Annotated in this window: 53 protein-coding genes and 2 tRNA genes (2 of these 55 cut by a window edge); 28 read left to right on the plus strand and 27 right to left on the minus strand. The window is 57.5% G+C overall.

Annotated elements, in window-relative coordinates; all coding sequences use genetic code 11:
• Positions 1-1,095: the 5' portion of a 3,4-dihydroxy-2-butanone-4-phosphate synthase gene (gene ribB / locus ACR0FG_RS08375; protein WP_480891958.1), read on the minus strand. Its footprint begins 27 nt before the window's first position; 1,095 of the gene's 1,122 nt are visible here — the first part of the coding sequence; the start codon lies at positions 1,093-1,095; its stop codon lies off the left edge, out of view.
• 323 nt (positions 1,096-1,418) lie between these two features.
• Between ribB and ACR0FG_RS08380 the strand changes: the two genes are divergently transcribed.
• Positions 1,419-2,474: a phosphatase PAP2 family protein gene (locus tag ACR0FG_RS08380; protein WP_480891961.1), complete on the plus strand. Its 1,056-nt coding sequence runs from the start codon at positions 1,419-1,421 to the stop codon at positions 2,472-2,474.
• Between the two features lie 3 nt (positions 2,475-2,477).
• Here ACR0FG_RS08380 and ACR0FG_RS08385 read toward each other — a convergent pair whose 3' ends face one another.
• Positions 2,478-3,065, minus strand: a complete 588-nt coding sequence (locus tag ACR0FG_RS08385; RefSeq protein WP_480891963.1) for a riboflavin synthase — start codon at positions 3,063-3,065, stop codon at positions 2,478-2,480.
• Positions 3,066-3,184: 119 nt separating this feature from the next.
• Between ACR0FG_RS08385 and ACR0FG_RS08390 the strand changes: the two genes are divergently transcribed.
• The 3 genes from ACR0FG_RS08390 (at position 3,185) to ACR0FG_RS08400 (ending at position 7,725) form a co-directional block, all read left to right on the plus strand.
• Positions 3,185-4,504 (plus strand): capsule biosynthesis protein, encoded by a 1,320-nt coding sequence (locus ACR0FG_RS08390; protein ID WP_480891966.1) that lies wholly within the window; start codon positions 3,185-3,187, stop codon positions 4,502-4,504.
• 81 nt (positions 4,505-4,585) lie between these two features.
• Positions 4,586-5,719 carry a polysaccharide biosynthesis/export family protein gene (locus ACR0FG_RS08395; RefSeq protein WP_480891968.1) on the plus strand — a complete coding sequence of 378 codons (1,134 nt, stop codon included), beginning with the start codon at positions 4,586-4,588 and terminating at the stop codon, positions 5,717-5,719.
• Positions 5,716-7,725 carry a capsular polysaccharide biosynthesis protein gene (locus ACR0FG_RS08400; protein ID WP_480891970.1) on the plus strand — a complete coding sequence of 670 codons (2,010 nt, stop codon included), beginning with the start codon at positions 5,716-5,718 and terminating at the stop codon, positions 7,723-7,725. Before ACR0FG_RS08395 ends, ACR0FG_RS08400 begins: the two co-directional genes overlap by 4 nt.
• A 2-nt stretch (positions 7,726-7,727) precedes the next feature.
• Here the strand turns inward: ACR0FG_RS08400 and ribD are convergent, their stop codons facing one another.
• The 6 genes from ribD to ACR0FG_RS08430 form a co-directional block, all read right to left on the minus strand.
• Positions 7,728-8,828: a bifunctional diaminohydroxyphosphoribosylaminopyrimidine deaminase/5-amino-6-(5-phosphoribosylamino)uracil reductase RibD gene (ribD, locus tag ACR0FG_RS08405; RefSeq protein ID WP_480891971.1), complete on the minus strand. Its 1,101-nt coding sequence runs from the start codon at positions 8,826-8,828 to the stop codon at positions 7,728-7,730.
• Entirely contained in the window at positions 8,825-9,295 is a 471-nt protein-coding gene (nrdR, locus tag ACR0FG_RS08410; RefSeq protein ID WP_170715371.1) for a transcriptional regulator NrdR, read from the minus strand. The genes ribD and nrdR overlap by 4 nt, the downstream gene beginning before the upstream one ends.
• Positions 9,296-9,415: 120 nt before the next feature.
• Positions 9,416-9,814, minus strand: a complete 399-nt coding sequence (locus ACR0FG_RS08415; protein ID WP_480891973.1) for a secondary thiamine-phosphate synthase enzyme YjbQ — start codon at positions 9,812-9,814, stop codon at positions 9,416-9,418.
• A 31-nt stretch (positions 9,815-9,845) separates the two neighbouring features.
• Complete coding sequence (locus ACR0FG_RS08420) at positions 9,846-10,247, minus strand: hypothetical protein (protein ID WP_170715376.1); 402 nt, start codon at positions 10,245-10,247, stop codon at positions 9,846-9,848.
• Between the two features lie 78 nt (positions 10,248-10,325).
• A complete protein-coding gene (locus tag ACR0FG_RS08425; RefSeq protein WP_480891976.1) occupies positions 10,326-10,886 on the minus strand; it encodes a DUF4166 domain-containing protein in 561 nt (186 codons plus the stop codon).
• Positions 10,876-11,304, minus strand: a complete 429-nt coding sequence (locus tag ACR0FG_RS08430; protein WP_480891977.1) for a thiol-disulfide oxidoreductase DCC family protein — start codon at positions 11,302-11,304, stop codon at positions 10,876-10,878. The genes ACR0FG_RS08425 and ACR0FG_RS08430 overlap by 11 nt, the downstream gene beginning before the upstream one ends.
• A 354-nt stretch (positions 11,305-11,658) precedes the next feature.
• Between ACR0FG_RS08430 and ACR0FG_RS08435 the strand changes: the two genes are divergently transcribed.
• Entirely contained in the window at positions 11,659-12,681 is a 1,023-nt protein-coding gene (locus ACR0FG_RS08435) for a helix-turn-helix domain-containing protein (protein WP_480891979.1), read from the plus strand.
• Between the two features lie 188 nt (positions 12,682-12,869).
• On the opposite strand, the gene rpoD is transcribed toward ACR0FG_RS08435, so the two are convergent.
• The 8 genes from rpoD to ACR0FG_RS08475 form a co-directional block, all read right to left on the minus strand.
• Entirely contained in the window at positions 12,870-14,861 is a 1,992-nt protein-coding gene (gene rpoD, locus ACR0FG_RS08440) for an RNA polymerase sigma factor RpoD (RefSeq protein ID WP_480891981.1), read from the minus strand.
• A 114-nt stretch (positions 14,862-14,975) separates the two neighbouring features.
• Positions 14,976-16,925, minus strand: a complete 1,950-nt coding sequence (gene dnaG, locus ACR0FG_RS08445) for a DNA primase (RefSeq protein WP_480891983.1) — start codon at positions 16,923-16,925, stop codon at positions 14,976-14,978.
• 80 nt (positions 16,926-17,005) lie between these two features.
• A complete protein-coding gene (locus tag ACR0FG_RS08450) occupies positions 17,006-17,302 on the minus strand; it encodes a hypothetical protein (protein WP_170715387.1) in 297 nt (98 codons plus the stop codon).
• Positions 17,303-17,337: 35 nt separating this feature from the next.
• Complete coding sequence (locus ACR0FG_RS08455; RefSeq protein WP_480891985.1) at positions 17,338-17,883, minus strand: sarcosine oxidase subunit gamma; 546 nt, start codon at positions 17,881-17,883, stop codon at positions 17,338-17,340.
• The gene (locus ACR0FG_RS08460) at positions 17,876-20,809 is read right to left on the minus strand and encodes a sarcosine oxidase subunit alpha family protein (RefSeq protein ID WP_480891988.1); all 2,934 of its coding nucleotides are present in this window, start codon (positions 20,807-20,809) and stop codon (positions 17,876-17,878) included. The genes ACR0FG_RS08455 and ACR0FG_RS08460 overlap by 8 nt, the downstream gene beginning before the upstream one ends.
• The gene (locus ACR0FG_RS08465; protein WP_480891989.1) at positions 20,806-21,069 is read right to left on the minus strand and encodes a sarcosine oxidase subunit delta; all 264 of its coding nucleotides are present in this window, start codon (positions 21,067-21,069) and stop codon (positions 20,806-20,808) included. The genes ACR0FG_RS08460 and ACR0FG_RS08465 overlap by 4 nt, the downstream gene beginning before the upstream one ends.
• Positions 21,070-21,124: 55 nt before the next feature.
• Positions 21,125-22,378, minus strand: coding sequence for a sarcosine oxidase subunit beta family protein (locus ACR0FG_RS08470; RefSeq protein WP_480891991.1), 1,254 nt, complete (start codon positions 22,376-22,378; stop codon positions 21,125-21,127).
• A 210-nt stretch (positions 22,379-22,588) separates the two neighbouring features.
• Positions 22,589-24,019 (minus strand): Glu/Leu/Phe/Val family dehydrogenase, encoded by a 1,431-nt coding sequence (locus ACR0FG_RS08475; RefSeq protein WP_170715397.1) that lies wholly within the window; start codon positions 24,017-24,019, stop codon positions 22,589-22,591.
• Between the two features lie 324 nt (positions 24,020-24,343).
• Between ACR0FG_RS08475 and ACR0FG_RS08480 the strand changes: the two genes are divergently transcribed.
• From ACR0FG_RS08480 to ACR0FG_RS08490, 3 genes are read left to right on the plus strand one after another with little or no spacing between them, the layout of a single operon-like run.
• Positions 24,344-26,140 carry a pilus assembly protein TadG-related protein gene (locus ACR0FG_RS08480; protein WP_480891993.1) on the plus strand — a complete coding sequence of 599 codons (1,797 nt, stop codon included), beginning with the start codon at positions 24,344-24,346 and terminating at the stop codon, positions 26,138-26,140.
• Complete coding sequence (locus ACR0FG_RS08485) at positions 26,137-26,778, plus strand: pilus assembly protein (RefSeq protein WP_170715402.1); 642 nt, start codon at positions 26,137-26,139, stop codon at positions 26,776-26,778. Before ACR0FG_RS08480 ends, ACR0FG_RS08485 begins: the two co-directional genes overlap by 4 nt.
• Complete coding sequence (locus ACR0FG_RS08490; protein WP_480891995.1) at positions 26,765-27,376, plus strand: TadE/TadG family type IV pilus assembly protein; 612 nt, start codon at positions 26,765-26,767, stop codon at positions 27,374-27,376. Before ACR0FG_RS08485 ends, ACR0FG_RS08490 begins: the two co-directional genes overlap by 14 nt.
• Here the strand turns inward: ACR0FG_RS08490 and ACR0FG_RS08495 are convergent.
• On the minus strand, positions 27,370-27,855 hold the full coding sequence (locus ACR0FG_RS08495; protein ID WP_480891997.1) for a hypothetical protein: 486 nt from the start codon (positions 27,853-27,855) through the stop codon (positions 27,370-27,372). The two genes, ACR0FG_RS08490 and ACR0FG_RS08495, sit on opposite strands and share 7 nt — an antisense overlap.
• A 159-nt stretch (positions 27,856-28,014) precedes the next feature.
• Between ACR0FG_RS08495 and ACR0FG_RS08500 the strand changes: the two genes are divergently transcribed.
• Positions 28,015-28,926 carry a pirin family protein gene (locus ACR0FG_RS08500; RefSeq protein ID WP_480891998.1) on the plus strand — a complete coding sequence of 304 codons (912 nt, stop codon included), beginning with the start codon at positions 28,015-28,017 and terminating at the stop codon, positions 28,924-28,926.
• Between the two features lie 36 nt (positions 28,927-28,962).
• Here ACR0FG_RS08500 and ACR0FG_RS08505 read toward each other — a convergent pair whose 3' ends face one another.
• On the minus strand, positions 28,963-29,550 hold the full coding sequence (locus ACR0FG_RS08505; RefSeq protein WP_480892000.1) for a TetR/AcrR family transcriptional regulator: 588 nt from the start codon (positions 29,548-29,550) through the stop codon (positions 28,963-28,965).
• A 13-nt stretch (positions 29,551-29,563) separates the two neighbouring features.
• Here ACR0FG_RS08505 and ACR0FG_RS08510 point away from each other — a divergent pair, with 13 nt between their 5' ends.
• The 6 genes from ACR0FG_RS08510 to ACR0FG_RS08535 all read left to right on the plus strand — a co-directional run bounded on the left by ACR0FG_RS08510 (position 29,564) and on the right by ACR0FG_RS08535 (position 34,493).
• Complete coding sequence (locus ACR0FG_RS08510) at positions 29,564-29,899, plus strand: hypothetical protein (protein ID WP_480892003.1); 336 nt, start codon at positions 29,564-29,566, stop codon at positions 29,897-29,899.
• A gap of 135 nt (positions 29,900-30,034) precedes the next feature.
• Positions 30,035-31,321 carry a homoserine dehydrogenase gene (locus tag ACR0FG_RS08515; protein WP_480892006.1) on the plus strand — a complete coding sequence of 429 codons (1,287 nt, stop codon included), beginning with the start codon at positions 30,035-30,037 and terminating at the stop codon, positions 31,319-31,321.
• A 71-nt stretch (positions 31,322-31,392) separates the two neighbouring features.
• Positions 31,393-32,376, plus strand: a complete 984-nt coding sequence (gene glpX / locus ACR0FG_RS08520) for a class II fructose-bisphosphatase (RefSeq protein ID WP_480892008.1) — start codon at positions 31,393-31,395, stop codon at positions 32,374-32,376.
• Between the two features lie 93 nt (positions 32,377-32,469).
• The gene (gene recJ, locus ACR0FG_RS08525; protein ID WP_480892010.1) at positions 32,470-34,212 is read left to right on the plus strand and encodes a single-stranded-DNA-specific exonuclease RecJ; all 1,743 of its coding nucleotides are present in this window, start codon (positions 32,470-32,472) and stop codon (positions 34,210-34,212) included.
• A gap of 109 nt (positions 34,213-34,321) precedes the next feature.
• A tRNA-Glu gene (locus tag ACR0FG_RS08530) sits at positions 34,322-34,396 on the plus strand.
• A gap of 22 nt (positions 34,397-34,418) precedes the next feature.
• Positions 34,419-34,493 (plus strand) — tRNA-Glu (locus ACR0FG_RS08535).
• 29 nt (positions 34,494-34,522) lie between these two features.
• On the opposite strand, the gene ACR0FG_RS08540 is transcribed toward ACR0FG_RS08535, so the two are convergent.
• Complete coding sequence (locus tag ACR0FG_RS08540) at positions 34,523-35,542, minus strand: LacI family DNA-binding transcriptional regulator (protein WP_480892013.1); 1,020 nt, start codon at positions 35,540-35,542, stop codon at positions 34,523-34,525.
• Positions 35,543-35,677: 135 nt separating this feature from the next.
• On the opposite strand from ACR0FG_RS08540, the gene ACR0FG_RS08545 reads away from it, so the two are divergent.
• The 10 genes from ACR0FG_RS08545 (at position 35,678) to ACR0FG_RS08590 (ending at position 44,077) form a co-directional block, all read left to right on the plus strand.
• On the plus strand, positions 35,678-35,863 hold the full coding sequence (locus ACR0FG_RS08545; RefSeq protein WP_170715419.1) for a hypothetical protein: 186 nt from the start codon (positions 35,678-35,680) through the stop codon (positions 35,861-35,863).
• Between the two features lie 23 nt (positions 35,864-35,886).
• Positions 35,887-37,032, plus strand: a complete 1,146-nt coding sequence (locus tag ACR0FG_RS08550) for a TRAP transporter substrate-binding protein (protein WP_170715420.1) — start codon at positions 35,887-35,889, stop codon at positions 37,030-37,032.
• A 113-nt stretch (positions 37,033-37,145) separates the two neighbouring features.
• Positions 37,146-37,658: a TRAP transporter small permease gene (locus tag ACR0FG_RS08555; protein WP_480892015.1), complete on the plus strand. Its 513-nt coding sequence runs from the start codon at positions 37,146-37,148 to the stop codon at positions 37,656-37,658.
• Between the two features lie 11 nt (positions 37,659-37,669).
• A complete protein-coding gene (locus ACR0FG_RS08560; RefSeq protein ID WP_480892017.1) occupies positions 37,670-38,998 on the plus strand; it encodes a TRAP transporter large permease in 1,329 nt (442 codons plus the stop codon).
• A 12-nt stretch (positions 38,999-39,010) separates the two neighbouring features.
• On the plus strand, positions 39,011-40,318 hold the full coding sequence (gene hisD / locus ACR0FG_RS08565; protein WP_480892019.1) for a histidinol dehydrogenase: 1,308 nt from the start codon (positions 39,011-39,013) through the stop codon (positions 40,316-40,318).
• A 105-nt stretch (positions 40,319-40,423) separates the two neighbouring features.
• Positions 40,424-41,404, plus strand: coding sequence for an alcohol dehydrogenase catalytic domain-containing protein (locus ACR0FG_RS08570; protein WP_480892022.1), 981 nt, complete (start codon positions 40,424-40,426; stop codon positions 41,402-41,404).
• A 23-nt stretch (positions 41,405-41,427) separates the two neighbouring features.
• Positions 41,428-41,838 carry a universal stress protein gene (locus tag ACR0FG_RS08575; protein WP_170715430.1) on the plus strand — a complete coding sequence of 137 codons (411 nt, stop codon included), beginning with the start codon at positions 41,428-41,430 and terminating at the stop codon, positions 41,836-41,838.
• Between the two features lie 48 nt (positions 41,839-41,886).
• On the plus strand, positions 41,887-42,393 hold the full coding sequence (gene comD, locus ACR0FG_RS08580; protein ID WP_480892025.1) for a sulfopyruvate decarboxylase subunit alpha: 507 nt from the start codon (positions 41,887-41,889) through the stop codon (positions 42,391-42,393).
• Entirely contained in the window at positions 42,390-42,944 is a 555-nt protein-coding gene (comE, locus tag ACR0FG_RS08585; protein ID WP_480892026.1) for a sulfopyruvate decarboxylase subunit beta, read from the plus strand. Before comD ends, comE begins: the two co-directional genes overlap by 4 nt.
• Positions 42,944-44,077, plus strand: coding sequence for an alpha-hydroxy acid oxidase (locus tag ACR0FG_RS08590; RefSeq protein WP_480892028.1), 1,134 nt, complete (start codon positions 42,944-42,946; stop codon positions 44,075-44,077). Before comE ends, ACR0FG_RS08590 begins: the two co-directional genes overlap by 1 nt.
• A 35-nt stretch (positions 44,078-44,112) precedes the next feature.
• Here the strand turns inward: ACR0FG_RS08590 and ACR0FG_RS08595 are convergent, their stop codons facing one another.
• The 5 genes from ACR0FG_RS08595 to ACR0FG_RS08615 are packed head-to-tail and all read right to left on the minus strand — an operon-like array spanning position 44,113 to position 49,860.
• Positions 44,113-45,117, minus strand: coding sequence for an Ldh family oxidoreductase (locus ACR0FG_RS08595; RefSeq protein ID WP_480892029.1), 1,005 nt, complete (start codon positions 45,115-45,117; stop codon positions 44,113-44,115).
• A gap of 12 nt (positions 45,118-45,129) precedes the next feature.
• Positions 45,130-45,759, minus strand: a complete 630-nt coding sequence (locus ACR0FG_RS08600) for a DUF3726 domain-containing protein (protein WP_480892030.1) — start codon at positions 45,757-45,759, stop codon at positions 45,130-45,132.
• Positions 45,756-47,393, minus strand: coding sequence for a hypothetical protein (locus tag ACR0FG_RS08605; protein ID WP_480892032.1), 1,638 nt, complete (start codon positions 47,391-47,393; stop codon positions 45,756-45,758). Before ACR0FG_RS08605 ends, ACR0FG_RS08600 begins: the two co-directional genes overlap by 4 nt.
• 44 nt (positions 47,394-47,437) lie before the next feature.
• Positions 47,438-48,415 (minus strand): membrane dipeptidase, encoded by a 978-nt coding sequence (locus ACR0FG_RS08610; RefSeq protein ID WP_480892035.1) that lies wholly within the window; start codon positions 48,413-48,415, stop codon positions 47,438-47,440.
• On the minus strand, positions 48,415-49,860 hold the full coding sequence (locus tag ACR0FG_RS08615) for an aldehyde dehydrogenase family protein (RefSeq protein WP_480892092.1): 1,446 nt from the start codon (positions 49,858-49,860) through the stop codon (positions 48,415-48,417). Before ACR0FG_RS08615 ends, ACR0FG_RS08610 begins: the two co-directional genes overlap by 1 nt.
• Before the next feature lie 103 nt (positions 49,861-49,963).
• Between ACR0FG_RS08615 and ACR0FG_RS08620 the strand changes: the two genes are divergently transcribed.
• From ACR0FG_RS08620 to trhA, 3 genes are all read left to right on the plus strand, one after another.
• Positions 49,964-50,836, plus strand: coding sequence for a LysR family transcriptional regulator (locus ACR0FG_RS08620; protein WP_480892037.1), 873 nt, complete (start codon positions 49,964-49,966; stop codon positions 50,834-50,836).
• Between the two features lie 126 nt (positions 50,837-50,962).
• On the plus strand, positions 50,963-53,341 hold the full coding sequence (locus ACR0FG_RS08625; RefSeq protein WP_480892039.1) for a fatty acid cis/trans isomerase: 2,379 nt from the start codon (positions 50,963-50,965) through the stop codon (positions 53,339-53,341).
• Positions 53,342-53,446: 105 nt separating this feature from the next.
• Positions 53,447-54,115 carry a PAQR family membrane homeostasis protein TrhA gene (gene trhA, locus ACR0FG_RS08630; protein WP_480892041.1) on the plus strand — a complete coding sequence of 223 codons (669 nt, stop codon included), beginning with the start codon at positions 53,447-53,449 and terminating at the stop codon, positions 54,113-54,115.
• Positions 54,116-54,153: 38 nt separating this feature from the next.
• On the opposite strand, the gene ACR0FG_RS08635 is transcribed toward trhA, so the two are convergent.
• The 3 genes from ACR0FG_RS08635 to ACR0FG_RS08645 all read right to left on the minus strand — a co-directional run.
• Entirely contained in the window at positions 54,154-55,548 is a 1,395-nt protein-coding gene (locus ACR0FG_RS08635; protein ID WP_480892042.1) for a pyridoxal phosphate-dependent decarboxylase family protein, read from the minus strand.
• Positions 55,549-55,664: 116 nt separating this feature from the next.
• Entirely contained in the window at positions 55,665-56,597 is a 933-nt protein-coding gene (locus ACR0FG_RS08640) for a hypothetical protein (protein WP_480892043.1), read from the minus strand.
• Positions 56,598-56,603: 6 nt separating this feature from the next.
• Positions 56,604-57,671 carry the 3' portion of a TRAP transporter large permease subunit gene (locus ACR0FG_RS08645; RefSeq protein WP_170715463.1) on the minus strand. Its footprint extends 246 nt past the window's final position, so 1,068 of the gene's 1,314 nt are visible here — the last part of the coding sequence; its start codon lies off the right edge, out of view; its stop codon occupies positions 56,604-56,606.

Genomic DNA, 57,671 nt, shown 5'->3' on the forward strand with positions numbered 1-57,671 from the left:
TCCGACGATGGACAGACCAAACGCGTCGAGGCCCAGATATTTGGTTTCCGGCGAATCCGTCAGCAGCACAAGTTCCTGCACGCCCATCTTGGACAGGATCTGCGCGCCCAGACCGGTTTGTTTGATGGTCCGCGGGCCTTCGTCTTCGGCGGCGTATAGCGAGTTGCGCGGCTGCCGGAACAGGCAGACAACGCCCCGCCCTTCTTCGGCAATCTTCTCCATTGCGCGGGGCAATTCGCGCGAGGATTTGGGACCGAGGCCCAGAATATCCGGCGCTTCGTGCAGGGCATGTGTGCGGGTCAGAACAGGTTCGGGCGTGGTGATGTCACCCTTGATCATGACGACGTGTTCGATGCCATGGGTCTGGTCGGTGAATATCCGCATTTCCCATTCGCCGCCATATTCCGAGTTTACTGTATCGCGCGACGTTTCCACCACGAGGTTATCGTTGCGAGAGCGATAGGTGATCAGGTCGCTGATCGTGCCGATCTTCATGCCATGTTCCTGGGCAAAGGTCACCAGATCAGGCAGCCGCGCCATGGTGCCATCGGGTTTCATGATCTCACAGATCACTCCGGCCGGTTTTAGTCCAGCAAGGCGTGAAATATCCACCGCGGCCTCGGTATGGCCGGCACGCACCAGCACCCCACCCCGCTTGGCGCGCAGCGGAAAGACATGCCCCGGTGTCGCGATATGCGCCATCGTGTTCTGTTCATTGATCGCTGTCGCCACGGTCAACGCCCGGTCAGCTGCAGAAATACCGGTAGAGACGCCCTCGCGCGCTTCGATCGATACCGTAAAGGCCGTTTCATGCCGCGATGAGTTGTTCACCGCCATCATCGGCAGGCCCAGAGCCTCGATCCGTTCAGCGGTCATCGGCAGGCAGATCAGTCCGCGCCCATGCGTCGCCATGAAGTTAATCGCGTCCGCATCCGCAAACTCGGCCGCGATCACCAGATCACCTTCGTTTTCGCGATCTTCGTGATCGACCAGAATATACATCCGGCCTTGGCGCGCGTCTTCGATGATATCTTCGATCGGGCTGATAGCCTCGCGCAACTGGGCCTCGACCGGACCGGGGGTTTCAAAGCTCATGGGGCAGCCTTTCGCAGAGCGTTATTGCAAGGCGGGATAGACCAGTCGAACGGCAAAAGCCAGAGTACCCAGAACAAGATTTCATGGCCCAATGGCAAATCATGCAAACTAGACGCTGGCAACGACCATCCAATTTAATCCGCCCCCAACCCAACCAGCCACACAGAAGAGCGGGCAGTACAACATCGATTGTTCACCTAAAGAGTACTTTGTCAGCTGAAACCGTCGCTTTGTCCACAAATTGCCCCAATCCAGCCGCTGGATCGCCGCAGAATAATTTCAATCAGAAATTACTGCAAAACCCACAACGAGCATGAGCAGCTTTGGCGTATTCTAGCGATCTATCAGCCTCAGCCTTTGACCTTGGCGGCGCAATACGGCGTAACAGGTTGTTGCTGACTATCGTCGGGCTGCATTTGCTCGCCGGGATCGGAGTAAGTGCTTATCTGCATCAGTCGTTTTGGTCTTCAACCGCACCAAAGGTATTGGGCAGTTTCAAGATCCTTTCGCTGTTCATGGTTGCCAACTATCTGTTGTGGCGACTTGCGGTAGCAATCTTTCAGATCAAACCAAGAAAACCCATCCATTGGATGATCGCCGATCTGCGCTCGGTATTGTCGGACCGAACTCAAGCTGTCGATTTTCTGGTCTGTTACCTTTGCGTCAACGTGATCATATTGTCGTTTACCTACCTCAAAGGCGTGATCCCCGAAGTCAATTCGTTCTCCTGGGACCCGTTTTTTGCACAATTGGACAGGTCGATACATGGCGGTGTTGATGTCTGGCGATTGCTTCACCCCGTATTGGGGTCGCCCTATGTCACAACACTGATCAACATGGCATACCATGGCTGGTTCGCATTGATTTATCTCGCGATTTGCCTGGCGTGTCTCGACCGGCGCGATCCAATCAAAAGCATGGTTTTCCTCGTAGCTTTTGCGTTGTGCTGGTCAGTGGGTGGAAACCTTCTTGCGATTGTTTTTTCTTCCGTGGGTCCGGTCTACTATCAGGCTTTCGGATTTGGGGATACCTTCGCTGTACAACTCGACCTGTTGCAACAATCGCATACCGTCAGCCCCGTTTGGGCGCTGGAACTTCAGCAATTGCTGCTGGATGGTCATTTCAATGACGGACCAATCAAAGGCATCTCGGCGATGCCCAGTATGCATGTCGCAACCAGTGTGTTGCTGGCCATCTATGGGTTCACGTATTCGCGAATGCTAGGCTGGGCGCTGACCGCTTTTGCAGTTGTCATCATGTTGGGATCCGTCCACCTGGCATGGCACTATGCCGTGGACGGTTACGCGGCAACCGCGCTGGCGTTTTTTCTGTGGTGGCTGGCAAAGAAGCTGACGGCCCGGTTTGGCCCGTCGACTTGACGATCAGGACATCTCGGCCAATCGCGCCACATACCGGGCGAGGGTATCTATCTCAAGATTGACACGACCCCCAAGCGCGATGTCGCCCCAGGTTGTGACCTCTTTCGTGTGCGGGATGAAATTGATGCCAAAGTCGCACCCGTCCACATCGTTCACCGTCAGCGAGGTTCCGTTCAGGGCAACCGACCCCTTTGGCGCGATGAAGCGCGCAAGATCCGTTGGCGCGCGCAATGTCACGCGGGTGCTGTCACCTTCGTCCCTGATATCGACGATTTCGGCGACGCCATCCACATGCCCCGAGACGATGTGCCCGCCCAGTTCATCCCCGACCTTGAGCGCACGTTCAAGGTTCACGCGCTTGCCAACGCTCCAGGTGTCGAGATTGGTTTTCGACACCGTTTCCGCGCTGATCTGCACATCGTACCAGTCATCGCCCAATGCAATCACGGTCAGGCACACGCCGTCACTAGCAATTGACGCACCTATATCGATGCCCGAGGTGTCATAACCCGTCCTGATCCGCGCGCGCAGATCACCCTGCTGGTCCAGTTCGGTGATTGTGCCGATATCTGTGACGATCCCTGTGAACATCTCGTTAACCCTCTGCGCTTAACTTTGAAAACCGAGGTAAAGGCCATAAGCCTCAGCGACAAGACCCGGCTTGCCGGGAAAGTGGCAAACAGGCATAATTTCCGCAACGAATAAGATAAATGCAGTACTTCACTACCAGCATGACGCAAAACGCTGACCATCTCAGGCAACGTGTGTTTCTGTTTCTGCAGGGACCACATGGACCGTTCTTCAATTCTCTGGGCCGTATGTTGCGTGCAGCAGGTGCAAGGACCTGGCGCGTCGGGTTTAACGCTGGCGATCAGATGTTCTGGCGAGATAAACCGAGCTACATTCCCTATCGCGCGCCCATGGCGGACTGGTCTGAGTTTCTGAAAGAAGTGATCAGCGACCATGGCATTACCGACATCGTGCTTTATGGCGATACACGTCCCATCCATGCACAGGCGGTTATCCTTGCCCGGGCTCTGGGTTTGGTAGTTCATGTTTTTGAAGAAGGCTATCTGCGTCCCTGGTGGGTGACTTATGAGCGCAACGGCTCGAACGGCAATTCGCGGCTGATGGACCTGAGCGTGAATCAGATGCAATCCGCATTGGCACATTCAGGTGCCCAGTCGCCACCACCGCCTTCACATTGGGGGGACATGCGGCAGCACATTTTTTACGGAGCCCTCTATCATGGATTCCTGATGTTTCTGAATCGCGGTTATCGCAATTTTCAAACGCACCGGGAATTGCCGGTCTCGCGAGAATTTCAGCTATATTTCAAGCGACTGGCATTGATGCCAATTCACAGGTTACAGCGCCGCTGGGCAACCGCAAAGGTGCGATGGGGAGGCTACCCCTTCCACCTTGTATTATTGCAGCTTGGGCATGACAGTTCGGTTCAGTCCCATTCCGATTTCTCGGGTATGAGTGAATTTCTTGAACGCGTTATTGAAGGTTTCGCAGCTGGCGCGCCGGTACATCATCACCTTGTTATCAAAGAACATCCCCTGGAGAACCATCGCGAGCCCCTTCGCAAACGGGTTCGGCTGATGGCGCGGGCGCATGGGGTTTCGGATCGCATCCACTATGTCCCCGGCGGAAAACTGGCGCGGTTGCTGGACGACGCCCGTTCGGCCATCACGATAAATTCAACTGCCGGGCAACAGGTGCTTTGGCGCGGTATTCCGCTGCGCGCTTTCGGTCGGTCGGTGTATGACAAGGCCGAGTTTGTGTCGCACCAGCCTATCGCCACGTTTTTCGCCAAACCCAGCCCACCGGACGCAACCGCGTATCGCGCTTATCGGCAGTTTCTACTGGAAACCAGCCAGATCCCCGGCGGGTTTTATTCGCATAGCGGCCGCAAACAACTGTTGCGCCGCGTAACGGATATGATGTTGCAATCAGGGGACCCATACGAAGCCGTTCTGACCGGCAACGCGACTGTGACGCCACAGTTGAAGATCGTTCAGTGAGCCGCATCAAGCTGTTACTGGATGTTTCTCACTGAACCGGGTAGCTTGCCCAAAAAGAATGAAAACTGAGGGAAATCGGCAGTGACGCGCATTCCAACCCGATGGCTACGGGCGGCTTCTTTTGTGGTGGCCGCAGGCGTGCTGGCGGCTTGCCAGCTTCCAAAATCCGGTCCGAACAAGACCGAGATTCTGGCAGGTTCGACGGTGAATGGCGGCAATGCCTTTGTCGTCGAGGTTGACGACCGGGTGGCCCGCGCAACAGCGGCCATTCCGCAATACGGGTTTTCGCAGTCCTTTCGCAGCGCCCAAAGCCTGACTTCGGATACCGTTCGCCCGGGTGACGTGCTGGGCCTGACGATCTGGGAGAACGTCGAAGACGGTCTGCTAACTACCGGCACCGGCACGGCCACTGCGCTGGAAGAGGTACAGGTGGACAGTGACGGCTATATCTTTGTCCCCTACGCCGGGCGGCTGCGCGCCGCAGGCAATACGCCCGAGCAGTTGCGCGAACTGATTTCATCGCGCCTGCAGGAACAGACTCCCGATCCGCAGGTACAGGTGCGCCGTGTGGCGGGCGATGGTTCGACGGTTTCGCTAACCGGCACAATCGGCGCGCCCGGCGTGTACCCGATCGAGCGTCCGACCCGAACGCTTTCGGGGATGCTGGCCCAAGCCGGTGGCGTCTCGGTCTCGTCCGAGATTGCCTTGGTCACGGTTATTCGCGGCAACCACAAAGGCACCGTGTGGTATGATGATCTGTTTCATTCACCGGCAACAGACATAGCCCTGCGCGGAGGAGACCGTATTCTGGTTGAAGAAGACCGCCGATCTTATATCGCGTTGGGGTCCACCGGTGGACAGTCCCGTGTAGCCTTTGACAGTCAGGATCTCACTGCTCTCGAGGCACTGGCGCAGGTCGGTGGCTTGCAACCGCTCTCCGCCGACCCGACTGGCATATTTATCTTGCGCAAGGAACGACAGGATATCGCCCGCAATGTGATGGGACGCGCAGACCTGCAGGGGGATCAGCGCATGATCTATCTGCTGAACCTTACCGCACCAAACGGGCTATTCGTGGCGCGGGACTTTGTCATTCGCGACGACGACACGATCTATGTGACCGAGGCACCTTATGCGCAGTGGACCAAATCGATTTCGCTGATCGCCGGAGGTCTGACGCCCATCGCAAACGTGGCAACCCTGACCGGCGGATGAGTCTGGTGATTCCAGAGATGGAAGCCTCGGACAACGACGTGCGGACAGCGCTTTTTGTTTACAACGGTGGGTTTCTGACGCAGCGGCGGGTTCGTCGCATCCTTGATCTTGCAGGCTATGACATTCGTTTGGGCCTGCCAAAGCCTGGCGACAAGATCGGGGTTTGGGGCAACAGCCCGACCGCCCATCGCGGGCTGCGTGTCGCTGAAAAACACGCGGCCCCGGTTCTAAGGGTCGAGGACGCCTTTCTACGATCTCTGCACCCCGGTCGTAGCGGAGAGCCCCCTCTGGGGTTGTTGCTTGATGATTCCGGCCCTCATTTTGATCCTTCCGCCCCTTCTGAACTGGAGCAGATACTGGCTGAAAATCCGCTTGATGACACTGCCCTGCTGAACCGTGCACGCGGCGGGATTGAGCGGGTACGTGACCTGGAGTTGAGCAAATACTCTGCCTTCGACCCGGACCTTTCGCCGCCTGATCCCGGTTATGTTTTGGTCGTGGACCAAACCCAGAGCGATGCGGCCGTGACCGCCAGCGGTGGCGACACGGCGCGGTTTCACGAAATGCTGGTCATCGCGCAAGAGGAACATCCAGGCGCGCGGGTGATTATTAAAACACACCCGGAAACCAATGCCGGGCATCGCACCGGGTACTACTCGGATCAGGACCTGAGTGATCGCGTGTCATTTCTGACCGACGCGATCAACCCATGGCCGTTGCTTGAGGGTGCAATCGGTGTCTACACCCTGTCGTCACAATTGGGGTTCGAGGCCATTCTGGCCGGTCACAAACCCCGTGTGTTTGGGCAGCCGTTTTACGCTGGCTGGGGGCTGACGCAGGACGAAAACCCCCTGCCCCGCAGGCAGCGCAACCTCACACGCGCGCAGCTTTTTGCTGCTGCCATGATCCTTTATCCGACGTGGTACGACCCCTATCGCGATCAGCTGTGTGAACTGGAAACGATCCTCGACACGCTAGAAGCACAGACCCGCGTATGGCGCGAGGACCGCAAGGGTTGGACCGCCTCGGGGATGCGTCTTTGGAAACGCAGGCATCTGCAACAGATGTTCGGACGCCAAAGCAAAATCCGGTTTACCAATGAGCCGCTACAAACCAGCGAAAAACCACATATGGTCTGGGCTCGTCATGCAGGACAAACATCCGAAATCACGCGTGTCGAGGACGGTTTTCTGCGTTCTCGCGGATTGGGGGCCGAACTGGTGCCGCCGGTGTCCTTGGTGACGGATGATCAGGGGATATATTATGACCCAACGCGCCCCAGTCGGCTGGAGGAACTTATTGCCCGGCGCGAAACTCTTCGCCCGGATCAGCAACTAAGAGCCGAACGCCTGACTACGCAGTTGGTGTCGGAGAGGCTGAGCAAATACAACATCGGACAGCGCGCACCTGATCTGCCAGACGGGCATCGAATTCTGGTTCCGGGACAAGTCGAAGATGATGCGTCGATCCAGATGGGAACCAGTGGTACACGTACCAATCTCGACCTTCTGCGTGCGGTGCGTCAGTCAAATCCAGACGCGGTTCTGATCTATAAACCGCACCCCGATGTCGAAGCGGGTTTGCGAGATGGTCGGATAGATGCTGAAGGGTTGGCCGATATCGTGGTTTACAACGCAGACCCGGCACAATTGCTTGAGCAGGTGCAAGAGGTGTGGACCATGACTTCGCTTTTGGGGTTCGAGGCCCTATTGCGCAATGTCAGCGTGACAACTCTGGGCGCGCCGTTCTATGCCGGTTGGGGCCTGACAACCGATCTGGACATTGTTCCCGCCCGACGCGGGGCGCGGCCGACATTGATGGGGTTGGTACACGCGGCGCTAATCGACTATCCCCGCTATCTGGACCCGATCACAGGATTGCCCTGCCCGGTTGAGGTTGCGGTCGAGCGGTTGGCACAGGGCGCACAAGCCCCGTCGAACGCTTTCAACCGCTTGCTGTCAAAACTACAGGGCGCATTTGCCACCCACACGCATCTTTGGCGCTGACCTTACCGCGACGTCCGCCCCCATCGGTGCAGAATATCGCGATCAATGACCTGCGTTTCGATCAGATCAAATCGCGGCGCGTTTTCCAGAGTTTCCAGCCCCAGCGCTCCGATTGCAGGTAATCCTTCTGCGCCAATGGTCACTCCGGCGCTGAATCCAACCAGCTCATCGACAAGGTCATCTGCCAAAAGGGACGCCGCCAATGCCGAACCACCTTCGCAGAACACGCGTGTCAGACCGGCATTGCCCAATTGCTGCAACAGATCGGTGGCATCGATTTGGTGGTTGTTCAATGCGCAGGATATCAACCGCGCGCCCAGATCTTCCCATGCCCGCGCGCGTTCAGCGTCAGGATGTGACCCATGGCAAAGCCAAACAGGGACATCCCTAGCCGTCCGCGCCAACTGCCCCATCAATGGCAGATCCAGATGGCGCGAAACAACGACCCGGACGGGTTGTTGCTCAATCCCAATATCCCGGACTGTCAACGAAGGATCATCAATCCGCGCCGTACCGGCACCGACCATCACAGCGTCATGTCGAGCCCGCATCGCGTGGACCGCGCGCCGGGCTTTGGATCCGGTGATCCATTTGCTGTGGCCGGTTTCAGTAGCGATCCTGCCGTCAAAACTGCTGGCCAGTTTCAGGGTCACAAAGGGGCGGCCCTGTTCAGTCTTCAGAAAGAACCCAGACAAGTCCCAGATCGCCTGATCCATCAGAACGCCGGTCGTTACTTCAATCCCGGCTTCGCGCAGCATTGCAAAGCCTTGACCTGCGACCCGTGGGTCGCTGTCCTCGACCGCAGACACAACGCGGGCCACACCGGCATTGATCAGCGCCTGCGCGCAAGGCGGTGTCTTTCCGTGATGCGCACAAGGCTCCAGCGAAACATAAGCCGTCGCCCCTTGGGTGGCTTGCCCAGCTTGAGCCAATGCTTCGGTCTCGGCGTGGGGGCGTCCGCCCGGTTGTGTCCAACCGCGACCAACAATGCGTCCATCACGCACGACTACACAGCCCACAGCGGGGTTGGGCCAGCACGTCCCCTGACCGCGCCGTCCCAAAGACAGGGCCAGCGCCATAAAACGTCTATCTGTTTCGCTCACTCGTCCGAAGAAGGCTGCGGCGGGCGCAGTTCGTGGACAAACTCCTCGAAGTCATCGGCCGCCTGGAAATTCTTGTACACACTCGCAAACCGAACATACGCAACAGTGTCGATCCGGGCCAGTGCCTCCATGACGATTTCGCCGATTTTGTTAGATGGGATATCCGTATCGCCCATGCTTTCCAGACGACGCACAATGCCCGAGATCATCTGATCAATCCGCTCGGGATCAATCGGACGCTTCTGCATTGAAATGCGGATCGAGCGTTCCAACTTGTCGCGGTCGAAATCTTCGCGCTTTCCGTTGGTCTTTATCACAACCAGATCGCGCAGCTGCACCCGTTCATAGGTGGTAAAGCGTCCCCCACAGGCCGGGCAAAAACGGCGTCTGCGGATCGCGACGTGATCCTCTGCCGGGCGTGAATCTTTCACCTGAGTGTCGATGTTTCCGCAAAACGGGCAGCGCATCCGCCGTCTCCTCGTCCCTAGCTTACCTCTTTTTGTAAGCGCTCTGGCCTACTTATCCACAACTATAGGCGAGCCTCTAGGATTTGGGTAGTCGGAATTTTCCACCGCAAGATAAAGGGGTCATGCAATATGCGCTGCGACCTTGCGATGATGCGGGGCGTTGCGATGCTCGAACAGATAAATCCCCTGCCACGTTCCCAATACAGGTTGCCCGTTCGAGACCGGGATGGATAGCGAAACCGGCATCATGGCGGCTTTGATGTGGGCGGGCATATCGTCAGGTCCTTCATAGGTGTGGCGCAGATAGGACATCGAAGGATTATCCGACGGCGGCACCAACCGGTCAAAAAACGCCTGCAGATCGGTCTGCACCTCGGGGTCGGCATTTTCCTGGATCAGCAGCGAACACGAGGTATGGCGCACGAACAGCGTCAGCAGCCCGTCACCCGGAAAGCCGCCCGCCCATGCACAGACAGGGGCCGTAAACTCATAGAGTCCGGCACCCTGTGTATTAACCATGAATTCAGTTTGCACCTTGTGAAAGTACTCCTCAGTCCCGGAAAAGCGGAAACGCACTGCAGCGACCGTTCGCCCCCTGAACCGACATGCTATCACCCGCCCGGAACGGAGAAAACGGGGTGCTTCCCTGTTGCGGTACATCTGTGGGCATCTTGAGCGAGAACTGAACCGCTGTCTTGCGCCCTGTCGTCACGCTGGGGCCGTAACCGCGCAGAACATAGATCTGCTGCTGCCAGCCCGCCCCCAATTTTCGGCGCGCAAAATCAGCGGCGGCGCACCAGTAGCCATCCGTGTCCTGACGTGCCCTTGGGATCACCTCAAAGCTTGTTGCGCTCATGGCCTCAGTCCGGAAACCGTTGGGGGCCGCGCTGACCGCAGCTGGAAGGGTCGCGGAAATCGCAGCAACCATGGCGTAAGCAAAAACCTGTTTCATCGTTAACATCTTTCCTGTTTGGTCATGCTTCGTAAAGTAGGTCGGGTGCCGGGTTAAAACAGTGCGCCTCACGTTCATTTAAGTGAAATTATGATGTTCGTGATCCCGCGTTAACCAGCCGTGATACCGGATCAGACGCCCCAGCCACGGCAGGCTGGCAGACACGTCGAAGCGAAATCGACCCTCTTCGTCCTGCCATTCACAAGAAGCCGATCGGGGCAAAAGCAGAGCGGGACACGGCAGGCCAAACACCCTTAGCCCTATGATCTCAATCGATATTACGCCCTGACTAACAACCGGACGCATACGGATGGTCAGCCCACCAATCTGCTCGTTTACACAGTCGCGACCAGCGTCATAGCTAAGTTCTGAACGGGTTTTGTGACCCGCGAAGTCACGCGACCAGATCCAGCGCGTTCCCCGGATCTGCGTGACAAGCGTGACCGGTTGGTCCAAGCCCGAACGGGGAAAACGACCGATACGCAAGGCCAGCTCAATTAGCATCCCCCTGCCCCTTTCGACATGGCAGCGACCGGAAAAAACACCTGGTTGGCAGTGCAGTTCTTGAATGGCCAAGGGCAGTGGTTCAGACAAAGACAGCGCGCGCAGAAATGGATCGTCCATCCTATCAGTAACCATCCTGCGCAAACCGCGCCTTTAACGCAGGATCGGGAATCAGGCAAATGTCAGACCGCCCGAATATCCTGTAGCGATTGCGCGCGATCAGATGATACAGCGGGTCTTTAAGCCATACCGGCAGTAGCCGGCACAGCGATAACAGCCGCCAGATCCCAGGCAAAGCCGCCATGGCGGCCGCAAAGGCATCAAGTTTCTGATAAACCTGCCCGTTCACGCAAACCAGTTTGGTCTCAAAATCGTCGGCGCTCAGACCCAAGTGTCGATAGAGACGCTGACCAAGCTTGGACTGAGCGGTTGCAAATCGGAACTGCCCCACCGGATCATGCCGCAGCATGAAATGAAAGAACCTTGAACACAGCAGGCATTCACCGTCAAAGACGATCAGGTCAAAGTCCGGCAGAGGGTCGTCGTTCGTCATCTCGCAAATCCGCCCCGTTCTCTGACAATCATGCTGACATGCAAGCCACTGCGCGGGCAATGCGACATCTCGAGCGGCGTCAGAGGGCGTGGCGTGCCGGGGAACCTTTTGAAGCGGTTTTGGTATGCCGCTTTCCCAGGCTCTGCCCCATCCCCAGAGGGTACTGACCCGACAACACCGGAAATGTACTCGGGCTTCGGGCTCTGGTCTTGGCCTCAGGTGACAAGGTTTTGTGGAAATCAGTCAAAACATGCGCAAAGAAAGCCATGTACGGCGGGTTTTAAGTGACAAGTGGATAATCCAGAATTCATCCCTGGACTTGACGAATGCCGGATACGGCGGCCAGACAGGAATATGGACGTCGATATCTCAAGAATTCAATTGCTGACCAAAGTTTTGGAAGACCAGACAGGTGATCCGTCTCTGGTAGATCAGGTTTTACATAAAAGCGGGCTCAGCCGTCCTGAAATCGCACCTCCGGCCCTCAGCTATAGCGCGCATAGCGAGGCTCAGTTTGTCCGCAACGCCTGCGACGCGGTTGAGGATATCACATTCGGCGCGCAGGCCGGGCTACAGTTCAGTTCATCCTCAAGCGTAACCGCCTACATCAGTAAATACTCACGCGACCTGCGGCAGGTGATGGAAAACACGACACGATTCCATAACATCATCGACCCATCGCTGGCGTTCGCCCTGCGCGTGTCAGGAAACTCGGCCACGCTCGAAGCTGACTGGAAAGACGCCACATTCTCGCGCTATCACCGGCGCACCGAATTTATGTTGTTTGCCGCCGTCGCACGGATGCGGGCGTTGACGCAGGTCGATGTTCACCCGATACAGATGCGTTTTCAGCATGAGGTCGGGCGGCACAGGGATAGCTATCGCAAGATCGGCGGCTTCCCGGTTGAATTTGGTACAGAACGGTTGGAAATCATCCTGTCGCTGTCGTCGCTTGATCTGCCCGTTCCGACCTATGATCCAAGCCTTCGCGCGCATCTTCTGGAGTATGGCGAACGGCTGTTGGCCGAGCGCAGAACGCCGAAACAAAAAACCCGTGCTCTGGTCGAGGGTTTGATTACGCGCTCGATGCCCGGCTATATCCTTGTCGCCGAAGAGGTTGCAGCCGAGCTTGGGCTAAGCGCGCGCACTCTGGCACGCAGGTTAAAGGATGAGGGCACGACCTATCGTGAAATCATCGATGATCTGCGTTGTGATCTGGCACAGACATTCATCAAGAACGGGATGAACCTGTCCGAAATCTCTTATTCATTGGGGTATGGGGATCAGGCCGCGTTTTCAACCGCGTTCAAACGGTGGACGGGTCAAACCCCCAGCACGTTCCGCAAGCGGGTGGATCGACCGTTAAACCCGGGCTGAGGGTGGCCGGGGGTCATTGGCGCGTGTCACCTCGCCCCGGCCTGTCCCATGAGTGGACATTGGCGATATAGAAAGAATGCCAACCCTTTCATTGTGATTTCTCGCCAATGTTATCTGCCGGGCTGCCAAAGTGAGTTTCGTTGCAGCCGCATCAACAAAAAAAGCGCCCGATTGGGCGCCTTTTTCAATTACTGATCCAGGAAGGATCTTAGCTTTCGCGACCGGCTGGGGTGTTTCAGCTTGCGCAGCGCTTTCGCTTCGATCTGGCGAATACGTTCGCGGGTCACGCTGAACTGCTGACCGACCTCTTCCAGTGTGTGATCGGTATTCATACCGATGCCAAAACGCATCCGCAGAACCCGTTCCTCGCGCGGGGTGAGCGAGGCCAGAACCCGCGTCGTGGTTTCCTTGAGGTTTTCCTGAATTGCGCTGTCCAGCGGCAGCACGGCATTCTTGTCCTCGATGAAATCGCCCAACTGGCTGTCTTCCTCGTCGCCAATCGGCGTCTCCAGAGAGATCGGCTCTTTGGCGATTTTCATCACCTTGCGCACCTTCTCAAGCGGCATCTGCAGCTTTTCGGCCAGCTCCTCCGGAGTTGGCTCCCGGCCGATTTCGTGCAACATCTGACGACCGGTGCGAACCAGCTTGTTGATCGTTTCGATCATGTGCACCGGAATACGGATCGTCCGTGCCTGATCCGCGATCGAGCGCGTGATCGCCTGACGGATCCACCAGGTTGCATAGGTCGAGAATTTGTAGCCGCGGCGATACTCGAACTTGTCCACCGCCTTCATCAGGCCGATGTTACCTTCCTGAATAAGATCAAGGAATTGCAGGCCACGGTTCGTGTATTTCTTGGCAATCGAAATCACCAGACGCAGGTTGGCTTCGACCATTTCCTTCTTGGCCTGCCGCGCCTCTTTCTCGCCCTTCTGAACCTGCTGCACGATGCGGCGGAATTCAGGGATGTCCAGACCGATATACTGACCGACCTGAGCCATGTCGTTGCGCAATTCCTCAACCTTGTCGGTCGAGCGTTCGATGAACATCTGCCAGCCCCGGCCCGGCTTTTCAGCCATTTCGGCCAGCCAGTTCGGGTCCAGTTCGCGACCACGATAGGCATCGATGAACTCGCGACGGTTGATACGGGCCTGATCGGCCAGCTTCACCATCGCGCTGTCCAGCGACATGATCCGGCGGTTGATGCCATAGAGCTGGTCAATCAGAGCTTCGATCCGGTTGTTGTGCAGGTGAAGCCCGTTCACCAGCTCAACAATCTCGGCGCGCAGTTTCTGATAGGTCTCTTCGTCTTTTTCGCTGAAAGTGCCGTCTTCGTTAAGGGTGGCCGAAATCCGGCTATCCTGCATTTCCGACAGCATTGCAAAATCGGTCGAGATACGTTCGAGCGTTGTCAGAACCTGATCCTTCAGCGCCGCTTCCATTGCAGCCAAAGACATGTTGGCCTGATCGTCTTCGTCATCGTCATCGTCATTGGCGATGGGGTTACCGTCAGCGTCCAGCTCAGGACCGGTGTCTTCCTTGGCAGGCTTGGCCGCCTGCACGGCCGAGGTATCAACGACGGGCTCTTCGACGTCGCCGTCTTCGTCCATCTGATTGCCAAAGGTGGTCTCAAGGTCGATGACATCGCGTAGCAGGATGTCTTCGGACAGAAGTTCGTCATGCCAAATGGTGATCGCCTGGAAGGTCAGCGGGCTTTCGCACAGGCCCGCAATCATGGTGTTGCGGCCAGCTTCGATCCGCTTGGCGATGGCAATCTCGCCCTCGCGGCTCAGCAGTTCGACCGAACCCATCTCGCGCAGATACATGCGCACGGGGTCGTCGGTGCGGTCCAGCTTTTCGGTGGCGGCACCAGCCAGCGCAACCTCGCGCGGGCCTTCGGTTGTAACCAGGTCGGTCGAGCCTTTGTTCTCTTCCTCTTCGGCTTCTTCATCTTCGATGATGTTGATGCCCATTTCGGACAGCATCGACATCACGTCTTCAATCTGTTCCGAGCTGACCTGATCAGGCGGCAGAACCTGATTAAGCTGGTCGTAGGTGATGTAACCTTTCTCGCGGGCCTCGGCGATCATCTTCTTGACCTGGGCCTGGCTCATGTCCAGCGAGATTTCCTGTTCCTGCTCGTCGGATTTGCGGTCTTCGTTCGTATCCTTGGCGGCCATTCAATGCTCCTGCAGGGATGGGTGATTCGTTAAAGCCGAATCATTAGCGCGTAGAAGTGATTCGGCCACCCGTTTACCCGTTTTTCTTTTCCAGTGCCTTACGAAAACACCACTTTAGCGGCGTTTCCGCTCGAAATTGATACCGGACATGATGGCTTCAAACGCGTCTTTCTCGTCGCGGTTGATTCGCGCACCGTTATCGGCGATGTCGAAAACGGCCTTGTCCTCATTCTGGCTGCGGCTCGTGCGGTTGCGCTCTTCGGCGGCTTGCGCCAGCCGGTATGTCAGCGCCTCATCGGCCAGATCAGACAATTCCTCTGCCGCTTCGGCAATCTCAGCATCCAACCCCCGGAGCGCTTTGATCTTTGCGAGTTCCTCGGCCAGCGTCATCTGAGCCTTTTCAACGTCGCCCGGTTTGTTCACACAGGGGATCACAGCGACATGGCGAAGGGTCAGCAGGTTTTCAAGGGGCTCATGCCCCAAAGTTTCAACGATGTGGTCCTTGATGTTGTCCGGGTCGTCAATCGCGTGCCTTAGCACGCTATCACGCAGCGCGGCATAGTCGGGGTTCTGGCACTCCATGTCCTCAAGCTGATGCTCAAACTGAACAACAACTTGGGGGTTCAGGATTGCGATGGCCAGAATGGCCGCTTCGCGCAGCTGAATGTCTGCATTATCCGAAGACGCCAGAAACGAGGCGCGCGCGCCCGGAGTGGCGGCTTGCTGCGCTGGCTGCCATTTGCCACGCGGCTGCCAAGCACGATTTTGTGACTGTCGCTGGGGGCGAAACAATTGCCAGCGCAGATCCTTAATTTCCTGCCCGTAATGCTGGCGGATGGACGGGTCGCGGATCAGCTTGATCTTCTCTCGAAGCGACTTGTCCAACGCCGCTTTACGCTCGGGGCTGTCAAAAACCATGCCTTCGGTCTCGCGCTGCCACAGAAGTTTGACCATCGGGATGGCGGCATCCAGCACCGCCTGAACCGCACCCGGCCCTTCGGCACGCAATAGATCGTCGGGGTCTTTACCTTCGGGCATGAGGGCAAAGCGCAGGGACTTGCCCGCCTCTAGCAGCGGTAAGGCCAAATCAACCGCCCGCATCGCCGCGCGCAAACCCGCCGTGTCGCCATCCAGCGCAATTATGGGCTCGTTCGAAATGCGCCAAAGCAGCTGGAGCTGATGTTCGGTGATTGCCGTTCCCAACGGCGCAACCGACGCGCCGAACCCGGCCTCGGCCAGAGCGATCACGTCCATATATCCCTCGGCCACGATCAGGGGTTGACCCTTCCCCGCCGCCTGCCGCGCAGGGCCGTGGTTATAGAGGCTGCGGCCCTTGTCGAACAACTCGGTCTCGGGTGAATTCAGGTATTTGGCGTTGTCGTTGGGGTCCATCGCCCGACCACCGAACGCGATGCACCGCCCGCGTGGGTCGCGGATCGGGTACATGATCCGGTTGCGGAACGTATCATAGGGCTTCTTGCCCTTGTTCGACGGCTTGGCCAGCCCGGCCCCAAGGATCAGGTCCTCGGCCACATTCTTTCCGGTCAGATGATCCCACAGCGCCTGCCAGCCATCGGGGGCAAAGCCGATTTCCCACCGGTCCAGCGCCTGTGCATCCAACCCTCGGCGGGTCAGGTAATCGCGTGCTGGTGCCCCGGCCCCGGTCTTGAGTTGCAGGCGGAAGAATTGCACCGCCTGTTCCATCACCTCGGCCAATTGCGAACGGCGGTCCTGTTTCTCCTGCGCCTTCGGGTCACGCGCGGGCATCGGCATGCCAGCTTCGCGGGCCAGAATCTCAACCGCTTCGATGAACGAGACGTTTTCGGTCTCTTTCACAAAACTGATCGCGTCGCCTTTGGCGTGACAGCCGAAACAGTAATAGAAACCCTTTTGGTCATCGACGTGGAACGAGGCAGTCTTTTCGTGATGAAACGGGCACGGCGCCCACATGTCGCCCTTGCCCTGATTGGACTTGCGCTGATCCCACATGACCTTGCGCCCGACAACCTGAGACAGGCTGAGGCGCGTGCGCAGTTCATCCAGAAATCCGGGGGGCAAAGACATGGGTCAAACCTGCCAGAAATGAAAACGCGCGCCAAGGGGAAGGCGCGCGGTTGTCCACAGGGAAATCTGCGGCTTGTGGATTATTGCTGCAAACACAGTTCCAACCACGCCGCGCCAAGGTCCTTTTTGCGCACATCGCGCATCTTTTGCTCATAGACCCAAGGCGTGATCAGAGGAACTGCGGCGTTGTAGTTTTCGGGCCATGTCGGGCCGCTGTCAGCAACGGCCTGCGGCACATCGCGTTCCTTGACCCGATCAAGGCGTGCTTTCTGGATCGCGGCCACCACATCGGCCTGATACTTGCAGCTTTGCTCTTTGCTTTCCTGAGCGACCACAGGGGTGGCCAGCAGGGCCGTGACAATGGCGATACGCAACATATGTGTCTCCGGGGATTCGTTTCGTTCTGCGCAGTTTAGCCGCGCGCTGCGACACCTTCCATCGCCCTTTTCAAATCGTGAACCAGCGTCTGAGCCATGGATCGGAACACCATGATCTGGAACGCATTTTCGCCGATGCGCGTGATCGAGGCCGTCATATGAAACAGCAAGGTTCGTGCAGTATGCCCACGTTTGAAATCCGTCGCGCGCAAGTTGATCGGAACCAGCCGCGCCAGTACATCTTCGACCCCTTGCCCTTCAAGCCGGACGACGGTCCAGGCATCGGACTGATCGACAACAATCGCAGGCCCCGCCAACGAAGCGTCAGGCGAAGGCCCCATCAGCAAGGCTTGCGCGTGGCCAAACCAAACGGCACGGCTGCCTGCTTTGCCGGTTGCGCGGTTGGGTGCCGGATAAGTCATTCCATGCGCGGATTTCAGAGCGTCCGACACCGCTTTTTTCTGACCTTTCAGCGGTGAAATAGAATGGATCGCACCCGCGTCTTCTTCGCTCAGCGTGACGGTTCCGACGGTCAGCGGCAGCAGCCCATCGCAGGGTGATTTCGCAACCAGTTTATCCACGAACACGCCCTCCGTCTGCGTCAAAGAAGACGGGATTTACCACTTCGCACAAGGTGGTTACGCCCCGCAAGTGATCCACCATTTTGACCACTTCACCATACCGTTCCGGTCCATCCGCAAGAAACGCCAAACCTAGCATTGTATTCATCGTTGGCGAATAGCAGACCGAGGTTAGATAACCCTGATCGTTGGTGCGCACTGGCTCGGCCTCTTCCTTATACAGATGTGCTCCGGCCAGTAGTTCGCGGCTTTCACCGATAGGCTTCAGACCGACCAACCGTTCACGCCCAGCCTCTTCCAGCCCTGATCGCTCGGACATGGTTTTGCCGATACAATCCTTTTTCCGGGATACCATCCGCCCCATGCCGATATCATAAGCCGTGGTGCGTCCATGAATTTCTGCATGGGTGATAAAGCCCTTTTCGATCCGCAGAACGTTCAGCGCTTCCATGCCGTAAAGTCCACCGCCCATAGCTTCGGCACGAGCCGTCAGAACATCGAACAGACTGGCACCATAGCGCGCGGGCACTGCGATTTCATATCCGTGCTCGCCCGAGAACGAAATGCGGAACAAACGTCCTGCCACCCCAAGAATCTGAACCGGACCACAGGCCATGAACGGCCATGTTTCGTCATTGATCGGCTCGTCCAGAATGCCATTCAACAGTTCGCGCGACTTTGGCCCCGCAACAGCAAACTGCGCCCATTGTTCGGTGACGGATGTGAATGAGACATCCAGATCCGGCCGCAATCCCTGATGCGCAAATTCGAGATGTTTCATCACATCCCCTGCCGCTGCAGTTGTGGTTGTCATCAGGTAATGGTTCTCGCCCAGCCGCGCCGTGGTGCCATCATCCATGACAAACCCATCTTCGCGCAGCATCAGACCATAGCGGGTGCGGCCAATTTTCAGCGTCGAGAACATGTTGGTATAGACGAAGTCCAGAAACGCCCCAGCATCCGGGCCCTGAATGTCGATCTTTCCCAAGGTCGACACATCGCACACCCCAACAGACTGACGCACCATGTTGACCTCGCGATCACAGGATTGCCGCCAATTTGTTTCTCCGGGCTGCGGGAAATAGCTGGGGCGATACCATAGCCCGGCCTCGATCATCGGTGCCATGCGCGCCACGGATGCCTGATGCGATGTCGTAAAGCGTTGAGGTTTGAACGATATTCCCTCGGCCCCTGCGCCCAATGCAGCAATGGCAATCGGCGAATAAGGAGGCCGGAACGTGGTCGTTCCTGTTTCAGGAATGCCGCGCCCGGTCGCATCCGCAAGAATGGCCAACGCCGCCACGTTCGAGTTCTTGCCCTGATCCGTCGCCATGCCTTGGGTGGTGTACCGCTTCATATGCTCGACCGAGCGGAAATTCTCGGTCGCTGCCTGTTTGACATCCTTGACGGTGACGTCGTTCTGAAAGTCCAACCAGGCCCGACCTTTGCCGGGCACCGCCCATAGCTGCGAAATCTCGTAGGGTGCATCTTCCGCCTCGGGCACGGGCATCTTTGGCGCAGTTATGCCCAAGGCGACAACCGCGCCCTCACCCGCCTTGATACCTTCTCGCAAACAGGCAGCGGTCGAAAACGCACCGTTACAGGCCCCTGCGGTCGCCATGCCGGGCACCGCCCCGGGGGTCGGCACAAAGGCTTCGATATCACGGTTCCATGTCGGTCGGCCGTTCATATGGCAGGTCAGATGAACCGATGGATTCCATCCACCAGTCATGGCGAGACAATCGGTGTGGATCCGCTCTTCTCCGCTGGCGCGCCGCACGGTGATCGCCTCCAACCCTTTGCGCCCGGTACTGCCACAGACCTGCGCGCCGCGCAGGACTTGATAGTCGTCAGACAAGGGCGCGTCGTGCCGACTGTCGATAACCGCAGCAACATGAACCCCGGCACCCAACAGATCCCGCGCCGTACGATGAATGTCGTCAGTATTACCGAATATTGTTACATTCCGTCCGGGACTGACGCCCCAACGGTTCAGATAGGCCCGAACCGCACCCGCCGTCATGATCCCCGGCCGATCATTATCCCGAAATGCAACGGGCCGCTCCAACGCGCCTGCCGCCAGTACCGAGCGTTTGGCCACGATCCGCCAATAGGTCTCGACCGGCGCGCCGTTGGGCCGCTGCTCGGTGTGGTGCAAAACGCGTTCCAGCGCCGCAAATGTGCCCTGATCATACGCCCCGACAACGGTTGTGCGCGTCATCACCCGGACATTGTCCATCGCCTGAAGTTCGGCCAGCACCTCATCTGCCCAGACAGGCCCTGGCTTGCCATCAATCTCATATGTCTCGGCCAACAGCCGCCCGCCTATGCGCGCGTTCTCATCAGCCAGAATGACATCAGCCCCCGCACGACCGGCAACCAATGCAGCCATCAATCCCGCGGGTCCGGCCCCTGTGACCAGCACATCGCAAAACGCATAAGCGCTTTCGTAAGCGTCTGTATTGTCTTGTCCTGACAACGCGCCCAGCCCCGCTGCACGGCGGATGATCGGCTCATAGAGCTTTTCCCAAAAACTCCGGGGCCACATGAAAGTCTTGTAGTAAAACCCTGCCCCCAGAAACGGAGCCGCCAGGTCGTTGACCGCCATCAGGTCAAAACCCAGGCTAGGCCAGCGGTTCTGGCTGCGCGCGGTCAGGCCCGGATAGATTTCCTGCATCGTAGCGCGAACATTGGGATCCTGACGACCGCCCTCGCCGACAGTCACCAGCGCGTTGGGCTCCTCGCTGCCTGCCGTCAGCACGCCGCGCGGGCGATGGTATTTGAACGACCGCCCCATCAGGCGCTGACCATTTGCCAAAAGCGCCGAAGCCAGCGTGTCGCCTCGGTATCCGGAATAACTCATCCCATCAAAGTCAAAGGAAACAACCTCGGACCGATCAATCAGACCTTTGCCATCAACCCTCATGACGCCACCTCTGACGCCAGGTGCGAGTCCAGCATTTCGTGCGTTCTGGTGTCCCGCGTCACAACGATCCAAGCCCCGCAACCGCCCTCATGATACCAAAGCTCTCGCGTCGGACCCACGGGGTTGTCGCGCAGGTAAACAAAGTCATCCCACGCCTCTGCCCCGGCATCGGGCGCTGGCCGATCCAGGTCAACCGCTGCGCCGCGATAGTAAAACTCGCGCCGGTCCCGTTCGCCGCAATACGGACAGGTAATCCTCATGGCAGCGCCCCCACCTTCATCTTTTCAAAAATACTCAAATCCAACATCGCCGCCCTCAATGCAGATTGTGTTGAGAGCCTTTGCCCTCTTCATCAATGATCCCGCGCCCTGTGCGGAACCGATCCAACCGGAACCCGGTGGCGTTCTCGTGATAGCGATCCGTCGCAATCAAATGCGCAAAGACATTGCCCGACCCCGGTACCGCCTTGAACCCGCCGTAGTTCCAGCCGCAATTCAGATAGAGACCTTCGATATCGGTTTTATCAATGATCGGAGAGCCATCCGGCGACATATCCATGATCCCACCCCAGGATCGCAGCACCCGCGCCTTGCCGATCATCGGCATCAGCGCCATTCCGGCCTCCATCACGCTTTCGACTGTCGGCAGATTGCCCCGCGCTGCATACGAAGCATAGAAATCCAGATCGCCGCCAAAGACCAACCCACCCTTGTCCGACTGGCTGATATAGAAATGCCCCATGCCAAAGGTCACCACATGATCGATGCAGGGTTTGAGCCCCTCGGTCACAAACGCTTGCAGAACATGGCTTTCGATCGGCAATCGCATCCCAGCCATTGAAGCAACCAGCCCGGAACGCCCTGCAGCAACCATAGCAACCTTTTTGGCCCGGATCACTCCGCGGGTTGTCTGAACGCCCCGAACAACGCCATTTTCGATGTCAATCCCGGTCACTTCGCAATTCTGAATCAAGTCGACGCCGCGTTGATCAGCACCGCGCGCATAGCCCCAGGCAACCGCATCATGACGCGCAGTTCCACCGCGCGGATGATACAATCCGCCATAAATCGGAAACCGCAGATCATCGTAGTTGAGGTAAGGCAGCATCTCACGCAATTCATCGCGGCCCAACAGAACAGCGTCGTCGCCCTGAGAGATCATCATGTTGCCCCGGCGCGCGGCTGCGTCGCGCTGACCGTCCGAGTGGAACAGACCGATAATGCCGCGCTGCGAATGCATGACGTTGTAATTCAGGTCTTCTTCCAGCCCTTCCCACAATTTGAGGGAATGCGAATAGAATTCCGAGTTTCCCTGAAGAAAATAGTTGGCCCGAACAATTGTCGTGTTTCGCCCGACATTGCCACCGCCAATATAGCCTTTCTCCAACACGGCCACGTTGGTCAGCCCATGTTCCTTGGCAAGGTAATAGGCCGTGCTCAGACCATGCCCTCCGCCACCAATGATGATGATGTCATATTCGGATTTAGGTTGGGGATCACGCCAGTGTGGCGTCCAGCCCTTATTGCCGGTCAGGCCCTCTTTGAGGACACGCAAGCCGGAAAAACGCATTCGAACCTCCCTGCGGGTGTGTCGGCATCAAACCAACTCTGACCAGCAGTAGCAACGCAACAAGCGCATTCCGCACCCGTTTTCGACCCGGACTTGTCTGTGAGCGACTAAAATTTGCTGGAATGCGGTGGGTTGGATGCCTTCATGGGCGATAGGCAAAAATAATGCAACCGGGGCCGCTCCCGACCCCGGTTGCATCGTATTTTTTGGTCAGAGACCTTTGGCGCGGTAGCTTTTCGAGACCCGGTCGATCGCGACAATATAAGCTGCGGTACGCAGATCATCGACATCCGAGCGGTTATGCCAGACCTCGCTCATCGCCTGGTAGGCGATCCGCATGGTGTCATCCAGACCCGAGCGCACCAACTCCAGCTCATCCGCACCTTTGAGGTACTTGGCCTTGAAATCATGCGACATCGACCAGGCATCGCCCAAGTAGCGGTCCAACCGTTCCAACTCGCTGACGATCAGTTCGTGCCGTGCCTCTTCCTGACGGCGCTGCATCCGGCCAAATCGGATATGGCTCAGGTTCTTTACCCATTCGAAATAAGACACCGTCACACCACCTGCGTTGGCATACATATCTGGGATGATCACCGTGCCTTTCTTGCGCAGAACCTCATCCGCGCCCGCTGTAACCGGACCGTTTGCGGCCTCGATAATCAGCGGTGCCTTGATGCGGTCCGCGTTGGACAGGTTGATCACGCCCTCAAGTGCCGCCGGCACCAGAATATCGCATTCTTCTTCCAGCACGGCGCTGCCTTCGGCAGTGTGCGTCGCATCCGGATAGTCCTTCACGCCACCGTGTTTGACGATCCATTGCCGCACCGCTTCGACATCAATCCCCTCGGGATTGTACAGGGCACCGTCCCATTCGATGATGCCGACGACGCGCGATCCGTCCTCTTCGCTCAGGAACTTCGCAGCATGGTAGCCCACGTTACCCAGCCCCTGAATGATCACTCGCTTGCCGTCCAGAGTGCCCGACATACCCGCCTTTTTGACATCTTCAGGGTTACGGAAGAACTCGCGCAGCGCATATTGAACACCGCGTCCCGTGGCCTCGACCCGACCGGCGATGCCGCCGGCGTTCAGCGGTTTGCCGGTGACACAGGCGCGGGCGTTGATATCAGTGGTGTTCATCCGCGCGTACTGATCGGCCATCCAGGCCATCTCACGCTCGCCCGTACCCATATCCGGGGCGGGGACGTTCTGAGACGGGTTGATCAGGTCGCGCTTGGCCAGTTCATAGGCAAAGCGGCGGGTGATCTGTTCAAGCTCGTGCTCTTCATATTTGCGCGGATCGATGCACAATCCACCCTTTGAGCCGCCAAACGGAGCCTCAACCAGAGCGCATTTATAGGTCATCAGCGCGGCCAGCGCCTCGACCTCGTCCTGGTTCACCGCCAGAGCATAGCGGATACCGCCCTTGACCGGCTCCATATGTTCAGAGTGTACCGACCGGTATCCAGTGAATGTCTGAATCTGCCCCCTTAATCGGACGCCAAAGCGAACGGTATAGGTAGCATTGCAAACACGTATCTTTTCCTCCAGCCCGGGCGGCAGGTCCATCAGGGACGCCGCCCTGTTGAACATCAGATCAACACTCTCGCGAAAGCTTGGTTCTTTTTTGCCGGTCATAGAGTCCTCCGTGCTGGCAGATGACGAATGTCATGACTTTTTGTCGCACCACTCAGCCCCCGCTGCAATTATCATCTGCACTTTTTTTCATCATTTTTTCGATCATCGGGTCCTGAAGTTCCGCTGAGTCGCGTCGGAACGCCGTTTAGAGGCCATTGTTTAACCTTAAGAAACAAACACAAGAAATGCACCGCCACTAAGGCCAATTTTCATTCAATAAGAGCAGCATAAAGGCTTACTCGCCCAAATCTCGCCACGATCCGGCATTAAATAATAAAAGTTGCGAAGAACCGACCGCGTGTCTGGCGGGCAAAGGAATCTGATATGCACAAGTTGAATTGGAAGTCGAAAATCGTCTGTTATGCAAACCCCAACCGCGGTGCGCGGCATTTGCACAGGTTTGCGCAGGATACAGACGGCTCCATGACAATCCTGTCTTTGTTCCTTGTTATGATCGTGTTCACTGCGGCGGGTTTCGCCGTCGACATGATGCGATATGACCGCGAGCGCGTCAAACTGCAATACGCCCTTGACCGCGCGGTTCTTGCCGCAGCCGACCTGGATCAGGAGCTGTGCCCCCGGGATGTGGTCAGGGATTACCTTAGCAAAGAGAACCTGGATCAATATCTGATCGACGACAGCGTGGTTGTAACGCCCGACACCTGTGGCGCGCAAAATGCCAGACTGGCCGGGAAACGTAAGGTTGAAGCCAGCGCCGCCATGCAGGTCAAAACGCATTTCATGCAGTGGAGCGGCGTTGACACACTGGGCTCGACCGCGACCAGCGTTGCAGAAGAATCCATCGGCAACGTCGAGATTTCGCTTGTTCTGGACGTTTCGGGCTCGATGAGCGGAACGAAGCTGGCCAACCTCAAAGTAGCTGCCAAGGACTTTGTCGATGAAATGGTCAACAAGTCCGAAGAAGGCAAACTGTCAATTTCGATTGTGCCCTATTCCGAGCAGGTCTCGGTTCCGGATTTCCTGATGAACGAGTTGAATACGATTGGTGCGAACGAGGTCGCCAACTGCATCGACTTCGGCAGCACTGATTTTACGACAACAACCTTCAACTACTATGATATCGAAGACGGCAATGGAAATGTCATCCGCGCAGGCGACTCTGTCCCTCAGACCCTGCATTTCAAAGACAGCGGATATAACGACCGTCGAGCCGCCGACACACTTGTAAGCAGCAACATCTGCCGCAAGGAAACCCCGACCGATCAACGGGCGATGGCGATTATTCAAAACGATGCCACCAAGCTCAAAGATCAGATCGACCTGCTTCAGGCCAGCGGCTGGACTTCAATCGATGTCGGCCTCAAATGGGGGCTGACGCTATTGGACGATAGCATTCAGCCTTTGATCTCGCGCCTTTCGGATACGTCAAACATCCCCGATGTGTTTGACGCACGCCCCGGAAGAAACCGCACAGCCGACTCACTCAAAGTACTGGTGCTGATGAGCGATGGTGAAAACACACGCCAGCACAAGGTCAATTCACCTTATAATGATGGCCCGTCGGACATCTTCTGGAATGACGACGCTGAAGTGTATTCGGTTTATGATGAAGATAATAACCGGTATTCTTGGCCGGATGTTCGCCAGACCGTGCGTCATAGCGACGGCTCGCGTTGGACAAGAGATTATTACCAGAACCATGCATACGGCACAGGGACGTTCCGCCGCTACCGCTGCACAAGCTACTATGACGGACAGTGCCATTCGACCAATAGATCGTGGTACTACGAAGACAACGAATATGGATCGGCATCTGAACTGCTGTGGCCCGATGTCTGGGCGCATACTGAAAAGGCTGCGATCTACGACCTGATCGAATCCGCCCGGGGCACCACCGAGGCAAACGAATTCTGGAATGACTCCACCACGGAACTGAGAAAGTGGAACAAGGACCCGCGCGTCTATTCCCTGTGCGCTCAGGCCGAAGAAGAAGAAGTTCTGATTTTCTCGATCGCGTTTGAGGCGCCGGAAGGTGTGAAACCCATGCTGAAAACCTGCGCTGTCGAAGACGGCAGGTACTATGAAGCCACCGGAGCACAGATTCAGGGCGTATTCGACTCGATCAGCGCGACCATCCAGAACCTGAGACTCACCCAATGAGGACATTGCTTCAAAAACGCCTGCGCCGGTTCCGCCAAAGTGAAGATGGAAGCTCATCCACGATCGAGTTTCTCTTCTGGTTCCCGTTTTTCATCTACGTCGCCTATTCGGGTATCGATCTTGGGCTGATGTCGTTTAGTCATGCCAACCTTGAGCGTGCGCTGGACGAAACGATCAGAGAAGTGCGCTTGAACCGTCTGCCACCGGACGAAGATGAATGGACACATGATCTGCTGAAGGACATGGTCTGCGAAAGAGTGCGACACGTCTCGACGTGCTCGGACGAATTGGCGCTGGAAATGAAGTCCATCGACCCCCGTGTCGGTAACCAACTGAACCCGAGCCCCTATTGCGTAGACACGCCAGCAGAAATCCGTGACCCGGATGGGCCAGAAGGGATCGATTTTGATCGCGGGACGTCAAACGAATTGATGATCATTCGCGCCTGCCTTCAAGTGTCGCCGGTCTGGGGTTTCACAATGATCGGCGGCCCCGCCCAGCGTGATCCCGACGGTAAATGGTCGTTGTTCGCAACAACCGTGTTTGTCCATGAACCCTTTGGCGGCGACACAGCGGCTCCTGCCGGTGGAACGGCCTCCACTGATCCGGATGAGGATGTAGCCAGTGCAACCAACTGATCCTTCTTTGATACGCGGGCTTATCTCGTCCCTGAGGCGTTTCTTCCGCCGCGAAGATGGTGCAATCACCATCGAGTCGATGTTGATCCTGCCGATGGTTTTCTGGTCGGTTTTTACGTCCTACACCTATTTCGACGGGTATCGTCAAAGCTCGTTGAATACCAAAGCCGCCTATGCGGTCGCCGATATCATTTCGCGCGAACGCAACACCATTAACGACACATATGTAAACACGCTGCATGATCTGCTGGAAACGATGGTTTCCACGCGTGCCCCGATCTCGACGCGCATTACCTATCTGATCTTCGAAGCCAGCGATGACGAAAACAGCCAGCCGGGAGACGGGACGCATGACATCGTGTGGTCCTGTGTGCGCGGCTCGGGGTTTCAGAAGCTGAGGGACGAGGACAGTGACTATGTGAAGAACGCGCTGCCCATGATGCCGGATAACGGGCGGATGATCATCGTGGAAACCACGAACACCTACCGTGCGCCGTTTAATATCGGCTTTGGGTTCGACGATTTCGAGATGGGCAATCTGGTCTTCACCCATCCCCGGGTCTTCGACAACATCCATGGCCCCGCTTCTTGTTATTGATCGGCCTCCCCTGCCCGTTCTAACAACAACGCGCTCAGCGCCTCAGACATAAACTTGCACTCGGCGGCGGCGGTCATGCCGCCGATACCGATGCGCCTGCCGACTCGCCACCAGAGGCCAGGTTCCCATGTATTGCCCGATGCGGATCGGGTCAGCACCAGAAATCCGTTGGACGGTTTGAATGCAAAGACGCCCCGATCCACGGATTCGATATCCGCGATGTCGCAGATCACCCGCCCTGATCTGGTGCGCAGCTGAGTTTCGGTCAGCTCGATAGCGTCCTTTGTCGCGGCCCACATGCGTTGGGCCAGCCAGAAAGACGCGGCGCCAACCACAAGCAGGAACATTTGCCATGCGAGCTCTGGGGGCGATGCCAACGCGACGTAGATCACCATAACACCAACAACCCCCAACATCCCCACGCCGGTCCAGCGCCTGGGTGACGAGGCCTGAACAGTGGCCAACACGTCCTGTTGCATAGAATTCTCCCGATCTTCGGACCTGCCTTAGCGGTTTTGTCCGCAGAAAAACAGAGGCTCCGGAGGTTCTGAGCGTCTTTGCACATCACCAGTGTTTCTGCGCCGATTGATCGCCAGCCATCCCCAACTAGATTGCGGTCAAACAAACAGGAGGCTGTCATGTCCCTAAGGCCCACATTGGAAACACGTCAGGCGGTTCCAACCATGGAAGGTGCAGGCGTGAAGCTGCACCGCGCGTTCGGCTTTCAGGACCCGTCCGAGTTGGATCCTTTTCTGCTGTTTGACGATTTCAGGAACGAGCATCCGCAGGATTATCAGGCCGGTTTCCCATGGCATCCTCATCGCGGGATCGAGACCATTACCTATGTTCTGGCCGGAACCGTCAATCACAGCGACTCGCTTGGAAACAACGGCGCGCTGGGGGCGGGCGACGTGCAATGGATGACCGCCGGATCCGGCATTCTTCATCAGGAAATGCCTTCCGGGAACGCCAAAGGGCAGATGCACGGCTTTCAGTTGTGGGGCAACCTTCCGGCTGATCAAAAGATGACCTCACCCAGGTATCAGGACGTCAAAAGTGCCGAGATTCCTGAAATCATCGATGATGACGGAACGACGGTGCGCGTGATCGTGGGTGAGTTCTGGGGCCAAACCGGCCCGGTCGACGGCATTGCGGCGGACCCGCAATATCTGGATATCTCGATCCCGCCCGGAGTTAAAAAAACGCTCAAGGTAGATACCTATCGCCGCGCATTTGCCTATGTGTTTCAGGGGCAGGCCGCCTTTGCCGATGCATCCCAGCCCACAGGGGTCCTTTTGGAAAAGGAAATCGCGGGGCAAGAGGTGAATATCCGCGACATGTCTGGTGATCGCACATTGATCCGTTTCGGAACGGGCGATGAAATCACTGTGCAGGCGGGGCCGGACGGGGTGCGTTTTTTGCTGATATCGGGTGCGCCGATCAATGAGCCGGTCGCGTGGCATGGACCAATTGTCATGAACACAAGATCCGAGTTGGAGCAGGCGTTTCGGGAGCTCCGCAACGGGACATTCATCCGCCCAGCGCATTGAAGCCGCAACACCCTGCCGCAAAAGCGACGGGGTGTTTCAACCCGTCACCGAATTGCGGACCATGTCCCAATAGATTCGCTCGACCTCATCCAGCGTCAGACGCCCTTCGGTCCGGTACCATGTCATGACACCGTTCAGCATGGCAATGACGGCCAAAGTGGCGATCTTGGTATCAGCGACCGTGAACTGCCCCGCCCCTTTCCCGGCTTTCAGTATGTCCTCGAGCTTATCTTCGTAACGCCGCCGCAACGCTTCTATTTCAGAGAAGTTTTCGGGCGTCAGATTGCGAAGCTCCATATAGGCAATAAAGACCTCGTCCGGGCGTTGCAGGTGAAAGCGGATGTGGAATCCAACGAACTGCCTAAGTGCTTTGGTGGCGTCGTCCTGTTGGGGCAGATCATCGACTGCGGCCAATAAATCGCGCATGTGTTCGTTCATCAGCCGGAACAGCAAACTTTGTTTGTCGGGCGTGTAGTTATACAGCGCCCCGGCCTGAACCCCGACCTCGCCCGCTATCTGTCGCATGGAAACCGCAGCGTATCCATGCCGGGCAAACAATCCCAATGCCGCCTTGCGGATGCGTGGGCCGGTGATGTCGGAATGTGAGCCTTGTGTACGTGCCATGCGCGCAGCGTATATGAACGTACGTTCAAATAGAACCCCGCTTGTGCCAAAGGCCCAAAAGGTGCATCACGGGAACAAAGCCGCAATCCACAGGTTCGAAATGAAGCCGCTGTCGCTGATACTCGTGCTACTATCCTGCGCTGCCTGCACAGAAATACCAGAACTCGAAGGTAGTTCGGCGGCGTCTGTGCGCAAAGCCCCGTACCCGCGACTCCTTCCGGTTTCTGACACGCTTGGCCCGCCTACAGACGTCATCAGTGAAGCTGCCGAAGTAGAAGAAGAGCTTAACGCGCGTAGCGAGGCCTTGGCGGAAAAAGCGCAGGCATTGCAAGAGGTCGAGAACGACTGAATTACGCAGGCCAATACAGCAGTTCCGCCGGTGATCCGTCAAGATGGATTGCACCCTTCCCCTGAACCCGCTAAGGCAGCCGACAAAGGGCACATCGCCCAGATCGGCATGTTTCGAGCGGAAGGGACCGAAGGAATGACACAGGCGCTTAGGCTTGGAATTGCGGGTTTGGGAACCGTTGGCGTCGGGGTTGTCAAGATCGTACGCCGCCATGCCGATTTGCTGACTGCGCGCACCGGTCGCTTGATCGAAATCGTCGCCGTTTCCGCCCGCGACCCGAACAAAGATCGCGGTGTCAAACTATCAGAATATGCCTGGGAAACCGATCCCGTCGCATTGGCGAAACGCGACGATATCGATGTTTTCGTCGAATTGATGGGGGGCGAGAATGGTCCTGCAAAAGCCTCGGTCGAGGCGGCGTTGGCAAGCGGCAAGGATGTAGTCACCGCGAACAAGGCGCTGCTGGCCATTCATGGGCAGGATTTGGCCGAGCAAGCCGAAGCTTCAGGACGGGTGATCCGCTTCGAGGCCGCCGTAGCTGGGGGCATCCCGGTCATCAAATCTCTGACCGAAGGGCTTGCGGGTAACGAGATCACGCGTGTGATGGGCGTAATGAATGGCACCTGCAACTATATTCTGACGCGGATGCAATCGCAGCAGCTGGGATATAACGCGCTGTTCGAGGAATGCGCCGAGCTGGGGTATCTGGAAGCAGATCCCAATCTGGATGTGGGTGGCATTGATGCGGCTCATAAACTGGCCTTGCTGTCCTCAATCGCCTTCGGGACAAAACCCGATTTCGACGGCATTCAGATCGAAGGCATTCAGCATATCAGCCTGGACGATATTCATCAGGCCGACGACATGGGCTATCGCATCAAATTGTTGGGCGTCGCGCAGCGTACCGCGCGCGGATTGGAGCAGCGGATGCAACCTTGTCTGGTGCCCAGCGACTCGGCACTAGGTCAGTTGGAAGGCGGCACCAATATGGTCGTCATCGAAGGTGACGCGGTCGAGCAGGTTGTCCTGCGTGGCCCCGGCGCGGGCGAAGGCCCCACGGCCAGCGCGGTCATGGGCGATATCTGCGATCTGGCCCGCGGTCTGAGCCTGCCGACATTTGGTCGCCCCGCAGCCTCGCTTGAGGCGGCACAGCCCGCGCAGACCGGCCTGCCCGCACCCTACTACCTGCGTCTTGCCCTGCTTGATAAACCGGGTGCTTTGGCGAAAGTTGCGGCCATTCTTGGTGACGCAGGTGTGTCAATCGACCGGATGCGCCAGTATGCCCATTCCGAAAGCACCGCTCCGGTGCTGATCGTGACGCACAAAACCACGCGTTCAATGCTTGATCATGCGCTGACCGGGTTGCGCAACACTGACGTCGTGGCCGGAGAGCCAGTCGCGTTGCGCATTGAACAAGTCTGACCCCTTGCGGCCTGCAGCATTCGCGGGCTATGCCGGAACAAACGTCTAAGCTGACCAGAGGATTACCGAAGATGAACGCTGCCAAGACCGATTTCAATGATCGCCTGCTGTCGCTGGGCCTTGCACGGGTGGCAGAACAGGCTGCGCTTGCCTCGGCCTCTTTGGTTGGGCGCGGCGACGAGAAAGCCGCCGATCAGGCCGCCGTCAACGCCATGCGCGAGCAGCTGAACCTGTTGGATATCGCCGGTGTCGTGGTCATCGGTGAAGGCGAGCGGGATGAAGCACCGATGCTGTTCATCGGCGAAGAGGTCGGCACCGGCAATGGTCCCGGCGTGGATATCGCGCTGGATCCTTTGGAAGGCACTACTCTGACCGCCAAGGACATGCCCAACGCGCTGACCGTAATTGCGATGGGCCCCCGCGGCTCGATGCTGCACGCGCCGGACGTGTATATGGACAAGCTGGCGGTTGGTCCGGGTTTTCCGGAAGGTGTCGTCAATCTGGACATGAGCCCGCGCGAACGTGTCGAGGCGCTGGCCAAAGCCAAGGGTTGCGAGCCTGCGGACATCACTGTGTGCATTTTGGAGCGCCCGCGTCATGAGGCGATGATTGCCGAGGTGCGCGAGACCGGCGCGTCGATCCGCCTGATCACTGACGGCGACGTTGCTGGCGTCATGCATTGCGCGGAAAGCGAAGTCACCGGGATCGACATGTATATGGGCCAAGGTGGCGCGCCCGAGGGCGTTCTGGCCGCTGCTGCTTTGAAATGCATGGGTGGACAAATTTTTGGCCGCCTGTTGTTCCGCAACGATGACGAACGCGGCCGCGCTGCCAAGGCAGGCATCAGCGATCTGGATCGTATCTATTCCCGCGATGAAATGGTGACATCGGATGTTATCTTTGCCGCAACCGGTGTGACGGGTGGTTCGCTGCTGCCTCGCATCAAACGTGAACCCGGTTGGGTTGAAACCACCACATTGCTGATGCGGTCGAAAACGGGCTCGGTTCGCCGCATGTCCTATCGCACCCCCATGTGGTCACATAACGAAGCATAGCGGCTTGCGCCGCTGCCTCCGGCGGGAGTATTTTGGAAAAGATGAAGAGGCCGGGTCCGTGAGGGTCCGGCCTTGTTTTACAAAGGGCGCGGGATGAGTTTTCTTGGGGTTGAGCAGTCACTGACAGGACGACGCTGGGTTGGGCCATCTGCGGATATTGATCGGGCCGCAGAAATGATGGCCCAGCAAATCGACTTGCCCCGCCCCGTGTGTCAGGTATTGGCTCGGCGCGGCGTTCCTGCCATGGAAGCACGCGGGTTTCTTGAGCCAAAGCTGAAGGAACTGCTTCCCGATCCGCGCATGATGAAAGACATGGAAGTCGCCGCCGCGCGTTTTCTGCAAGCGGTGCGCGCGCGGCAGAAGATCGCTGTGTTTGCCGACTATGACGTGGATGGCGGCAGTTCGGCCGCCTTGCTTTTGGTCTGGTTGCGGCAGATGGGATTGCAAGCAACGCTATATGTCCCGGACCGGATCGACGAAGGGTATGGGCCTAACGTGCCCGCGATGACCCAGTTGGCAAGCAGTCATGATCTGATCATCTGTGTCGATTGCGGTACGCTCAGCCATGAACCGATTGCAGCTGCGAAGGGCGCGGATGTGATCGTGCTGGATCACCATCTGGGCGGAGAGACGCTGCCGGACTGCGTTGCCGTGGTGAACCCGAACCGGCAAGACGAAAGCGGCGATCTGGGCTATTTCTGTGCCGCTGCGGTGGTATTTTTGATGCTGGTCGAGGCCGGACGGCAGATGCGCGCGGATGGTGAGAAGGGCCCGGATCTGATGGCTATGCTGGATTTGGTGGCTTTGGCAACCGTGGCCGATGTTGCACCTCTGATCGAGGCAAACCGTGCACTGGTCAGACAGGGGCTAAAGGTCATGGCCACGCGGCAAAGGCCGGGTCTGGTGGCGCTGTCAGATGTGGCGCGTATGGACACTGCGCCCAACAGCTATCATCTGGGGTTTCTGTTGGGACCGCGCGTGAATGCCGGGGGCAGGATCGGTCAGGCAGACCTTGGCGCGCGCCTGCTGAGCACGGATTCTGCGACCGAAGCCGAAGCTCTGTCAGAGCGGTTGGATGCCCTGAACTCGGAACGGCGCGAGATCGAAAACAACGTACGCGCCGCTGCTTTGGCGCAAGCCGAAGCGCGCGGGCTGGATGCGCCTCTGGTCTGGGCAGCAGGCGACGGGTGGCATCCGGGTGTCGTAGGCATCGTGGCTTCGCGGTTGAAGGAGGCTGCGAACCGTCCCGCCATCGTCATTGGCTTTGACGGGGATGAAGGCAAGGGTTCGGGCCGGTCCGTGTCGGAGGTCGACCTTGGGGCGTCGATCCAGAGGTTAGCGGCTGAGGGGCTTTTGGTGAAAGGTGGCGGTCACAAAATGGCTGCGGGTCTTACGGTGATGCGCGACAAGTTGGAACCGGCGATGGAGCGGTTAAGCGAGTTGCTCGCCAAACAGGGTGCCGGACAAGCGGGTCCGGCGGATTTGAAACTCGACGGGGCATTGATGCCCGGCGCTGCAACTGTGGACCTGATCGAACAGATCGAAAAGGCTGGACCATTTGGGGCGGGCGCCCCTGCCCCACGCTATGCCCTGCCCGACCTGCAAGTGCGTTTCGCCAAGCGTGTGGGTGAGACACATCTGAAACTGTCGCTATCCGATGGCATGAGCGGTGGTCTGGACGCCATCGCCTTTGGTGCATTCGACGGGCCGATGGGGGATCGGCTGATCAACCACGGAGGGGCCCGGTTCCATTTCGCTGGCCGGCTGGAAGTCAATTCATGGGGCGGGCGGCAAAACGTGCAACTCAGGCTGGAAGACGCCGCCGAGGCAAAATAAAGGTGCAATTCGCACCTTTTGCGCAAGGCCAAAAAACTTTCCCGGCCTTGCGTTTTTCGGCTTGCGGGGGTGGAAGGTAAACCGTAAAAGGCCCTCCACAAGCCAGCGTGGCCCGTTCGTCTATCGGTTAGGACGCCAGGTTTTCAACCTGGAAAGAGGGGTTCGATTCCCCTACGGGCTACCACTTGTGCTTGTTTGGTCTGGATGGCCCGTTCGTCTATCGGTTAGGACGCCAGGTTTTCAACCTGGAAAGAGGGGTTCGATTCCCCTACGGGCTACCATTTCTTGCCATTTCATTGAAACTTTGCCTCTAGGGTACCTGTGCGAGCGACCCTCGGGTCACGACCATTGTTTCCAAGCGGACGGATTGCCCCAGCGATGATGTTTCGATCATATTGATCAGCTCGGCTGCCGCCTTGCGCCCCATTTCTCGATGGGGAACGTGGATTGTGGTCAGGCCCGGCTCAATGATCCGGGCCAGTTCCATGTCGTCAAACCCGGTGACCGAGATATCGTCAGGCACGCGCAGACCCATCTGTCCGGCCTGACGCACAGCACCAACGGCCAGAACATCGTTGCCGCACAGGACGGCGGTGGGGCGATTGTCCAGCGTCATCAGTTGGCGGAAAGCCTCGGCCCCGTTTTCGATCTCATATGGGGTTTCGATGATCGAGAGCCTCTCCGGTGACAACCCGTGCTGCTGCATCGCATCCCGGATACCTTCGATCCGCAACCGAGCACGGTCATTCCCCTGACTGATGGCCGAAATTGTCGCAAGACGCGTGTGCCCCAGACCGATCACTTCAGCGGCCAAGGCTGTCATTGCCTGTCGGTTGTCAAAACCAATCGAAGGGGTCCGCTGTCCGGGTGTAAAGGACCATGCGACCATGGCGGGAACGCCCTGCTGTTCGAGATAATCATAGATGCGCGATTCCCGGTCATGACCGATCAGCAACAATCCGTCTGCACCGCGCGCAACCAAGGTCTTGATCTGCTCTTCCTCGACTTCGGGCTTGTAGGCGGAACTGGAAACCAGCAGGGTATATCCGCGTTCGTGAAGCTCTTCCTGAAAAGCCTGCAACCCCCTTGCAAAAATAGCGTTCTCCATGGTCGGAATAATCGCACCGATCGTAAAGGACCGCTTGGCCGCCATCACGCGCGCTGCGAAATTGGGCGTATAGCCCAGTGCCTCGACCGCCGACATGACCCGGTCGCGTGTGGCCGGAACGACCCGCTTGGGCTCGTTCAGACATCTTGAGACGGTCGCGGTAGACACGCCTGCCCTTTTGGCGACGTCGTCCAGTGTCGGAACAGACCGGAGCTTTGACATTTTCGAACCTGCACTTCGCTTTTCCCTAAGTCTAAACACATCAGGACTCAGATGAAAGCAAGAATGTAAGCGCTTGCATTTACGATGTAAGCGCTTACAAGTATAGTTGGGCCGATTCTACAAGGAGTCCGGGAAATGTATCTTGCTGCATCCATCATCGTGTTCGTCATCTACTTTGCGAACGTGGCGCTAGGGGCATTTGCAAACAGCGCATTCCTTGGGGACGTCGGAGAGATGTTGGTCCTGTTCGCGGCGTCGATCCTGTTCGTTGTCGCAATTCTGAAAAAGGAAGCTGACCGGGACGCCAGGAACGGCAGCTGAATTTTTGCTTGGGAGGGCAAGACATGAATGACGACAGAAAAGAACTTGCGTCCGCAGAGCGCCGCAATTTCCTGAAGCTAAGCGCAGGCGGTGCGTTCACTGCAGCCTTGGTTGCCGGTGCGGGTGGTGTCCTGTGGTCGTCCGAGGCGGCCGCGCAAACCGCCAAAGAGGAAAAAGACCGCGAAAACGCTGCTGACCACGTGATGACCATTGCGACGGCCTATGTATTGGGTGCCTCGCGCAGCTACCCAATCATGCAGCTTGATCTGAAAGAGAACATCCAGAATGCGACCAACGGCAAGGTCTATGTCAAACTGGCTCCGGGTGGTCAGCTGGGTGCAGGTGGCTCGCTTGTGCAAAAGGTTCAGGGTGGCACCATTCAGGCCGCGCAGCACTCGCTGTCAAACTTTGCGCCCTTCGCATCGACCGTTGACCTGATCAACATGCCCTACCTGTGCGGCTCGAACCAGCGCTTCACCAATCTGGTGCATTCGGACACATGGAAGAATGAGGTGCACCCCAAGGTCGAGGCCGCTGGCTTCAAGGCGCTGTTCTATGTGGTGATCGACCCACGCGTCGTTGCCGTGCGCCAGGGAGGCGACGCCGTTATCACGCCGGGTGACATGAGTGGCATCAAGTTCCGTGTGCCGGGATCGAAGATGTTGCAGCAGTATTACCGCATGGTTGGTGCCAACCCGACCCCGGTTGCCTGGGGCGAAACGCCTTCGGCGATCAAGCAGGGCGTTGCCGATGCGCTTGATCCATCGGTTGGCGCGCTGTTCGTGTTCGGCTTCAAGGACATCCTGAGCCACGTCACCTTCACACAGGCGGTGCCAGACAGTCAGGTCTATTCCTGTAACCTTGAATGGTTCAACTCGATGCCCGCTGATGTGCAGGAAGGCATCATGTGGGGCTCAGAGATGACCAGTCACCAGAACCTGTCCAAAGTGCCGTCGGCCCGCGCCTATGCCATGGCCGAACTGAACAAGGCGGGCGTGCAGTTCCACTCGCTCAGCGACGATCAACTGGCTGAATGGCAGGATGCAGGTGGCTATCAGAACGCCGACTGGGATCCGTTCAAGACCGAGCTGGCCGGGTCGATGGATAACTTCGAAAAACTGGTCGAAGCGGCTGGTACGCAAGGGAAATACTACGTCCACGACGCGTAACAATCACTCTGGCGGACGCCGTACGGGCGTCCGTGACCTAACCCTGACAGTCAGGCCCAGAAGGGCCCGCAACAGAAGGCTACTGCCTGGCTGTTCTATCGACGAGGGACAAGATGACCATGCTTCAAAACATAGACCGCAACGCCGAGCGCTGGCTGCTGCTGGTGTTCTACGTGATGCTGGTCATCACGATGGCCATCGAGGTTCTTCGGCGGGAAATTTTCGCCTATTCGTCGATCTGGGGCGAAGAAATCGTCCGTTATTCTTTCATATATCTCGCCTGGATCGGCGCGGCGGCTGCGGTCAAGGAACGCGCTCATATCCGCATTGATGTGATCATGCACTACCTGCCGCAACGGCCAAAGGCGCTGCTGTATATCTTCGGCGATCTTGTGATGTTCGGCGTGGCGATCATTGCCCTTTATTGGTCCTATGAGGCCGTGCATGTCTCAGCCAAATTCGGCTCGGTGACAGATGGCCTGCGGGTGTCCAAGGTCTGGTTCCTGATGGCGGTTCCCACCGGTTTTGCCTTGATGATTTGGCGCCTGATCCAGTCCCTTCTACGCGATCTCAAATCCCTTCGTGACGGCACACCCGTTTTCGAAGGCGACAAGCTGTTTGACTGAGGAGACCTGAAATGCTTTGGAATTCCCTCAATCAAACGGTCGAACTCGGCTGGGATTTTTATCTGCCTGTCATCCTGTTTGTTGGACTGATCGCCCTGGCTGTCCCCGTCTGGGCAGCGATTGGCACGGCTGCGATCGTCATGCTGGTCATGTCGGGCGACCTACCGTTGAGCCTTGTGGGTGAAAGCCTGTTCACCGGTATCGACGCCTTTGCCCTGACCGCGGTTCCCTTGTTCATTCTGACCGGGGACGTTCTGGTCCGCACGGGCCTGTCGCGCAAGTTTCTGGACGTGGCCGAGGCTCTGACCTGTTTTGCTAAGGGCGGTTTCGGTTCGGCCACGGTTCTGGTCTGCGGCATGTTCGCCGCCATCTCGGGCTCGGACGCGGCGGGCGCTGCCGCCGTGGGTCGAATGACGATCAACCGCTTGGTAGAAAGCGGCTATCCCCGCCCCTATGCCTGCGCTTTGGTGGCTGCCGGTGCCTGTACAGGCATCCTGATCCCGCCTTCGATTGCCTACATCATCATCGGCCTTGTCTTGGGAATTTCCGCGTCCACCTTGTTTCTGGCGGCGCTGATCCCCGGACTTGCCATTCTGGTGTCGATCCTGATCACCAACATCATCATGAACCGTCTTTACGGCTATGAAGGCGGCGGCATGATGACTATGGGAGAATGGCTGGCCAATCTGGGCAATGCGCTGAAATCCGGCTGGTACGCCTTTATCGTGCCCGGCATCATCTTCTACGGCATCTTCTCGGGCCGCCTGACGCCCACCGAAGCAGGTGCGACCGCCGTTGTCGTCACCATCATCATGGGCTTCATCCTGCGCACGCTGACGCTGGCCGATTTCCCGTCAATGCTGGTCAGTTCCGCCAAGGTGAACGGTGTGATCCTGCCGATCATCGCCTTCTCGGCCCCACTGGCCGAGGCGTTGGCGATCATGGGGGTGCCGCAGGGCTTTGTCGCCTCGATCACTTCGCTGACCGACGATCCTTACCTGCTGATCCTGTTGATGATCTGCATTCTGATCGCGGCGGGATGCGTGATGGAAACCACGCCAAACATCGTGATCCTTGCGCCGATCCTAAAGCCGCTGGCAGACAATATCGGCATGAATGAGATTCAGTTCTGCATCATGATGATCACCGCTCTGGGTGTCGGCTTTATCACGCCACCGCTGGGTCTGAACCTGTTTGTCGTATCTGGCATAACAGGCGAGTCTATTCTGAAGATTGCCGCTCGTGCCGTACCCTTTGTATTGACTATGCTGATCGTGGTGCTTTTGATCGCCTACATTCCGGCGGTTTCAACCACCTTGCTTCCTCAAATCTACCAATAGGACTAGCTGAATATGCCTCGTGACTATCTGAAAAAGGCAACCTTGACGGCGCAATCTCATGCCTCCGAGGTGCATGACACCGTCAAGACCATCCTCACCGATATCGAGGCGGGTGGAGATGCCAAGGCGCTTGAATATGCGGCGAAATTCGACAAGTTCCAAGGCAATGTCCTGATGACTGCCGAAGAGATCGAAGCCGCCTGCGCATTGGTGCCTGAAAAGCTCAAGGCTGATATCCGGTTCGCCCACGACAATGTGCGCCGCTTCGCGGAAACGCAGAAAGCCACTGTCTCGGACGTGCAGATGGAAATCGTGCCCGGCTTTGTCGCGGGTCAAAAGGCGATCCCCGTGGATGCGGCCGGATGCTATGTACCGGGCGGGCGCTATAGCCATATCGCCAGTGCGATCATGACGGTCACAACGGCCAAAGTTGCAGGGTGCCGACACATCACCGCTTGTTCTCCACCCCGTCCTGGCGAGGGTGTTGCACCAGCGATTGTCTACGCGGCCCATATTTGCGGCGCGGACAGCATTCTGGCGATGGGGGGCGTGCAGGGCGTGGCGGCGATGACCTATGGGCTGTTCGGCCTACCACGCGCAAACATCCTTGTCGGCCCCGGAAACCAGTTCGTGGCCGAGGCCAAGCGCATTCTCTATGGTAAAGTCGGCATCGACATGATCGCCGGCCCGACCGATAGTCTGATCCTTGCGGATGCCTCCTCGGATGCCCACGTGGTCGCGACGGATCTGGTGAGCCAAGCCGAGCATGGGTACAACTCGCCGGTCTGGCTGGTGACGGATGACCGCGCGCTGGCGCAGAAGGTGATGGAACTGGTCCCTGCCCTGATCGACGATCTGCCCGATCTGAACCGCGAAAACGCTTTTGCCGCGTGGCGCGACTATGCCGAAGTTATCGTTTGTTCAGACCGCGAAGAAATGGCGGCCTGTTCTGACGAATACGCACCCGAACACCTGACCGTTCAGGCCGAGGATCTGGATTGGTGGCTGGACCGCCTGACCTGCTATGGCTCGCTGTTTCTGGGGGAGGAAACCACCGTCTCTTACGGCGACAAAGCCACCGGTACCAACCATGTGCTGCCTACATCCGGCGCGGCCAGTTATACGGGCGGGCTGAGCGTCCACAAATACATGAAGATCGTCACGTGGCAGCGCGCAACGCGCGAAGGATCAAAATCGATTGCCGAAGCAACCGCCCGTATCTCGCGTCTTGAAGGGATGGAGGGTCACGCGCGGGCCGCGGATGTACGGTTGGCCAAGTATTTCCCGAATGAGCAATTCGACCTGACCGCCGATGGATGACCCCCTCAGAAGATCTGACCTGAAAGGGCGAGCGATCTGCGTGACACACTCAGCCAAGGGCGAATACCGACAGGTTCCGTTGATTGACGCAAGGGTCGAAGAACGATGAAAGCGCTTGTTTATCAGGGCGTTGAAACCCTTACCTACGACGACGTTCCCGATGCGACGCCAAATCTGGGCGAGCATCTTATCCGGGTCGAGGCTGTGGGCATCTGCGGCTCGGACATGCACGCCTATCTGGGGCACGACGCTCGACGTCCGGCCCCGCTGATCCTTGGGCACGAGGCCGCCGGGGTGATAGTCGGCGACCCCAAAGAAGGTACACGCGTGACCATCAACCCGCTCGTATCCTGCGGGCTGTGCGAGGCCTGTGAAGCCGGTCGCGAAAACCTCTGCCCGAAACGCCAAATCATCTCGATGCCACCGCGCGAAGGTGCCTTTGCCCAATTTGTGGCGATGCCTGACAGCAATCTTGTCGAGGTTCCCGACCATGTGCCATTGGCCAAAGCAGCCCTGGCAGAGCCCCTGGCCGTCAGTTGGCACGCTGTACGACTGGCGCTTGAGGCGTTGCACCCGGCGATGGAACGCCGCGCGCTTGTGATAGGCGGCGGCGCCATCGGGCTGGCTGCGGCGCTTGCCTTAAACGCGTTGGGCGCCAAGGACGTTACCATTCTGGAACCAAACCAAGTGCGCCGGACTTATCTTGGCAATCTTGGTAAATTTGACGTTCGTGAGCAGCCCGAGGGCGCCTATCCAATCGTGATCGACGCCGTTGGATTTGCGGCCACGCGTGCGACCGCCTCGACCTGTGCCGCGCCTGGCGGCGTGATCGCCCATGTGGGTCTGGGAGAAGACACAGGCGGGCTGGATGTGCGTCGCATGACCTTGCAAGAAATCACGTTTATCGGGACTTACACCTACACAGCCGAAGATTTCCGGCAAACTGCGAAGGCAATTTTTGACGGCCGTCTGGGGTCACTCGATTGGGTTGAGGAACGCCCCCTGTCCCAAGGTGCCCAAGCCTTTCATGACATCCGCTCTGGCGTGGTGGCCGCACCCAAGATTATCCTGACACCATGGGGATAAACCCAACAACACTGGAGACATCCATGTACAAAAAAGTTCTTGTCCCGATGGCGCTAGATCATGACATCTCGCAAAGCACGCTGAAAGTGGCGCGAGCGCTATGTGATGACAAAGCCGAGATCGTTGCGCTGCACGTTTACGAATTGCCGCAAGGTTCGGTCAGCACCTATCTGGACAAATCCGTGGTCGAAGACGCATTCCAACGCTCACGTATGCAGTTGCTGGAAAAGACCGACGGGCTGGAAGGGGTGACAGCCGAAATCGTCAAAGGTCACACAGCACGGTCGATCATAGACTATGCGACGGACAACGGCATCGACTGTATTGTCATTGGCTCGCACAAACCAGGCCTCAGCGACTATTTTCTCGGATCAACCGCCTCGCGCGTGGTCCGCCATGCCCCCTGCGCCGTGCATGTACATCGCAGGGCCTAACCCATCAATCGCGCCCATGGCGCCTTATACAGGACTGACAGATCGGACATGAACATAGACAAGAAGATCACCGACGATCTGGTTGCGAATGATATCTCATTCGTCACCACGGTGCCATGCAAGCAACTGGCCGGCGTGATCGAAGAAATCGACCAACGCGACGGCATCTATCACATCCCCTCGAACAAGGAAGACGAGGGCATGGGTCTGTGCGCGGGCGCATGGATGGGCGGCAAACGCCCCGCGATCATCATGCAGAACACTGCAATCGGGGTGACGATCAACACGCTGGCCACGCTGATCCAGTATTACCGGATGCCGCTGCCGATGCTGATTTCGTACCGGGGAGAGTTGCGCGAGCCCATTGCCTGTCAGGTTGAGATGGCAGTGCATACAAAGGCTTTGCTGGCAAAGTTGAACATCCCGACCTACCACTTCCACCACAAGGAAGATGTCGGGGAACTGGATGCAATCCTGAAATACACCTTCATGTGCAACAAACCGGTCGCCATCCTGACCGATGCCAACTTTTGGGGAGGCTACGGCGACCAATGATCCGTTCCGAGATTCTGAAAGAAATCGCCCCGATCCTGCGTGATCAACTGGTTGTCTGCAATATCGGCATCCCAAGTCAGGAGCTTCACGCCATCGATGATCAGCCCACCAACTTTTACATGCTGGGCACCATGGGCCTTGCGTCGTCAATTGGTCTGGGTCTGGCGCTGTCGCAACCAAAACCGGTCATCGTGATTGATGGCGATGGTTCGATCCTGACCAATCTGGGCACTCTGCCAACCATCGCCAACAACGTGGCTAACAATTACATCCTTCTGATTGTCGACAACGGCTCATATGGCTCGACTGGAGATCAGCCCACTTATGCGGGTCAGAAAACATCGCTGTCGAAAATGGCCGAAGCTGCCGGGTGCGACCGTGTCATCGAGTGTCAGGCAGAAGAAACGGGGCGTGTTCTGCAAGAGGCGCTGGATGCCGGGGAAATGACAATCATCGTCAGCAAATGCGAAAGCGGTAACGCCAAGATGCCGCCGATCACGATGGACCCGGTGGTGATCCGCGACCGATTCATGAAGGCCGTTCAGGCCTGATGGGCACAAGCGCCATCCACAGCTCTGATGACGCCCGCCGCCTTGCGCGGCGGCGTTTACCGTGGATGGTGTTCGACTATATCGACGGCGCAGCGGGAACCGAAACCGGAGCAAAGCGAAACCGCACCGCGCTAGACGACATGACCCTTCGCCCCCGCATTCTGCGCGATGTGAGCAAACGTTCTAAGGCTGGTTCGGTCTTTGGAAAACCCACAGGGCTTCCTTTCGGGATCGCGCCGATGGGCATGTGCAATCTGGCGGCCCCCGGTGCCGACTTGATGCTGGCGCGACTTGCAGCACGGCATTCCATCCCATTGTGCGTGTCCACCGTTGCCTCAACGCCGATGGAAGACATCATCCTGGAGGCGGAAGGTAACGCCTGGTTCCAGCTTTACTTCAGCGGAAACGGCAGCGGAACATTCAAGCTGGTGGATCGCGCCCGGCAGGCCGGGTATGAAACACTGGTCTTGACTGTCGACGTCCCTGAAGTTGGACGTCGCCCGCGTGAACTACGGCATGGCTTCAAAATGCCATTCCGCATGGGGCCGCGACAGGTATTGGATTTTGCGCTTCACCCGCGCTGGTCTCTGGCGACCTTGATGCAAGGCAAGCCTCAGATGGCAAATTTCCTGATGGAAGGCTACGAATTCGACCGCACCGAAAGCCGTGCCAGGGCGGATTGGGATACCCTTGCGCGTCTGCGTGATCGATGGCCCGGAAATCTTGTCGTCAAGGGCGTATTGGATACCGAAGATGCCGTTGCCCTGAAGGATGCAGGCGTAGATGCCATTCAGGTCTCAAGCCACGGAGCACGGCAACTGGACAGCGCACCCGCGCCGTTTGAAATGCTGCCCGAGATTCGCAAAGCGGTCGGCGATACCTTCCCTCTGTTCTTCGACAGCGGTCTCAGATCGGGTGAAGACGTCATCAAGGCGCTGGCAAGCGGGGCGGACTTCGTCTTTTTCGGTCGGATCATGCAATTTGCCATCGCCGCCGAAGGTGAGGCTGGCCTGAACCAGATCTGGTCGGTGCTGAGCGAAGAGCTGGATATCGCGATGGCCCAAATGGGGATCACGTCGATTGACCAGCTTCGCGATCCTATAAAGGCAACCGGCGCAAACCAGATGACCTGAAACGAGGGTCTCCCCTCCTTCGTGGCGAAACAGCGCTATCCCAAAATGGCTTCGATTTTTTCAAGCGTTGCAGGGTTCACTGCAACGCCTTCTGTTTGCGCCACAAGCCGTTTGGCGCGACGACCATCACCGGGCAGGTGTGCGCCTTCCTGAAACCGGATCGCCTCAACCAAGCCGGCAATACCCGTTGCGAAAGCATCCTTAGCCGTAGCTACGGGGTCGATCGCAATAAAGAACTGCCCGGTTTTTGGCGGACCACCTGCGGTGCCCGAGAAAGGCGATGCGTTGATGCCAAGCGTTGCGCCCGTTAGCGCCGCCGCCAAAACCTCGGTCAGCAAAGCAACACCAACGCCCTTGTATCCGCCGGACGGAGCCATCGAGCCTTTCAGGCCAACCTCGGGGTCGGTTGTTGGATTACCCTCGGGGTCCAGCGCCCAACCGATCGGAATCGCTCTGCCTTCGCGCGCGTGTTTCATGACCTCGCTTTTTGCGATGGTACTTGCACTTTGGTCGATAAGCAGCGCGGGTTGACCATCGGTCCCCGGAACCGCAATCGAAAAGGGATTGGTGCCAACCACCGGCTTCGATCCGCCAGAAGGTGCGATAGATGCCGGGGCATTGGTAAAGCCCAAGCCCACCAGACCGGCCTGCGCCAAACGATAGGTGTGGTAGCCCAGAACCCCGCAGTTATAGCTGTTGCGAATGGCCAGGACCGCGACGCCCTGCTCGCGCGCTGCCGGGATCAAGGTTTCAAAACCCAGATCGATAGCCGCATGTGCAAATCCGGTCGCAGCATCAACGATAACCACGCCCGGTTTAGGTCGCGCAATCACAGGCGTTGCCAGCCCATCTACCTTTCCGCATTGCACATGCTCGCAATAGATCGGGATGTAGGCGAGGCCATGGCTGGCCACGCCATCCGCCTCGGTCGCAGCGGTCGCAACCGCCAATGGCCGTGCGTTTTCCGCGCTGGTTCCGGCCGCCGTCAATGCGCGGAACGACAGGTCTTCAATTTCAGCAAGCGTCAAGGTCTTAGTCATTTCGGTGCCTTTTCAATCATTGTCGGACAGTCCAGCGCCGGCCCCCAGCTTACGGGATTCTTCTGTCGCCGGGGCGTATGTACGATGGGCAAAACGGTTCAGTTCGACCCAAAGCGCAGGGTCCGGGGCCGCGCGAGTCAGCCGTGCCGAAGTTTCAGCAAGCACGCCGCCCAGAGTGACCTGTATGGCCTGCGCCTCATCAGGAAACGCTTGATCACAGGACAAAGTAGTCCCGTCCGTTACCGCATCTAAGCCGTCGCAGCTTAGCGTGATGCAAGTCCTTTGCGCGCGCGCTGCGTTTGCGACAAAAGGCAACAGGATCAGGGGATACGCGACGTTGTGCAACATTATGGATTGATCAGTCAGAGAGCCTGCACAATCAGACAGATAAGCCCCGGCAGCCAGCGGGCACAGAACTGCGCCCTCTGTGCCAGCATCATCAAAGCCCCCTGGCAAACGACCTTCAGGCGAGACAGCAAGTCCAAGGCCAAGCAATCCGGTCAGTGCGCCGACACCATCCCGACCGTTGGCACAAAGCCAACGCGCGGCTTTTCCCGCCTCCTCCGCAAGCCCCCAGGAATAGCCTGCCCCGCGTGCGGCGCGTTTGGCTGTCGCTTCTACTTCGTTCAAGGAAAAGCTCATTCCGTTACCTCGGGATAGACCCAGAGATCGGCGTTTCCGACACTCAGTTCATCAGGATACGGCGCACCCGCATACATACAGATCCGAACCCAGCGGTCTGAGCGTGGATCAAAATGGGTCGCGCCAAAAAACGACAGCTTGGCCCGCAACATATCGATAGGAAGAACCGAGGCGCTGATCGTGTTGTCCTGAATCTCGCTGTAGGGGGCCATATGGCTCATCTGAGCGCGCCGGACTGTGTGACGGTGCACCGGATGACGCAGAAGGAACTCAGCGATCGGACATGACGCATCCCAGTCAGCCAACGCGGCATAGGCCGCAGCCGCGTCACGTGCTGGCGCCAGAGGTTGCTCATACTCTACAATCGGCTCGTCAAACCGCTCACCCATTCGAGGTTCCAGCTTTTCTTCCGAGACATACCAAGCGCGGGCGCAGTTTTCCGGTGCTTGCCAGTCCATATCCAACGCCCAGCCAAAGCTGTTCTTGATCAAACTGCGGACTTGCGAGACCGGCATCGCTCCATCGATCACAAACGCATCCCCATTGCTATCGGACATACAGCCCGAAAGCCCGTCGACCAGATCGCCAAAGGGTTCTAGGATCAGTGAGGCCACAAGCTCTTGCCCCTCTTCGCTGAGCGCCGTTTCCGACCAACTCAACAAGCGATCCCATGGGTGGTCTTTCTCAAGATCAGCCGAGGATACATGCCGGGACAGAACCTCTAGATCAGCCTTCAAGGCACCCAGCTTTTCGATCTGGATCGGATGTTCAGACCGCCACAGATCAACAGAACGTGCACTGCGTCGCAGGATATGCCGGAAAGCTTCTGCATCTTCTGTCTTCGCTTCGGGCAGGCACCTGACACAGGCGATTGCCTCTTCCCTTGCCATGATCCAGTTGTTGAACAGGATCGGATGATTGATGATGAACGGTGCCATGCCCAGGCCCGTGGAATTGCCGATCCCAAGGCGTTGGGCGATGTCGGGCTGCAACGCGACGGCCTGATCCCCGCCCTTTATGGCAGCCATATGCTGCACCAGATCCCGCACAAAAGTGCGCGTCAGATAAACCGACAGCATCTCGATCTGAAATGGCGACTGCGCTTCTTCGCGCTGAGCAATCACATCACGATCTGCTGCGCCGAACTTGCCCGAGCCATAGACGGCTGTGGTCCGCATCAGATATCCAACCGCATCGATCTGAGTGGGATCGGGTTGTTGACCTGCTGCTAGCCTGTCAACAACATGCGCCCAAAGACGAACCGAGCGGTTTGCACGCGACAAGGACAGCTCGCTTTCACTGACCCGGCCAGCCTCTTGCAGCGGCACGTTCTGCTCCAGCCGGTCGATGTCTTCGTTTGACGGAACACCGTCGAACAGGGCGAAGGTCGCATCCCAAGCCTCGGCAATCACCCGGTCCGAGCGTTTTTCGGCAGGCAGATCATGCGCAAATGCAACCAGAGAATATGCGCGTTTGGGCCCTTGCGCCGTGTAAACCGCGCGACCTACACCATTGCTATCAATATCAAAAACCGGACGCATAAACTGCCACCCATCCCGTGCCATTCGGCGGGTCAGCACCCGCATGAAACTCAGACGGCACTGATGCAGCGAGCCCAGCCGACTGAGCCGCATAACGGTGGCAGGGTCTCTGCGTGTGATATGCTTACCTTGTTGGGTCACGCAGGCTTGGGCCCAAAGTTTTCGGCAAAGAACCGATACCAGTTGCCCCCCATGATGCCAGCGACCTCTTGCTTGTTCATTCCGACGTCCTGCAAGCCGCGCTCGATGTTGCCGAAGTCGCGATTGTCGCGGAACCAACTGGGCATGGGGGGAAAGCCCGGATTGCTGGCCGATCCTTCGCCATAGTCAATCTCCTTGCTCCATCGACCAACGCGCATCCATTCAACCACGCTGTCGGGTTGATCCTGACACAGGTCCGTCCCGATCCCCAGATGTTGCGCACCGTATTTGTCTGCCGTGCGCGCGATCATTTCGCAGAAGCTTTGCAGGGTGCAGTCCGATTTGTCCTTCAGGTGATGAGGATAGACCGAGAATCCCAACATCCCACCATTTTCCGTAACCGCTCGGATCACGTCATCCCGCTTATTGCGCAACGCCGGAGCCCATTCGTGCGGATTTGCGTGGGTAATGGCAATGGGACGCTCGGACAGCTCTGCGGCCTCGATCGTAGAGCGATCTGCCGAATGACTCATGTCGATCACAAGGCCCACGCGGTTCATCTCTTTGATGACCTGTTTGCCCATTCGTGTAATGCCTGTGTCATGTGCCTCGTAACACCCCGTCGCCAGCAGCGACTGGTTGTTATATGTCAGTTGCATGAACCGTGCGCCAAGGTCGTGCAGGATTTCTACCAGCCCGATATCATCTTCGATGGGTGAGGGGTTCTGAAATCCGAAGAACACCGCGGTTCGGTTCGTTTCCCGGGCCACGTCAATATCGCTTGCCCATCGCCCCTTCATGATCAGGTCCGGATATTGCTCGAACCAGCGATTCCACCGTTCGAAGTTCAAAACCGTTTCGCGAAAGTTCTCATGATACGAGATGGTAACGTGGATCGCATCCACACCCCCTTCGCGCAGTTGCCGGAATATCTTTTCCGACCAGTTGGCGTATTGCAGCCCGTCGATACGCATCAGTCCGGAGCCCCGGCGCTGATGTAAGCTGTTTTGACGGTCGTGTAGAACTCGGCAGCCGCCTTACCCTGTTCACGCGGGCCATAGGAACTGTCACCGCGCCCACCAAATGGGACGTGATAATCGGTGCCCGCGGTAGGCAGGTTCACCGTCACCACGCCGGTGCGCGCATTGCGGCGGAAATGAGTGGCACGGGCCAGAGACTTGGTCACGATGCCCGAGGTCAGGCCAAAATTGGTGTCATTGACCACGCTCAGCGCCTGATCATAGCTGTCAACTTTGATCACGCTTGTTAGGGGCGCGAACATCTCTTCCCGATTAATGCGCATGTCGTTGTTGGTGTTCAGAAACACGCCCGGCGACATGTAGAACCCGTCATGCGGCATCTCAAGCCGCTGACCGCCGCAGGCCAGTTCCGCCCCTTCGGCTTTGCCCAGATCGACGTAAGCCAGATTTTCCTGCAGCTGCTGTTGGCTAACCACCGGCCCCATCTGCGTGCCCTCTTTCAGTGCGTGCCCAACCTTCATCGCCTGCGCACCGGCCACCAGTTTCTCGACAAACGCATCGTGAATGCCTGCGTGAACCACCAATCGGGACGAGGCCGTGCATTTCTGACCCGTTCCGCCAAAGGCACCGCCCAGCGCAAGTGTCACCGCCAAATCCAGGTCGGCGTCGTCCATAACGGCAAGCGCATTCTTCGACCCCATCTCCATCTGTACCTTGGTCAGGTTCTGGATCGCTGCCGCCGCGATGCCCTTGCCGACTGGCACCGAGCCTGTGAACGAGATGGCGTTGACCTTGGGGCTTTCGACCAGACGCTGGCCAATCGACCGGCCCGAGCCCATTACCAGACTGAACAAACCTTTGGGGATGTCCTGACGCTCAATGATTTCGGTTAGTGCAACTGCGGACGCTGGAGTGATGTTGGCGGGTTTCCAAATGACGGCATTTCCATAACAAAGCGCCGGGGCAATTTTCCATGAGGCCGTTGCCGTCGGGAAATTCCAAGGGCTGATGATGGCGACCACCCCAACAGCTTCGCGCCGCACATCAACTTCGATGTCAGGGCGCACAGAATCCGCATTCTCGCCAATCTGGCGCAGACACTCGGCGGCGTAATATGAAAAGAACTGACCCGCGCGATAAACTTCACCCTTGCCTTCGGCCAGCGGTTTGCCCTCTTCGCGCGACAACAACGTGCCCAGTTCCTCGGCGCGGGACATCAGCTCATTGCCGATGTTCATCAGGACCGCCTGCTTGCGCTCCAGTCCATATGCGGCCCATTCCTGCTGCGCCGCCCGTGCCTGATCCAGCGTAGCCTCAAGCTGATCGGCGCTGGCTTGTGCAAACATTCCGATCAGATCGCTCAGATCCGAAGGGTTACGGTTTTCGATTTCGCTTTCGCCCGCCAGCCATTCGCCAGCGATCAGGTTCAGTTTGGTCACAATGCGCCCCAGAGTCAGAATTTCGGTTTGGCGCAGATTGGACTCGGTCACTGAAATCAGTCAAACTCAATTAACTTAACAAACCTTCAGAAACTTTGAAGCCATGGCAATCAAGATCGAAATGCTGCGCAGCTTTTGCACAGTCGCCCAAACTGGCAATCTGGTTGAGGCGGCGGATCGTCTGGGTCGAACCCAGTCGGCCGTATCCATGACGCTGAAACAGCTTGAGGATCATCTGGGTAAAAAACTCTTCGAGGGAGAGCGTAAAAACAGGCTGTCGCCACTGGGTGAACAGGTATTGGAACTATCGCTCAAGCAAGTGCGCCAGTTCGATCAGACCGTACTGTCGATCGAAGCCGCGGCAAATGCCGCGCATGGGCTGATGCGCATTGTCTCGGTTCCGTCCGTTGCAGCGCTGGTGTTTCCTGCAATCCTTGACCATATGACACGCCGATTTCCCGGATTGAAAATCGAACTAAGGGACACCGATACTCAACAGGTTCTGGATGCACTGACCGAAGGTAAGGCAGATATTGGCATTGCTTCGGGTTATCATCCACTGAATGGCGTTAAGGCCATTCCCCTGTTCGAAGATCAGTTCGGACTGGTCTGCGCCTCAGACCACCCCCTGAACACCTGCACAAAGCCGCCGGCGATCAAGGATGTGGTTGCTGCCCCCTTTGTACGAAATGCGCTTTGTGACCTGATCGAAACGACGGCATTCCAGCAGGCAATCCAAGATACCGATGTGATCATACACAATACGCATTCGCTGATAACCATGGTCAGGACAGGAGCGTGGGTGACAGTTCTGCCCCAGCTTGTTGCCAGTTTCATCCCGGAAACGACGGCCTTTCGCACAATATCTGATCTGCCAGACAAGCGGCAGGTCTATCTGTATGTCAGAGAACGCACACGGTTTCGCGAGTTGACCAACGAATGCAGCGCCTTTGTCCTAAGCCGTACCTACGTATGACCTTAGATCACGTGCCAGTCGGATCGGTCGATGCACAAAGTTTACGCCAAGTCCCGGACTCGACTTTGCGAAATGGCCGCGCAAAGTTACCATCAGTTGCGGGGCCCGAGCGGGATGGGAGGAGCAATGCCAACTGCCAAAGGTCTGAGATTGTGGGCTATGGTCGCCCTGTTTTTTGGTGCTCTCGATCTGCCGAGCGGAGAAACGGGTGTTGCCTGGGCTCAGTCAGGGAATGACGCAATCCGTCCGGCAAACGAGATTTCAGAGGAAGATTGGACCAACATCAAATCAATTCTGGATCATCGCTGTGTGGTTTGTCACAGCTGTTACGACGCGCCGTGCCAACTGAAGCTGACATCACCCGCGGGCTTGTTGCGCGGGGCCAGCAAAGAGGCTGTTTATCACACACAACGGCTGTCGGACGCGCGACCCACGCGGCTTGGCGTTGATGCGAAGACGGTGCCAGAGTGGCGAGCACTAGGTTTTTTTTCGGTCATTGCTCCGCTGGGCCAGACGTCGGAAAACAAGGGATTGCTCGAACGCTATCTTGAACTGGGGCGCGAGAACCCGCTGAAAGCCGATGAACCCCTTCCGGACTCGCTGGGCCTTGAACTTGACCGGCCGCTTGTTTGCCCCACCCCGTCAGAGTTCGACGCGTTTAGAAAAGACCACCCGCTTGCCGGTATGCCCTATGGCACCGCGCCCCTTGCGGATGCAGAGTTTCAGACCCTGATCACCTGGGCACGCGACGGCGCACCATTGCCCGCGCCTGATGCAGAAATCCCTGCTGAAATCAGGGATCAGGTTGCCGTATGGGAGGATTTTCTGAACGCAAGCGACCTGCGCAGTCAATTGGTCAGCCGTTATCTGTATGAACATCTGTTCCTCGCCCGGCTTCATTTTGCGCAAGACCAGCGGCGGTTCTTTCAACTCGTACGCTCGTCTACGCCACCCGGAGAAGAGGTTCAGGTCATCGCGACCCGCCGACCCTTTGATGCTCCGGGGACTGACAAGTTCTACTATCGGCTGCTGCTGATTGACGAAACCATCGTGCACAAGGAACATCTGGTTTACACGCTTGGTCCAGACCGAATGACCCGACTGCAGGAACTATTCCTTGCCCCGGATTGGTCGGTGGCCGAACTTCCAGCCTATGGTGAGGCTGAGGGCGGCGATCCTTTCAGCACATTTGCTGCGATCCCTGCCCGCAGCCGCTATCAGTTCCTGTTGGACAATGCGCTGTTTTTTGTCCGCAGCTTTATCCGCGGGCCGGTTTGCCACGGAGAGACCGCCGTTGATGTGATCGAAGACCGGTTCTGGGTCAGCTTCCTTGCCCCTGACGCCGACCTTTCAGTGACAGACCTCACCTATCTTATGGATGGGGCCAAACATCTTGAACTGCCCGTCGCAGACTCAAATGACGGTGCGTTGGGCGAATTGCAGGAGTTCTCGCATAAGAACCAAATCAAGTATCTTGAGTTTCGTGACGCCCGTTACCGCAACAGCCCAGTGTTTCAGACCGGATTCGGATATGATGCCATCTGGGACGGCGACGGCACTAACCCGGACGCGCGGATTACCGTGTTTCGGCACTTCGACAATGCCTCGGCGATGAACGGGTTCCATGGCGATATTCCAGAAACCGCCTGGGTCATCGACTTTCCGATCTTTGAACGCATCTACTATGACCTCGTGGCCGGGTACGATGTTTTTGGCCGGATCGAACACCAGTTGTCCACGCGACTTTACATGGATGAATTGCGGATGGAGAGCGAGGATTTGTTCCTGTCCTTCTTGCCCAAAGATATCCGACCGGACATCCATGCCCAATGGTATCAGGGGGCGCTGGCCGAGCTTCACACCTATTGGCATCGCCGCCGCGTGGATCATGATTTCCCATCCGGCATCAGTTTTTCCAGTGATGATCCCAAGCAGGAGTTCCTGTTGGAATTGCTGAAACAGGGCAATAGCTTATGGGACACAACTGATACGATCAGCCGCTGCACCGATGGCGATTGTCAAACAATCGACGATACCAGACAAGCCCTGCGCAGTCTTGCAAGCCAGACCGGCGCCTGGGTGAAGTTTCTTCCAGACCTCTCGGTTCTGGTTGTGGATAAACCCGATGGCGGCACCGAACTTTTCACACTTGCCCATGACAAGGCGCACACCAACGTGGCCTTTCTGTTCGACGAAGCCGCACGCCGAGACCCTCAGGCTGACGTTTTGACAATCCTTCCCGGGCTGTTTGCCAGTTATCCGAACTTTTTCTTCAGAATTCCGCAGGATCAATCAGACGCGTTTGCAGATGCCATGAAGGCAATCACATCACAGGATGACTGGCTGAATTTTGTGGCGAGCTATGGTTTACGACGAACAAGCCCTGCCTTCTGGGCCACAAGCGACCGTGTGAACGCCCTGTTCCTCAGACAAGATCCGATCCATGCAGGCCTTCTGGATCTCAACCGATACAAGGATCCAAAGATGGGCGAAGACCCTACCTGACCCCCATGTTGGAGTTGATCGTCGGAGATTATCGTCGCGCGAAATCGATCCCCACCAAGGCCCTGCGACTTGCGGCAAGGCCGTTCGCCTCATAGATTGAGTATTATGGTGTCTTTTTCCGAGTTGCGTCCGGCCTACAGCAGGGCTGAACGCCTGAGTGACGGGGTTGTACATATATTGGGCGTCACCTCAGCCCTGATCGCAGTGCCCGTTTTGATCGCGCTGACCGCTTTTCACCGGCCTGAGCCCGAGGCCGTGATGGGGGCTTCGGTCTATGGGGTCGCCCTTATCCTAATGTTGAGCCTGTCGGCCATCTACAACATGAACGAGGACGAACGCTGGACAGGGCTTTTGCGCCGCCTCGACCATTCCGGAATTTACATCAAGATTGCAGGGACCTACACACCGTTTCTGCTGCTGTCAGGGGGGCAGGCACCGGGCCTGTTGATCGGCCTTTGGTCATCGGCGACGCTGGGATCGGCGCTCAAGATGTTCGACCCGGGCCGGTTCCGGTGGTTCGGTCTGCTACTCTATGTGATGATGGGCTGGGCCATACTCTGGGCCGGCCAACCGATGATGTCGGAACTGTCGCAAACCGTCCTCATTCTGATGTTCGCCGGCGGTATCGTCTATACCGCCGGGATCATCTTCTACCTGCTGGACTGGCTGCCATTTCACAATACGATCTGGCATGTTTTCGTTCTGGCCGGAAGCGTTCTGTTCTTCATTGCAGTCGCCACCCATATCGCAGGTGCGCCGGAAATGCGGGTCTGATCGTAGCCCAGTCAAGACCGGCAAGCTTGCGAGTCCTATCACAATCCGCGCCACACCTCTTTGATCACATCGACTGCCATCAGAACGTGATCCCGCGTCGTATCAAACTGACCGACCTGAAACCGGATGACCTTTCGACCATCGTACATGCCTTGTGTCAGATAAATCCGCCCGTCATCGTTTAACGCATCGACCAGTCTTTGCTGTGTCTCATCGTCTCCGGGGCATCTGAAGCAAAACAGGCTTAGGATCGGCTCGGTCACGATTTCGAACCCTTCGGTCGCCCGGATTTCCTCGCACACCTCATTTGACCAAGCCACATGATTGCGGATGCGCGCGCGCAACCCCTCAAGCCCATAGGCGCGGATCAGGAACCAGATCTTCAGCGCCCGAAACCTGCGCCCCAGCGGGATTGTCCATTCCGAATAGTTTGTTACATCGGCCCCGCTGGTCTTGAGATACTCCGGTTCGATCTTCAGCGTGTTGAGCTGAGGGATCGGGTCGCGCAGGAACTGCATTGAGCAATCGAACTGTGCGCCCAGCCATTTGTGCGGATTGAAGACGATACTGTCATACCCTTCAACCCCGTCCCAGAAGTCGTTTCGAAACTCGGGGCAGATCATGGCCGACCCTGCCCATGCCGCATCCAGATGTGTATAGAGATCCTCCGCCTTTGCGACCGCAAGAACTTCGCCCAGCCGATCGCAGGCACCTATCCCGGTACCACCCGTTGCTGCGATGATCCCGGCGGGTTGGTGCCCCGCGGCACGGTCGGCAGCGATGGCTTCGCGCAACTTCGTGGCATCCATGGCATAACGCGGACCGCTTGTGGGTATTTTGATCAGATTGTTCTGGCCGATCCCGGCCACCCAGCACGCCCGATCAACCGAGGAATGCACCTGTTCCGAGCAATAAATTCGCAACTCACCTTTGCCGTTCAGCCCATCACGATTGCCTGTATAGCCGGTCGCGCATTCGCGCATGGTCAGAACCGCCGACAACGTGGCCGAGGACGCGCTGTCCTGAATGACGCCGGTATATTCTTCGGGCAGGTCAAGTGCCTGGCGCAGCCAATCGACCATAACGCCCTCAAGTTCGGTCGCCGCCGGTGAGGTTTGCCACAACATGCATTGGGCTGCGATTGTTGTGATCAGTATATCAGCCAGCATCGAAGGTGGCGCAGCATTTGCCGGAAAATACGCAAAGAACCGGGGGTGCTGCCAATGGGTCATCCCCGGCATCACGATCCGTTCGAAATCCGCAATGATGTTGTCCATGGCTTCCGCACCGTCTGGTGGACCCTTCGGAAGTTGGGCGGCGACCTCACCCGGGGCAATCTGAGCCCGGACCGGCAGATCTGGCAGGCCCTTGTGATAGTCTGAAGCCCAATCTGAAATCCGTTTGCCCCATTGGCTAAATTCGTCCCAATCCATCGTTGCCTCCTGAACACGCGGGTTCGCCGCCGATTGATGTGTTTCCTAGGTTTCGACGCAGCCACAAGGCAGGTCAAGCAGATAAAACCGGCCTTGTTCACAAGGCCTTGGGTTCTTCAGATAACCGTGCTCTTACACCGGTACAGGCGCCGCATGACGGTGGGCGTTAAGTACATCGGAATTTGATAGGCGCCGATGAACACCATAATCGGGCCAGTCACTTCGGGCGGCAGGGCAACGAAAAAGATCGCAATGTTTCGGTTTCCCGCAATCAGGGAAACGGCGGCGGCTTGTTCTGCCGGCATTCGGGTTCTTGTCAGAATAAACGAGATGATCTGTGCGCCAAAGTTGACCGCACACGCCAATGCAATCCAGAACAGCGCGACAGCAGGATTGACCAAGGCAGTTGCGCTTAGGCTCGGCATCAAACCTATGACGAACACTGCAAGCGTGATCGTGCCCAGTCCTTCAATGTTTTGCAGAGTGGTTCGGGACGGCGTGCGCAGAAATGACCAACGCAAAGCAATGGCTGCCAAAGTGGCAAGCGCAATTGTCAGAAACAACCGAAACACGGCTTGCAAAACAAACGAGAGATCACCCAACTCGGGCAAAAGTGCAAAGATTGGAAATGCCGTCAGCGGCAAAATTGCGGTTCCGACAACCAACAGGCGCAACGCATGTTCCGCAGGATACCCCATCATCAGGCACATATTCGGGCTGCCCGCAATCGAGGGTGCCGCAACCATGATGAGCAACGCCAAGAATATCGATGATCCGGTCCAGCCGCCGGAAAACCCGATGATCAGGACAAGCATCGGCAATAAAATCTGAAACCCGGCAACCGCCGTGACCACCTGACGCAAATCAGTGAATGAGCCAAGCAGCACCGATGGCTCGATCCGCAATACGGTCAGGAACAGCAGCAACGCCACCAGCGGCGGCAAAAGCGGCCGCATCGGCTCTGCCACACTGGGCAGCAAGAGCCCGGCAACCAACCCTGCGACCAATACAGATGGTCCGTGGCGGGCTGCCCGATGAAGCGGATTCAAGACCCGCTACCCGCCGGGGCTTTGCCGCAGGTTCTCAGGCAGCCAGGTCGCAAGTTCCGGGAACCAGATCAGGACGAAAACCATCAGCACCATGATCAGGAACATCGGGATCGCTGCGCGTGCGATATAACTCATCTCGTGATTGGTCATGCCCTGCATCACGAACAGGTTGAACCCAATGGGCGGCGTGATTTGCGCCATTTCAACAACGACCACGATGAAAATGCCGAACCAGATCAGGTCTATCCCCGCATCGCGGATCATCGGCTCGACCACTGCCATGGTCAGCACGACCGAAGAGATTCCGTCGAGGAAACAGCCAAGGATGACATAAAAGACCAGCAGCACCATCAGCAGCTCGAACCGTGTCAACTCCCACCCGGCAATCAGGTCGGCCAGCCCGCGTGGTAGGCCAGTAAAGCCCATCGACAGCGATAGGAACGCGGCCCCGGCAAGGATCAGAGCGATCATGGCGCTGGTGCGGGTTGCGCCCATCAGGCTTTCGGTGAAGGTCTTCCAGTTGAGCGACCCTTGCCCTGCGGCCAGCAATAAGCCCCCGATCACGCCGAACGCGGCCGCCTCGGTCGCAGTGGCGTATCCCAGATACATCGATCCGATCACCACCATAATCAGCAGGATCACAGGCAGCAAAAAGCGCGAGTTCTTGACCTTCTCGGCAAAGCTCAGCTTGCCTTCGTCATTCGGATTCCAGTCTTTGCCGACCTTCGAATAGATCGCGACATAGCCCATGAACATCGCGGCCAGCACAAGACCCGGCAGGATGCCCGCAAAGAAGAGCTTTGTGATCGATTCATTAATTGTGACGCCGTAAACAATCAGCGTCAGAGACGGCGGGATCATCAAGCCCAGCGTCGCTGCGCCAGTTAGCGTACCAATAACCATGCGTTCGGGATAGTTGCGCTTGCGCAGTTCCGGGATCGACATTTTGCCGACTGTCGTCAGCGTCGCAGCGGAGGAGCCCGAGACCGCCGCAAAGACTGTGCATCCCACGATATTCGTATGCACTAACCCGCCGGGCAAAGGTGCCATCCACGGCGAGAGCCCTTTGAACAT

The sequence above is a fragment of the Ruegeria sp. E1 genome, assembly GCF_056534225.1.

Coding starts and splice junctions, on each gene's coding strand:
- ACR0FG_RS08385 (WP_480891963.1), bottom strand. CDS start 3,065: ATGTTCACAGGGATCGTCACAGATATCGGCACAATCACCGAACTGGAC.
- ACR0FG_RS08390 (WP_480891966.1), top strand. CDS start 3,185: ATGCAGTACTTCACTACCAGCATGACGCAAAACGCTGACCATCTCAGG.
- ACR0FG_RS08400 (WP_480891970.1), top strand. CDS start 5,716: ATGAGTCTGGTGATTCCAGAGATGGAAGCCTCGGACAACGACGTGCGG.
- nrdR (WP_170715371.1), bottom strand. CDS start 9,295: ATGCGCTGCCCGTTTTGCGGAAACATCGACACTCAGGTGAAAGATTCA.
- ACR0FG_RS08415 (WP_480891973.1), bottom strand. CDS start 9,814: ATGGTTAATACACAGGGTGCCGGACTCTATGAGTTTACGGCCCCTGTC.
- ACR0FG_RS08420 (WP_170715376.1), bottom strand. CDS start 10,247: ATGAAACAGGTTTTTGCTTACGCCATGGTTGCTGCGATTTCCGCGACC.
- ACR0FG_RS08425 (WP_480891976.1), bottom strand. CDS start 10,886: ATGGTTACTGATAGGATGGACGATCCATTTCTGCGCGCGCTGTCTTTG.
- ACR0FG_RS08430 (WP_480891977.1), bottom strand. CDS start 11,304: ATGACGAACGACGACCCTCTGCCGGACTTTGACCTGATCGTCTTTGAC.
- ACR0FG_RS08435 (WP_480891979.1), top strand. CDS start 11,659: ATGGACGTCGATATCTCAAGAATTCAATTGCTGACCAAAGTTTTGGAA.
- rpoD (WP_480891981.1), bottom strand. CDS start 14,861: ATGGCCGCCAAGGATACGAACGAAGACCGCAAATCCGACGAGCAGGAA.
- dnaG (WP_480891983.1), bottom strand. CDS start 16,925: ATGTCTTTGCCCCCCGGATTTCTGGATGAACTGCGCACGCGCCTCAGC.
- ACR0FG_RS08450 (WP_170715387.1), bottom strand. CDS start 17,302: ATGTTGCGTATCGCCATTGTCACGGCCCTGCTGGCCACCCCTGTGGTC.
- ACR0FG_RS08460 (WP_480891988.1), bottom strand. CDS start 20,809: ATGAGGGTTGATGGCAAAGGTCTGATTGATCGGTCCGAGGTTGTTTCC.
- ACR0FG_RS08465 (WP_480891989.1), bottom strand. CDS start 21,069: ATGAGGATTACCTGTCCGTATTGCGGCGAACGGGACCGGCGCGAGTTT.
- ACR0FG_RS08470 (WP_480891991.1), bottom strand. CDS start 22,378: ATGCGTTTTTCCGGCTTGCGTGTCCTCAAAGAGGGCCTGACCGGCAAT.
- ACR0FG_RS08475 (WP_170715397.1), bottom strand. CDS start 24,019: ATGACCGGCAAAAAAGAACCAAGCTTTCGCGAGAGTGTTGATCTGATG.
- ACR0FG_RS08480 (WP_480891993.1), top strand. CDS start 24,344: ATGCACAAGTTGAATTGGAAGTCGAAAATCGTCTGTTATGCAAACCCC.
- ACR0FG_RS08485 (WP_170715402.1), top strand. CDS start 26,137: ATGAGGACATTGCTTCAAAAACGCCTGCGCCGGTTCCGCCAAAGTGAA.
- ACR0FG_RS08495 (WP_480891997.1), bottom strand. CDS start 27,855: ATGCAACAGGACGTGTTGGCCACTGTTCAGGCCTCGTCACCCAGGCGC.
- ACR0FG_RS08500 (WP_480891998.1), top strand. CDS start 28,015: ATGTCCCTAAGGCCCACATTGGAAACACGTCAGGCGGTTCCAACCATG.
- ACR0FG_RS08505 (WP_480892000.1), bottom strand. CDS start 29,550: ATGGCACGTACACAAGGCTCACATTCCGACATCACCGGCCCACGCATC.
- ACR0FG_RS08510 (WP_480892003.1), top strand. CDS start 29,564: ATGAACGTACGTTCAAATAGAACCCCGCTTGTGCCAAAGGCCCAAAAG.
- ACR0FG_RS08515 (WP_480892006.1), top strand. CDS start 30,035: ATGACACAGGCGCTTAGGCTTGGAATTGCGGGTTTGGGAACCGTTGGC.
- glpX (WP_480892008.1), top strand. CDS start 31,393: ATGAACGCTGCCAAGACCGATTTCAATGATCGCCTGCTGTCGCTGGGC.
- recJ (WP_480892010.1), top strand. CDS start 32,470: ATGAGTTTTCTTGGGGTTGAGCAGTCACTGACAGGACGACGCTGGGTT.
- ACR0FG_RS08540 (WP_480892013.1), bottom strand. CDS start 35,542: ATGTCAAAGCTCCGGTCTGTTCCGACACTGGACGACGTCGCCAAAAGG.
- ACR0FG_RS08545 (WP_170715419.1), top strand. CDS start 35,678: ATGTATCTTGCTGCATCCATCATCGTGTTCGTCATCTACTTTGCGAAC.
- ACR0FG_RS08550 (WP_170715420.1), top strand. CDS start 35,887: ATGAATGACGACAGAAAAGAACTTGCGTCCGCAGAGCGCCGCAATTTC.
- ACR0FG_RS08555 (WP_480892015.1), top strand. CDS start 37,146: ATGACCATGCTTCAAAACATAGACCGCAACGCCGAGCGCTGGCTGCTG.
- ACR0FG_RS08560 (WP_480892017.1), top strand. CDS start 37,670: ATGCTTTGGAATTCCCTCAATCAAACGGTCGAACTCGGCTGGGATTTT.
- hisD (WP_480892019.1), top strand. CDS start 39,011: ATGCCTCGTGACTATCTGAAAAAGGCAACCTTGACGGCGCAATCTCAT.
- ACR0FG_RS08570 (WP_480892022.1), top strand. CDS start 40,424: ATGAAAGCGCTTGTTTATCAGGGCGTTGAAACCCTTACCTACGACGAC.
- ACR0FG_RS08575 (WP_170715430.1), top strand. CDS start 41,428: ATGTACAAAAAAGTTCTTGTCCCGATGGCGCTAGATCATGACATCTCG.
- comD (WP_480892025.1), top strand. CDS start 41,887: ATGAACATAGACAAGAAGATCACCGACGATCTGGTTGCGAATGATATC.
- comE (WP_480892026.1), top strand. CDS start 42,390: ATGATCCGTTCCGAGATTCTGAAAGAAATCGCCCCGATCCTGCGTGAT.
- ACR0FG_RS08590 (WP_480892028.1), top strand. CDS start 42,944: ATGGGCACAAGCGCCATCCACAGCTCTGATGACGCCCGCCGCCTTGCG.
- ACR0FG_RS08595 (WP_480892029.1), bottom strand. CDS start 45,117: ATGACTAAGACCTTGACGCTTGCTGAAATTGAAGACCTGTCGTTCCGC.
- ACR0FG_RS08600 (WP_480892030.1), bottom strand. CDS start 45,759: ATGAGCTTTTCCTTGAACGAAGTAGAAGCGACAGCCAAACGCGCCGCA.
- ACR0FG_RS08605 (WP_480892032.1), bottom strand. CDS start 47,393: ATGCGGCTCAGTCGGCTGGGCTCGCTGCATCAGTGCCGTCTGAGTTTC.
- ACR0FG_RS08610 (WP_480892035.1), bottom strand. CDS start 48,415: ATGCGTATCGACGGGCTGCAATACGCCAACTGGTCGGAAAAGATATTC.
- ACR0FG_RS08620 (WP_480892037.1), top strand. CDS start 49,964: ATGGCAATCAAGATCGAAATGCTGCGCAGCTTTTGCACAGTCGCCCAA.
- ACR0FG_RS08625 (WP_480892039.1), top strand. CDS start 50,963: ATGCCAACTGCCAAAGGTCTGAGATTGTGGGCTATGGTCGCCCTGTTT.
- trhA (WP_480892041.1), top strand. CDS start 53,447: ATGGTGTCTTTTTCCGAGTTGCGTCCGGCCTACAGCAGGGCTGAACGC.
- ACR0FG_RS08635 (WP_480892042.1), bottom strand. CDS start 55,548: ATGGATTGGGACGAATTTAGCCAATGGGGCAAACGGATTTCAGATTGG.